Genomic DNA, 56,820 nt, shown 5'->3' with positions numbered 1-56,820 from the left:
TAGTACAGGTAGTTCCGAAGAAAAAAATTGACCAAATAACCGATCGAAATCATCAAGGTGTCTTAGCTTTTGTCGCAGCTTATCAATATGCAGAACTGGATGATTTATTTGCTGCCGCAGAAAAGAAAAACGAACCACCTTTTTTTCTTTTGTTAGATGAAATCGAAGATCCTCATAATTTAGGCTCTATTATGAGAACAGCAGATGCAGTAGGGGCCCACGGAATTATCATTCCTAAAAGGAGAGCGGTTGGTTTAACAGCGACAGTGGCAAAAGCCTCCACAGGGGCTATTGAATATATTCCTGTTGTCCGTGTCACCAATATGGCCCGTACCATTGATGAATTAAAAGAGCGAGGAGTATGGATTGCAGGCACGGATGCAAAAGGCAAGCAGGATTATCGACAGTTGGACGGAACGCTGCCGATTGGCTTAGTAATTGGTAGTGAAGGTCGAGGAATGGGACGATTAATCCGGGATAAATGTGACTTTCTAATTCGATTGCCAATGGTGGGAAAAGTGACATCGTTAAATGCTTCAGTGGCTGCGGCTCTTTTAATGTATGAGGTATACCGGAAACGGCATAGTCTTGAGGGATAGTTATGGATATCCTGTTAGTGGACGGATATAACATCATTGGAGCTTGGCCAGAATTAAAGGCTTTAAAGGATCGGGACCTACCAGCAGCACGTGACTTACTAGTTGAGAAAATGGCTGAATACCAAGCGTTTTCCGGTTACCGGGTTATAGTGATTTTCGATGCTCATTATGTGAAAGGGATCGAAAAAAAATATCAGAATCATAAGGTTGAAGTTATTTTTACAAAAGAAAATGAGACAGCGGACGAACGGATTGAAAAGTTGGCAATTAGCCTAAATAATCGAGCAACACAAATTCATGTGGCAACTTCAGATTATACGGAACAATGGGCGATTTTCGGACAAGGGGCCCTTAGAAAATCTGCCAGGGAGCTGTTATTAGAAATGTCTTCTATTGAAAAGGGCATTGAAAGAAAAGTGAAGAAAATTCAAGAAAATAAACCAGTTACCAAAATACCGATTAGCAATGAAATGGCGGAAATTTTTGAAAAGTGGCGCAGAGGATTGAAGTGATTCTCGACTTCAAAAAATTTCTAATGTATAATAGCATTATCTATGCTTGTTCGGTAGGAGGGGATCTTAGGGTGAGTGCGGACTTTGGAATAAAAATGAACGAACAACTTTTGGCTATGGAAGACGAGGAAATTGTCGATTTAGTTCACCAAGGGGACAGTGATGCTTTGGATTTTTTAATCCATAAGTATCGAAACTTTGTACGTGCAAAAGCAAGATCCTATTTTTTAATTGGTGCGGATAAGGAGGATATTGTCCAAGAGGGGATGATTGGCCTATATAAGGCGATTCGTGACTTTCGTGAGGACAAGCTTACCTCCTTTAAAGCCTTTGCCGAACTTTGCATAACGCGGCAAATTATTACAGCAATTAAGACTGCGACACGGCAAAAGCACATACCGCTTAATTCTTATGTATCGCTAGATAAACCGATTTTTGATGAGGAATCTGATCGGACATTAATGGACGTATTGTCTGGCGCAAAGGTGCTTGATCCGGAGGAATTAATTATTAACCAAGAAGAATTTGATCAAATAGAAGTAAAAATGACTGAATTATTAAGCGATTTAGAACGGAAGGTTTTGGCTCTTTATTTGGACGGCCAATCCTATCAAGAGATTTCTGAGGAACTAAATCGTCACGTTAAATCGATTGATAATGCCCTGCAGCGTGTAAAAAGGAAATTGGAAAGATATCTTGAACTTCGCGAATTCTCGCTGTAAATTGTATGCGCTACCGAAACCAGCAGTTTAAGAACCCAATTTTGTTTCAAGTTGACATACATTAGGGTGCATGTTACATTTTTAAGGATATATTAGGTGACTAATCATGGGAAAAAAAGTTGTACTTGCATGTGTTTGTTGTGGTTCACGAAATTATTCCACATCTAGTAGTGACACACAAACAAAAAGACTGGAATTAAAAAAATTTTGTAAAACCTGTGGAACGCAAACTAACCACCGGGAAACGAAATAGAAAACGAGCAGTGCTATTTGATAGTTGGGGGTTAACAAGAGATGCAACGCATAACAAAATTCTTCAGTGACATTGTCCGAGAAATGAGAAAAGTAAGCTGGCCAAAACGCAGTGAACTAATTCGTTCTACAGTTACTGTTGTTACAACTGTTGCTTTTTTTGTCGCATTTTTTGCTGTACTGGATTTAGGAATTTCAGAATTGATTCGTTTAATTCTTGAATAATAGATCGTGGTTCATGGTATAATGAGGTTAATAGAGGTAGTTTTATCAAAGACCCGTGTTTACGGGTTTTTTATATTGGGAAAATCTCCGATAAAATGATAGGGAGGGACGGACGCATTAAGTCCGCATGAATGGAAAAGAATTGGTATGTGGTACACACCTACTCTGGCTATGAAAATAAAGTAAAAGCCAATTTGGAAAAACGCGTAGAATCAATGGGGATGCAAGATAAGATCTTTCGTGTAGTTGTCCCAGAAGAAGAAGAAACTGATATGAAAAACGGGAAGAAAAAAGTTGTTAAACGGAAGGTATTCCCAGGGTATGTTTTAGTGGAATTAATTATGACAGATGATTCCTGGTATGTTGTCCGGAATACTCCAGGTGTAACAGGTTTTGTTGGTTCAGCTGGATCCGGTTCGAAACCGTCTCCTTTGCTTCCGGAAGAAGTTGGTGCTATTCTTAAACGTATGGGTGTAGAGGAGAAACGTATTGATGTAGATTTTGAAATCAATGAAACGGTCCGTGTTAAGGAAGGGCCATTTGCCGATTTCACTGGTATTATTGAAGAAATGGATAGGGAAAAAGGTAAGCTTAAAGTTCTCGTTAATATGTTCGGCCGCGATACACCAGTAGAACTGGAATTTTCTCAAATTGAAAAAATATAACAGTAGAATCCTTAACTTATATTTGTAAAAAAACTTGAAATCAAGTTAAAAAAATGTTAATATTTCATAGGTCAGTATGTCCCAGGTTAGGTACTGGGACAAGACTTTTGTCAAGTTCTTTGTATTTATATAAAGACTTCAGATGAGTGGGAGGGGGCTTAGAGGTTCCCCATTAACCACATCACGGACTTTAAGGAGGTGTGTCTCGTGGCTAAAAAAGTAATTAAAGTTGTTAAATTACAAATCCCTGCAGGTAAAGCAAACCCTGCACCACCAGTTGGTCCAGCTCTTGGTCAAGCCGGTGTTAACATTATGGGATTCTGTAAAGAATTTAACGCTCGTACAGCTGATCAAGCTGGGTTGATCATTCCTGTTGAAATTACGGTGTTTGAAGACCGTTCATTTACATTTATTACGAAAACTCCTCCTGCTGCCGTATTGCTTAAGAAAGCAGCTGGGATTGAGTCTGGTTCAGGCCAGCCTAACCGTAATAAAGTAGCAACAGTAAAGCGTGACAAAGTACGCGAGATTGCGGAACTAAAGATGCCTGATCTAAACGCTGCTAGCGTTGAAGCTGCAATGCGTATGGTTGAAGGTACTGCACGCAGCATGGGTATTGTTATTGAAGACTAATCCATGTAACTGTTAATGTGTAATGAAGGGGTTGCGTAGTTTTGAAATACACGCAACCTTTTTAATGGTTAGCTGTGGCGTCAAGGGGATCCAAGCCATTAGTCAATCAATCTTGAAGGATAAAAATCTTTCATACTGGTTTGTCTCATGTCTTTTATCTCTAAGTACCAAGGGAAACTTGGTCGATGGCGCCTCCGCTTTTTTGCGTGGGAGTTATTCAACGTTAAAACCACAATTTAAGGAGGAAATAAAAATGGCTAAAAAAGGTAAGAAGTATTTAGAAGCTGCAAAGCTTGTAGATCGCTCTAAAGCTTACCCAATTGAAGAAGCAATTGAACTAGTAAAGAAAACAAATTATGCAAAATTTGATGCAACAATTGAAGTTGCATTCCGCTTAGGTGTTGATCCTAAGAAAGCAGACCAACAAATCCGCGGTGCTGTAGTACTTCCAAACGGCACTGGTAAAACTCAACGCGTTTTAGTATTTGCGAAGGGTGAAAAGGTTAAGGAAGCAGAGGCAGCTGGCGCAGATTATGTAGGAGATGCAGAATACATCAACAAAATTCAACAAGGTTGGTTTGAATTTGATGTCATCGTTGCAACTCCAGATATGATGGGTGAAGTTGGTAAACTTGGACGTGTGTTAGGTCCTAAAGGCTTAATGCCAAACCCTAAGACAGGTACTGTTACATTTGATGTAGCTAAAGCTGTTAACGAAATTAAAGCAGGTAAAGTTGAATACCGTGTAGATAAAGCTGGTAACATTCATGTTCCTATCGGTAAAGCATCTTTTGAAAACGAAAAGCTTGTTGAAAACTTTACTACTGTTTTTGAAACAATGCTTAAAGTTAAACCAGCAGCTGCAAAAGGTACTTACATGAAGAACGTGACAGTTGCTTCTACAATGGGACCTGGCGTGAAAGTAGATCCTTCTTCAGTTGCAGTTAAGTAATTTGTTTGATAAAATTGGTAATTGACAAACAAAAATAGATTCTATATAATCGTTTTTGTTGTTTAAATAAACATTTGTACCGTAGACAGCAGGGGCAAACATTGCTTAATAAGCCTGCCGAGGTAGTGCGATAGATAGCTATGACTATTATTTTGCCTCCATGTCTCGGTAGATATGGAGGCTTTTTATTGCTCGGTATAAATGTAGACAATCTACAGGAGGTGTCAAGATGAGCAGTGCAATCGAAGCTAAAAAACAAGTAGTTGAAGAAATCGCTGAAAAATTAAAAGCGAGTGTATCAACAGTTGTTGTTGATTACCGCGGACTTTCAGTTGCAGAAGTAACTGAACTTCGTAAACAGCTTCGCGAAGCTGGAGTTGAGTTCAAAGTTTACAAAAACACTTTAACTCGCCGTGCAGCTGAAGCAGTTGGACTTTCTGGCTTAAATGATGCATTAACAGGTCCAAACGCAATTGCGTTCAGTACAGAAGATGTAGTTGCACCAGCAAAAATCTTAAATGAATTTGCGAAAAAGAACGAAGCGCTTGAACTTAAAGCAGGTGTGATCGAAGGTAATATCGCAACAGTTGAGGATGTTAAAGCACTTGCTGAACTTCCTTCTCGCGAAGGCTTGCTATCTATGCTACTCAGCGTACTACAAGCTCCTATTCGCAACTTTGCACTTGCAGCAAAAGCAGTTGCAGATCAAAAAGAAGGCGCGTAAGTTAATCAAAATCGCTATTTAATAAATTGAACGAAAAATTAAGGAGGAAAACATATCATGACTAAAGAACAAATCATTGAAGCAGTTAAAAATATGACTGTTTTAGAACTTAACGATCTAGTAAAAGCAATTGAAGAAGAATTCGGCGTAACTGCTGCTGCTCCTGTAGCTGTTGTAGGTGGAGCTGGCGCAGGTGCTGCTGCTGAAGAAAAAACAGAATTTGATGTAATCCTAGCAAGCGCTGGAGATCAAAAAATTAAAGTTATCAAAGTTGTTCGTGAAATCACTGGTCTTGGACTTAAAGAAGCAAAAGACCTTGTTGACAACACTCCAAAGCCGCTTAAAGAAGGCGTTTCTAAAGAAGAAGCTGAAGAAATCAAAGCTAAACTTGAAGAAGTTGGAGCAAACGTTGAATTTAAGTAATCTTCATAAAAAAAAGCTCGCTGCATAAGCGGGCTTTTTTTGGCTACTTTAAAAATGTTCTCATATTTTATTTGTATTCCGCGTGAGGTGGATTCATGTCTGAACATTATTATTCTCGTACACAAAAGGTAGAAAGTGACCCTAAATTTTGGGATTTCACTCTCAGAAAACATACTTTTCGCTTTAAAACAGATAACGGTGTTTTTTCAAAAAAAGAGGTGGATTTTGGTTCTCGTCTTTTAATAGAAGCATTCTCTATGCCAGAAGCAGAGGGTCCGATACTTGATGTGGGTTGCGGCTACGGTCCTATCGGATTAGCGATTGCTAAGAGCTATAAGAATCGTATGGTGCATATGATTGATGTTAACGAGCGGGCTATCCAATTGGCGGAAGAAAATGCATCACTTAACAGAATTGATAATGTTAGAATTTATGAAAGTGATCGTCTTCTGAATGTAGAAGAAAAAAACTTTGCAGCAATCTTGACCAATCCCCCTATTCGTGCAGGAAAAAAGATTGTTCATGATATCTTTGATCAGAGTTATGATTATCTAGTTCCGAAGGGTGAACTTTGGGTGGTTATCCAGAAGAAACAAGGAGCACCATCTGCTTTGGAAAAATTAAAAGGATTATTTTCTAATGTAGAAATTGTTAATAGAGAAAAAGGTTATTTTATTATAAGAGCAATAAAATAATTGACTTTATCAAATTGTTGTGGTAGCATTATAAAATGCCATCATAATAATTTCCGGATTATTCCTATAAATGCTTATTTAAAGTATAAAAGTGGAATAATAAGGAAATGATGACAAAATAATAGGTCAAAATGTGAAATTGTGGTTTTTTTAGAAAAACCCTTTTTCTTTTTGTCTTTTGGAAAGAGTGCGAACTCCTTCTAAAAGATTAAATAAACTTTTCAAAATAACGCTTGATTTGAGGGGTGAATCAGTTGACAGGTCAACTAGTTCAGTATGGACGACACCGCCAACGAAGAAGTTACGCACGAATCAGTGAAGTTTTAGAATTACCAAATTTAATTGAAATCCAAACCTCTTCATATCAATGGTTTCTTGATGAGGGCTTGCGTGAAATGTTCCAAGATATTTCACCGATTGAGGATTTTACCGGTAACTTATCACTAGAATTTATTGATTATAGTCTTGGCGAACCAAAGTATTCCGTTGAAGAATCGAAAGAACGGGACGTTACATATGCAGCTCCATTGCGTGTCAAGGTACGTCTTGTCAATAAAGAAACAGGTGAAGTAAAGGATCAAGATGTATTCATGGGTGATTTTCCACTCATGACTGAAACAGGCACGTTTGTAATTAATGGTGCAGAACGCGTTATTGTTTCCCAGTTAGTCCGTTCACCAAGTGTTTACTATAGTGGAAAAACAGATAAAAACGGGAAAAAGGGCTATACAGCTACCGTCATTCCGAACAGGGGTGCATGGCTAGAGTACGAAACAGATGCCAAAGACGTTGTATATGTCAGAATTGATCGTACGCGTAAACTGCCGGTTACGGTCCTTTTACGTGCACTTGGATTCGGCTCTGATCAAGAAATCATTGAGTTGATTGGTGATAACGAGTATCTTCGCAATACACTAGAAAAAGATAACACGGAAGGTATCGATAAAGCGTTACTTGAAATTTATGAACGCCTTCGTCCTGGTGAACCTCCAACTGTTGAAAACGCAAAGAACTTGTTAATTTCACGTTTCTTTGATCCTAAGCGCTATGATTTAGCGAGTGTAGGGCGTTATAAAATTAATAAAAAACTTCATATAAAAAATCGCTTATTCAATCAACGTTTAGCGGAGACCCTAGCTGATCCTGAAACAGGCGAAATTATTGCTGAAAAGGGAACTTTGCTTGATCGAAGAACTCTTGACAGAATTTTGCCTGCCCTTGAGAAAAATATTAATTTCAGAAGCTACAACCCTGTTGGTGGAGTTGTAGAAGATGAAATTATTTTACAAGGTATTAAAATTTACGCTCCTGGTGATGATGGCGATAAAGTAATTAATGTAATTGGCAATGCCTATGTGGCAGAACCGATTAAGAATATTACTCCAGCTGATATCATTGCTTCTATTAGCTACTTCTTTAATCTGTTACATGGTGTGGGAGACACAGATGATATCGACCATTTAGGGAACAGACGTCTCCGTTCAGTTGGCGAGTTGCTGCAAAACCAATTCCGTATTGGATTATCCCGGATGGAGCGTGTGGTTCGGGAAAGAATGTCTATTCAAGACACAGCGACTATTACGCCGCAGCAATTAATTAATATTCGTCCAGTTATTGCGTCAATTAAAGAGTTCTTTGGAAGCTCTCAGCTTTCACAGTTCATGGACCAAACAAATCCATTGGCTGAGTTGACGCATAAACGTCGTCTATCTGCATTAGGACCTGGTGGTTTGACCCGTGAACGTGCAGGAATGGAAGTTCGGGACGTACACTACTCTCACTATGGACGTATGTGTCCGATTGAAACGCCAGAGGGTCCGAACATTGGTTTGATCAACTCTTTATCAACTTATGCAAAAGTAAATCGCTTTGGTTTTATTGAAACACCTTACCGTCGTGTTGATCCTGATACAGGGAAAGTTACGGACCGAATCGATTACCTAACAGCTGATGAAGAAGATAACTATGTAGTGGCACAGGCCAATGTGCGTGTAGGAGAAGACGGTTCATTCTTGGATGAGGAAGTTATTGCCCGTTTCCGTGGTGAAAACACAGTGGTTAAGCGCGACCGCGTTGATTATATGGATGTATCACCGAAACAAGTCGTTTCTGCGGCAACGGCATGTATTCCGTTCTTAGAAAACGATGACTCTAACCGTGCATTGATGGGTGCAAACATGCAGCGGCAAGCAGTTCCACTTATGCAGCCAGAGGCTCCAATAGTTGGTACCGGTATGGAATATGTATCAGGTAAAGACTCTGGTGCGGCTGTTATTTGTAAACATGATGGTATTGTTGAACATGTTGAGGCACGTCAAGTTTGGGTACGACGCATAAAAGAAGTAGACGGCCAAGAAATCAAAGGGGATCTCGATAAATATCGCTTACTAAAGTTTGTCCGCTCTAATCAAGGTACATGTTATAACCAACGTCCAATTGTATCTGTCGGTGATCGTGTGAAAAAAGGTGAAATCCTTGCTGATGGTCCTTCGATGGAACTTGGAGAATTGGCATTAGGTAGAAATGTGCTCGTTGCTTTTATGACATGGGACGGATATAACTACGAAGACGCGATTATCATGAGTGAACGCCTGGTCAAAGACGACGTATATACTTCTATTCATATTGAAGAATATGAATCAGAATCTCGTGATACAAAGCTTGGACCGGAAGAAATTACCCGTGATATTCCAAACGTAGGTGAAGATGCTCTTCGTAACTTGGATGAACGTGGTATCATTCGAATCGGAGCAGAAGTGAAAGACGGAGATCTTCTTGTAGGTAAGGTAACTCCAAAAGGGGTTACAGAACTGACAGCGGAGGAACGCTTGCTACATGCCATTTTTGGAGAAAAAGCTCGCGAAGTCCGTGATACATCGCTTCGTGTACCGCACGGCGGCGGTGGAATTGTTCTTGATGTAAAAGTCTTCAACCGTGAAGATGGCGATGAATTACCACCAGGTGTAAATCAACTTGTTCGCGTTTATATCGTTCAAAAACGTAAAATCTCAGCAGGAGATAAAATGGCAGGACGCCACGGTAACAAAGGGGTAATCTCTAGAATTTTACCAGAAGAAGATATGCCATTCCTGCCAGATGGAACACCAGTAGATATCATGTTAAATCCACTAGGGGTTCCATCACGGATGAATATCGGACAGGTACTTGAACTACATCTGGGTATGGCGGCTAGACAATTGGGAATCCATGTAGCAACCCCAGTATTTGATGGTGCACGTGAGGAAGATGTCTGGGCAACGATTGAAGAAGCCGGTATGGCTCGCGACGCTAAAACCGTACTATATGACGGCCGAACAGGCGAACCATTTGATAACCGTGTTTCTGTTGGTGTCATGTATATGATTAAGCTAGCACATATGGTTGACGATAAATTGCATGCCCGTTCAACAGGACCATACTCACTTGTTACACAACAGCCGCTTGGTGGTAAAGCACAATTTGGCGGACAGCGTTTCGGTGAGATGGAGGTATGGGCACTAGAAGCATATGGTGCAGCATACACCCTTCAGGAAATTCTTACTGTCAAATCAGACGACGTTGTTGGCCGTGTGAAAACATATGAAGCCATTGTAAAAGGTGAAAATGTTCCAGAACCAGGAGTTCCTGAGTCATTTAAAGTATTAATTAAAGAACTTCAAAGCTTAGGTATGGATGTGAAAATCCTGTCTGGTGATGAAGAAGAAATAGAGATGCGGGATATGGAAGAAGATGATGACTTACAGCAAGTCGATACTTTAAACATTGTTCCTGATACACCACAACTTGAATCTGAAAAAGTTGGTTCAAAGGAGTAATTTATTTCGTTTAGAGCGTACTTTTAACAGAATAGCTAGTAAAACCAAGCTACACTTGTTTCAAGTGCGCTCTTCTTATAAAGGGTATAACCTGGAATAGAATAGGGAGGTAGGCCCCTTGCTGGACGTTAATAATTTTGAGTATATGAAAATTGGTCTTGCTTCACCGGATAAAATCCGTTCCTGGTCTTATGGTGAAGTTAAAAAACCTGAAACCATAAACTATCGTACGTTAAAGCCGGAGAAAGACGGTCTATTCTGTGAAAGAATTTTCGGCCCAACTAAAGACTGGGAATGTCATTGTGGAAAATACAAACGTGTCCGTTATAAGGGCGTTGTTTGTGATCGATGCGGAGTGGAAGTTACAAGAGCGAAGGTCCGCCGTGAGAGAATGGGCCATATTGAACTGGCAGCACCTGTATCCCATATTTGGTACTTTAAAGGTATTCCTAGCCGTATGGGATTAGTGCTAGATATGTCTCCAAGGGCACTGGAGGAAGTAATTTATTTTGCTTCCTATGTTGTTACAGAACCAGGAGATACTGCCCTAGAAAAGAAACAGCTTTTATCGGAAAAAGAATACCGCGCCTATCGAGAAAAATACGGAAGCAAATTCCAAGCTTCTATGGGTGCGGAGGCTATTAAAAAGCTTCTTTCTGATATTGATTTAGATAAAGAAGTAGATATGTTAAAAGAAGAGTTGAAAACAGCACAAGGTCAACGCCGTACACGTGCGATTAAACGTCTTGAGGTTCTAGAAGCGTTCCGTAATTCAGGTAACGAACCTTCTTGGATGGTGCTTGATGTGCTACCGGTTATCCCACCAGAACTACGTCCGATGGTCCAATTGGATGGTGGTAGATTTGCAACATCTGACCTTAATGACTTATATCGTCGCGTAATTAACCGGAACAACCGTTTAAAACGTTTATTGGATCTTGGTGCACCAAGTATTATTGTTCAAAACGAAAAACGGATGCTTCAAGAAGCGGTTGACGCTCTTATCGATAACGGTCGACGTGGCCGCCCGGTAACAGGACCTGGTAATCGTCCATTAAAATCTCTTTCCCATATGTTAAAAGGTAAGCAAGGACGTTTCCGTCAGAACTTGCTAGGAAAACGTGTAGACTATTCTGGACGTTCAGTTATCGTTGTTGGACCGAACTTGAAAATGTATCAGTGTGGTCTTCCAAAAGAAATGGCACTTGAACTATTTAAGCCATTTGTAATGAAAGAGCTAGTTGAAAAAGGATTGGCTCACAATATTAAATCAGCTAAGCGTAAAATTGAACGAGTCTCTCCAGATGTTTGGGACGTACTTGAAGAAGTCATTAAGGAGCACCCGGTATTATTAAACCGTGCCCCAACGCTTCATAGATTAGGTATTCAGGCCTTTGAACCAACATTAGTAGAAGGCCGTGCCATCCGTCTTCACCCGTTAGTTTGTACGGCTTATAACGCAGACTTTGACGGTGACCAGATGGCTGTTCACGTACCTCTATCTGCTGAAGCACAGGCAGAAGCACGTCTCTTAATGTTAGCTGCACAAAACATTCTAAACCCTAAAGATGGAAAACCGGTTGTTACTCCTTCTCAGGATATGGTATTAGGAAACTATTATTTAACGATGGAAAGAGAAGGCGCAATCGGCGAGGGTATGATATTTAAAGATGCAAATGAAGCCATTCTTGCCTATCATAATGGTTATGTTCACTTGCATTCACGTATTGCAGTTTATGCGGGTTCATTAGGTAATGAAACATTTACGGAAGAACAAAACAATAAGTTGCTTATAACAACAGTTGGTAAACTTATTTTTAATGAAATTCTTCCGAAATCATTCCCTTACATTAATGAACCAACAAAGCATAATCTAGAAGTTGAAACACCTGAAAAGTATTTCGTTGAAAAAGGCGAAAACGTTAAAGAAAAAATTAAAAATATGCCTATAATCGATCCGTTTAAAAAGAAAATCCTTGGAAACATCATTGCGGAAGTATTTAAACGTTTCAAAATTACGGAAACGTCCAAAATGCTTGACCGGATGAAAGATCTTGGATTCAAATACTCAACTAAAGCGGGTATCACTGTTGGGGTTGCCGATATCGTTGTTCTTGGAGAGAAAGAGCAAATTCTTCAAGAAGCACAGGCAAAAGTGGATAATGTAATGAAGCAGTTCAGACGCGGTCTCATTACTGAAGATGAACGTTATGACCGTGTAATCTCCATTTGGAGCCAGGCGAAGGACACTATTCAAGGTAAACTTATGAAATCCTTGAATAAAACGAACCCGATCTTTATGATGAGTGATTCCGGAGCCCGTGGTAACGCTTCGAACTTTACTCAGCTTGCTGGTATGCGTGGTCTCATGGCGAACCCGGCCGGACGTATTATTGAATTACCAATCAAATCAAGTTTCCGTGAAGGATTAACCGTATTAGAGTACTTTATCTCTACACACGGAGCTCGTAAAGGTCTTGCAGATACTGCTCTTAAGACTGCTGACTCTGGTTACTTAACCCGCCGTCTTGTGGATGTGGCTCAAGATGTTATTGTCCGCGAGGATGATTGCGGTACAGACCGCGGCTTTACAATCCGTGCTTTAAAAGATGGTACGGAAATAATTGAAACATTAGAAGAACGTCTAATCGGTCGTTATTCTCGTAATACAATCAGACACCCTGAGACAAAGGAAATCCTTGTTCGAGAGAATGAACTGATTACCGAGGATATTGCTGCTGCCATTGTTGGTGCGGGCATCGAAGAAGTAAAAATTCGTTCTGCTTTCACATGTAATACCCGTCATGGAGTATGTAAGAAGTGTTACGGCCGCAACTTGGCAACTGGACAAGAAGTTGAAGTGGGTGAAGCGGTTGGTATTATAGCTGCTCAATCTATTGGTGAGCCAGGAACTCAGTTAACAATGCGTACCTTCCATACCGGTGGGGTAGCGGGTAATGATATTACTCAAGGTTTACCACGTATCCAAGAGATTTTTGAAGCACGTAATCCTAAAGGGCAGGCGGTAATTTCTGAGATCGATGGTGTAGTTGTAGGTATTAATGAAGGCCGTGACCGACAACATGAAATTGTCATTCAAGGTGAAGTTGAATCTAGAACTTACAATGCGCCATTTACTGCAAGGTTAAAGGTTGCTGCAGGAGACCGTGTAGAACGCGGACAAGAATTAACGGAAGGTTCCGTTGATCCGAAAGAATTATTAAAAGTAAAAGATGTGCATTCTGTACAAGAATATCTGCTCCGCGAAGTACAAAAGGTTTACCGCATGCAAGGGGTAGAAATTGGCGATAAGCACGTTGAGGTAATGGTTCGTCAAATGCTTCGTAAGATTCGAGTAAGCGATGCTGGTGAAACGGATGTATTACCTGGCACATTATTGGATATTCATCAGTTTACGGATGCAAACGAAAAGGCGTTAATGGAAGGCAAAATGCCGGCAACAGGCCGTCCTGTATTACTTGGTATTACCAAGGCGTCGCTTGAAACAGATTCCTTCCTTTCAGCAGCATCATTCCAAGAAACGACAAGGGTTCTTACGGATGCAGCGATTAAAGGTAAACGTGATGAATTACTTGGCTTAAAAGAGAATGTTATCATCGGTAAACTTGTTCCAGCCGGAACAGGTATGCAGCGTTACCGCAAAGCGGAACCTGTATTAAGAGATACTAATTCCGAAGAGCCAATTACAATTGAGTAAATGATTTAGAGGCTGACTATGTCAGCCTCTATTTCAAGAAAAAAATAAATGATTTGTTGACATCCAATTTAGAAGATGGTAATATATCAAAGGTGCTCCTATACACCTGATACTTTGGAGGATGTTATTATGTCTTATGAAAAAGTATTACAGGCGAAAAAGATCATTATAGGAACAAAACAAACAGTGAAAGCACTTAGAGAAGGAAATGTTCAAGAGCTGATTGTAGCATCGGATGCTGATTCAAAAGTAATTGCACCAGCTGTTACTGAGGCTGAGGAACATGGAATTCCAATTCAGTATGTGGATTCTATGAAAAAACTAGGAAAAGCATGTGGAATTGAAGTTGGTGCTGCAACTGTTGCCATTATCTGTTAAAAACTGTTTTTGTAGATCTGGAAATCTGCAAAAACTTTGTTTTTGCAAAAAAATGAACCACCTGGATGTGTGGGCTTAAAAATAATGAAGGGAGGAAAAAGCATGCCTACAATTAACCAATTAGTGCGCAAGCCTCGTCAATCAAAAGAGGTTAAATCAAAATCTCCTGCGCTAAACAAAGGTTATAATAGCTTTAAAAAATCTCAAACTAACGTATCATCACCACAAAAACGCGGGGTGTGTACTCGTGTTGGTACAATGACTCCGAAAAAACCAAACTCTGCGTTACGTAAATATGCACGTGTACGCTTAACTAATGGTATTGAGGTAACAGCATACATTCCTGGTATCGGCCACAACCTACAAGAACACAGCGTTGTTCTTATCCGTGGTGGTCGTGTAAAAGACTTACCGGGTGTACGTTATCATATTGTACGTGGTGCACTTGATACTGCAGGTGTAAACAACCGTATGCAAGGCCGTTCTAAGTACGGTACAAAGAAACCAAAAGCAGCTAAGAAATAAACAAAATAATTACAAGCTTCTTTGAAAGGAGGAAGACATATGCCACGTAAAGGTCCTGTAGCAAAAAGAGACGTTTTACCTGATCCAATTTACAATTCTAAATTAGTTACTCGTTTAATTAATAAAATGATGATTGATGGTAAAAGAGGTAAAGCACAAGAAATTCTTTACTCAGCATTTGATACCATTCGTGAACGTACTGGCAAAGATCCGATGGAAGTTTTCGAAGCAGCAATGAAAAACATCATGCCTGTACTTGAAGTACGCGCTCGTCGTGTAGGTGGTGCAAACTACCAAGTACCAGTTGAGGTGCGTCCTGACCGCAGAACCACTCTTGGACTTCGTTGGTTAGTTAACTATGCACGTCTTCGTGGTGAAAAAACAATGGTAGAGCGTTTAGCTAATGAAATTATGGATGCAGCAAACAATACTGGTGCTTCTGTTAAGAAGCGTGAAGATACTCACAAAATGGCAGAAGCGAACAAAGCGTTTGCTCACTATCGTTGGTAATTTAACCTTCAATAAAAAAACTTTCATACTAGGAAGGAGAAAGACCCAATGGCAAGAGAGTTCTCCTTAGAAAAGACTCGCAATATCGGTATCATGGCTCACATTGATGCTGGTAAAACAACAACCACTGAGCGTATTCTTTATTACACTGGTAAAATTCACAAAATCGGTGAAACTCATGAAGGTGCGTCTCAGATGGACTGGATGGAGCAAGAACAAGAGCGCGGAATTACCATTACTTCTGCTGCGACTACTGCGCAGTGGAAGGGTCACCGTGTAAACATCATCGACACACCAGGGCACGTAGACTTCACTGTTGAGGTTGAGCGTTCTCTACGTGTGCTTGATGGTGCAGTAGCAGTTCTTGATGCTCAATCTGGTGTTGAGCCGCAAACAGAAACAGTTTGGCGTCAAGCCACAACTTACGGCGTTCCACGTATTGTTTTCGTTAACAAAATGGACAAAATTGGTGCTGATTTCTTATATTCAGTAAAAACATTACATGAACGCCTTCAAGCAAATGCACATGCGATTCAATTACCAATCGGTGCAGAAGATCAGTTCCATGGAATCATTGACCTTGTTGAAATGCATGCAGTGTTTTACGGAAATGATTTAGGAACTGAAATTGAAGTTCGCGAAATTCCAGAGGAATATCGTGCACAAGCTGAAGAATACCGCGAAAAGTTAATTGAAGCTGTTGCGGAACTAGATGAAGAATTAATGGAAAAGTACCTTGGTGGTGAAGAGATCACTAAAGAAGAGCTAAAAGCAGCGATTCGTAAAGGTACTGTAAATGTTGAATTCTATCCTGTACTTTGTGGTTCAGCATTTAAAAACAAAGGTGTTCAATTAATGCTAGATGCAGTAATTGATTACCTACCATCTCCAGTTGATGTACCAGCTATCAAAGGTCATGCACCGGATGCTGAAGATGAAGTGATTGAACGTCATTCTAGCGATGATGAGCCGTTTGCTGCTCTTGCATTTAAAGTAATGACTGACCCATATGTTGGTAAACTTACATTCTTCCGTGTATACTCTGGTACACTAGAATCTGGATCATATGTTCAAAACTCTACTAAAGGGAAACGTGAACGTATTGGTCGTATCCTGCAAATGCACGCAAACCACCGTCAGGAAATCTCCAAAGTTTATGCTGGAGACATTGCTGCAGCTGTAGGTTTAAAAGATACAACAACTGGCGACACTCTATGTGATGAGAAAAATCTTGTTATCTTAGAGTCTATGCAGTTCCCAGAGCCTGTAATCCAATTATCTGTTGAGCCTAAATCTAAGGCTGACCAAGATAAAATGGCTACAGCGCTTCAAAAATTACAAGAAGAAGATCCAACCTTCCGTGCACACACTGATACGGAAACTGGCCAAACGATTATCGCTGGTATGGGTGAGCTTCACCTTGATATCATCGTTGACCGTATGCGCCGAGAGTTTAAGGTAGAAGCAAATGTTGGTGCTCCACAAGTTGCTTACCGTGAAACTTTCCGTGCAAGTGCACAAGTAGAAGGTAAGTTTGCCCGCCAATCTGGTGGTCGCGGACAATATGGACACGTTTGGATTGAGTTCTCACCAAACGAAGAAGGAAAAGGCTTCGAGTTTGAAAATGCTATTGTTGGTGGTGTTGTTCCACGTGAATACATTCCAGCAGTAGAACAAGGCTTGAAGGATGCTATGGAACGAGGCGTACTAGCAGGTTATCCAATGGTAGACATCAAAGCAAAATTATTTGATGGTTCATACCATGATGTCGACTCTTCAGAAATGGCATTTAAAATTGCTGCTTCTTTAGCACTTAAAAATGCTGCTTCTAAATGTCAACCTGTTATCCTTGAACCAGTTATGAAGGTTGAAGTCGTAATTCCTGAAGAATATTTAGGAGATATTATGGGTTCAATCACTGCACGCCGCGGACGTGTTGAAGGTATGGAAGCTCGCGGTAATGCACAAGTTGTACGTGCGATGGTTCCACTATCAGAAATGTTTGGTTACGCAACTTCTCTTCGTTCAGCAACTCAAGGTCGTGGTGTATTCACTATGCACTTTGATCACTATGAAGAAGTTCCAAAATCAATTTCTGATGAAATTATCAAAAAAAATACAGGTGAATAATTGATTTTCATCTGTATATAAAGTATAACTACTTATGTAATAATGGAAACTGTTAGAATGGACAACCATCTAACAGTTTCCACTAAAAATATACTTAACCTTATAATCCAAAGGAGGATTTTCCAAAATGGCAAAAGCTAAATTTGACCGCTCTAAGCCACACGTAAACATTGGTACAATTGGTCACGTTGACCATGGTAAAACTACTTTAACAGCTGCAATTACTTCTGTTCTTGCTAAGCAAGGTAAAGCAGAAGCTCGTGCATACGATCAAATCGACGGTGCTCCAGAAGAAAGAGAACGTGGTATCACAATCTCTACTGCACACGTTGAGTATGAAACAGATGCACGTCACTATGCACACGTTGACTGCCCAGGACACGCTGACTATGTTAAAAACATGATCACTGGTGCTGCACAAATGGACGGCGGTATCCTTGTTGTATCTGCTGCTGACGGTCCAATGCCACAAACTCGTGAGCACATTCTTCTTTCTCGTCAGGTAGGTGTACCATACCTTGTTGTATTCATGAACAAATGCGACATGGTTGATGACGAAGAACTTCTTGAACTAGTAGAAATGGAAGTTCGTGACCTTCTTTCTGAGTATGAGTTCCCTGGAGATGAAATTCCAGTTATCAAAGGTTCTGCTCTTAAAGCATTAGAAGGCGACCCTCAATGGGAAGAAAAAATCATTGAATTAATGAACGCTGTTGACGAGTACATTCCAACTCCAACTCGTGACACTGACAAACCATTCATGATGCCAGTTGAGGACGTATTCTCAATCACTGGTCGTGGTACAGTTGCTACTGGACGCGTAGAGCGCGGTGTAGTTAAAGTTGGTGACGCAGTTGAGATCGTTGGTTTCACTGATGAGCCAAAATCTACTACTGTAACTGGTGTAGAAATGTTCCGTAAACTTCTTGACTTTGCTGAAGCTGGTGACAACATCGGTGCGCTTCTTCGCGGTATTTCACGTGATGAAGTAGAGCGTGGACAAGTATTAGCAAAACCAGGTTCTATCACTCCACATACAAAGTTCAAAGCACAAGTTTACGTATTATCTAAAGAAGAAGGTGGACGTCATACTCCATTCTTCTCTAACTACCGTCCACAATTCTATTTCCGTACTTCTGATATCACTGGTATCATTACTCTTCCAGAAGGTACAGAAATGGTTATGCCTGGAGACCACATTGAAATGTCTGTAGAACTTATCGCTCCTGTTGCGATCGAAGAAGGAACTAAGTTCTCTATCCGTGAAGGCGGACGTACTGTAGGTTCAGGTTCTATCACTGCAATCGTTGAGTAATAACAACTATAATAAGCAGCTGGATGAAGGTCCAGCTGCTTTTTTTGTGAAAAATTTTTGGGATGAGTGTTACTACAAAAGTATCTATATTAATTCCAGGAATATTCAGATATTTTTGTTGGTAATAAAGTGTTTTTTAGGAATCGCTGTTTGATATAACAAGTTTCTTCTATAGAATAGGAGTACTTGAAAAAGCTAGTATTAGGAACTTATTGGAGATTCAATTTAGGCTGTTGAAAACTAGTATAACAGCCTTTATAATAATTAAAGTGTTCAGCAGCATAAACATAAAAAAATCGTGATAAATGTTGCGTTTACTTTATGTTTTATGTATAATAGACAATGTTGGTCTTTGACTGCGATGATGTGGAAGGTTGCTGACACACCCGGCCGCTTTGCCATGGCGAGTGTGTGGGAAATTTCCACGGAGAATGTCTATTTTTAAAATAGGCGAATAAAGGAGGGAAAATAATGGCAAAACAAAAAATCCGTATCCGCTTAAAAGCATATGATCACAGAATCCTTGATCAATCTGCAGAAAAAATCGTAGAAACAGCAAAACGTTCTGGAGCGGCTGTGTCAGGTCCGATTCCACTTCCAACAGAAAAATCTGTCTATACGATTCTTCGTGCGGTTCACAAATATAAAGATTCTCGTGAACAATTTGAAATGCGGACACATAAACGTCTAATTGACATCGTTAACCCAACACCACAAACTGTTGATGCGTTAATGAGATTAGATTTACCATCCGGTGTAGATATCGAAATTAAACTTTAATTTAATAAATGAACAGAAAATTAGGAGGTGTGACTTACATGACCAAAGGAATCTTAGGAAGAAAGATTGGTATGACTCAAGTATTTGCAGAGAACGGAAACTTAATTCCTGTAACTGTAGTTGAAGTTACTCCAAACGTTGTTCTTCAAAAGAAAACTGTTGAAACTGATGGTTATGAAGCAGTTCAACTTGGTTTTGAGGACAAACGTGAAAAATTAGCAAACAAACCTGAAAAAGGTCACGTTGCTAAAGCAAATACTGCTCCTAAGCGCTTCATTCGCGAATTCCGCGGAAACGACTTAGCAGGCTATGAAGTTGGTCAAGAAGTCAAAGTTGATATTTTCGCTGCTGGCGATTTAGTAGACGTAACAGGAATTTCAAAAGGTAAAGGTTTCCAAGGTGCGATTAAACGCCATGGACAATCTCGTGGACCTATGTCTCACGGTTCTCGTTACCATCGTCGTCCTGGTTCAATGGGGCCTATCGCTCCAAACCGTGTAGTAAAAGGTAAAGCATTACCTGGTCGCATGGGTGGAGAGCAAGTAACTGTACAAAACCTTGAAATTGTTAAGGTTGATGTTGAACGTAATCTTCTATTAATTAAAGGTAACGTTCCAGGTGCGAAAAAAGCATTACTAAAAATTAAAAGTGCGGTTAAAGCATAATTACTTCATAGGAAAGGAGGAACATAGGAATGCCGAAAGTAGCATTATATAACCAAACTGGTTCTCAAGTTGGCGAAATCGAACTAAACGAGAATGTCTTTGGTATTGAACCTAACCAAAACGTATTGTTTGAAGCGATTATCATGCAAAGAGCTTCATTACGTCAAGGTACTCATAAAGTAAAAAATCGTTCTGAGGTAAGCGGCGGTGGCCGTAAGCCATGGCGTCAAAAGGGAACAGGCCGTGCTCGTCAAGGGTCTATCCGTTCACCACAATGGCGCGGAGGTGGTACTGTATTTGGTCCACAACCACGTAGCTACAGCTATAAATTACCGAAAAAAGTTCGCCGTTTAGCAATTAAATCTGCTCTATCTTCTAAAGTATTAGAAGAAAATCTACTAGTATTAGAAAACTTAGTGTTTGAAACACCAAAAACAAAAGACTTCAAAGCTGTTTTAAATGGTCTTTCTGTAGAGAAAAAAGCACTTATTGTTACTGCTGACCTGGATGAAAATGTAGCACTTTCTGCTCGTAACCTTCCTGGTGTAACAGTTGTAACAGCTGATGGCATCAACGTGTTAGACGTTGTAAATCATGATAAGTTGATCATGACTAAAGCAGCGGTTGAAAAAGTAGAGGAGGTGCTTGCATAATGGATGCACGCGATATCATTAAGCGCCCCGTTATTACTGAACGTTCTACTGACTTAATGGCTGAAAAGAAATATACATTTGAAGTAGATGTTAAGGCTAATAAAACTCAAGTCAAAGATGCGGTTGAAGAAATCTTTGGTGTAAAAGTTGAAAAAGTTAACATCATGAACTACAAAGGCAAATTTAAACGCATGGGTAAATTTGGCGGCTACACAAACAAACGTCGTAAAGCAATCGTCAAATTAACTGCTGATAGCAAAGAAATCGAATTCTTTGAAAGCTAAAATCCAATAAACAGAGGAGGGAAATAAAATGGCGATTAAAAAGTACAAACCTACCTCCAATGGTCGTCGTGGGATGACAGTTTCTGATTTCGCTGAAATCACAACTAGCACTCCTGAGAAATCTCTTTTAGCTCCGCTAAAGAAAAAAGGCGGCCGTAATAATCAAGGTAAGTTAACTGTTCGTCATCAAGGTGGCGGTCACAAGCGTCAATATCGTATCATCGATTTTAAACGTAACAAAGATGGCATTCCAGGACGCGTTGCCACAATCGAATACGATCCAAATCGTTCTGCAAATATTGCATTAATTAATTATGTTGATGGTGAAAAGCGTTACATCCTAGCTCCTAAAAACTTAGAAGTTGGTATGGAAATTATGTCAGGCCCTGAAGCCGACATCAAAGTAGGTAACGCACTTCCACTTGCTAACATTCCTGTTGGTACAGTTGTTCACAACATTGAGTTAAAACCAGGAAAAGGTGGCCAATTAGTACGTTCTGCTGGTACTTCTGCTCAAGTACTTGGTAAAGAAGGAAAATACGTTCTAGTCCGTTTAACATCTGGAGAAGTTCGTATGATCCTTGCAGAGTGCCGTGCATCTATCGGTCAAGTAGGTAATGAACAACATGAACTAATCAACATTGGTAAAGCTGGACGCTCTCGCTGGTTAGGTAAGCGCCCAACTGTTCGCGGTTCCGTTATGAACCCTAATGATCACCCACACGGTGGTGGTGAAGGACGTGCGCCAATCGGACGTAAATCACCTATGACACCTTGGGGCAAACCTACTCTTGGTTACAAAACTCGTAAGAAGAAAAACAAATCTGATAAGCTTATTATTCGTCGTCGTAAAAAATAACGGGATTGAACTACGGTTCAAGGTAAGAACCGTAGACCAATCACGAAGGGAGGTTCATTCATGGGTCGCAGCTTAAAAAAAGGACCATTCGTTGATGAGCATTTAATGTCAAAGATCGAAAAGCTAAATGAATCAGATAAGAAGCAAGTTATTAAAACTTGGTCACGCCGTTCTACGATCTTCCCACAATTCATTGGCCATACGATCGCTGTTTATGATGGCCGCAAACATGTGCCTGTTTATATTACGGAAGACATGGTAGGTCACAAACTTGGAGAATTTGCTCCAACTCGTACTTACAAAGGTCATGCCGCTGATGATAAGAAAACAAGACGTTAAGAGAGGAGGGCATCCTAATGCAAGCTAAAGCTGTTGCTAGAACAGTACGTATTGCTCCTCGTAAAGCACGTTTAGTCGTCGATTTAATTCGAGGAAAGCAAGTTGGTGAAGCGGTATCGATTTTAAAATTAACACCGAAAGCTGCTTCTCCAATCGTTGAAAAAGTATTAAAATCTGCTATGGCAAATGCTGAGCACAACTATGAAATGGACGTAAACAACCTTGTTGTAGCTCAAGCTTTTGTTGACGAAGGACCAACGTTAAAACGTTTCCGTCCACGTGCACAAGGTCGCGCTAGCCAAATTAACAAGCGCACAAGCCACATTACAATTGTTTTATCAGAGAAGAAGGAGGGATAAGCTGTGGGTCAAAAAGTAAATCCGGTCGGTTTGCGTATTGGAATCATCCGTGATTGGGAATCAAAATGGTACGCAGGCAAAGACTTTGCTGATCTTTTACACGAAGATATTAAAGTTCGTGAATACATCACGAAGCGTTTAAAAGATGCTTCTGTTTCTAAAGTAGAAATCGAACGTGCTGCAAACCGTGTAAACATTACAATCCATACAGCTAAGCCTGGTATGGTTATTGGTAAAGGCGGTACAGAAGTTGAAGCACTTCGTAAAGCATTAAATCAATTAACTGGCAAGCGAGTTCACATCAATATTCTTGAAATCAAAAAAGCTGATATTGATGCAAAACTAGTTGCAGAAAACATTGCTCGCCAATTAGAAAATCGTGTTTCTTTCCGCCGTGCACAAAAACAAGCTATTCAACGTGCTATGCGTGCAGGTGCAAAAGGAATCAAAACCATGGTATCTGGTCGTCTAGGTGGTGCGGATATCGCACGCTCAGAACACTATAGCGAAGGAACAGTTCCACTTCATACACTTCGCGCTGATATTGACTATGCTACAGCTGAAGCTGACACAACTTACGGAAAACTTGGTGTTAAAGTATGGATCTATCGTGGAGAGGTCCTTCCTACTAAGAAGAAAACTGAGGAAGGAGGCAAATAATCATGTTATTGCCAAAACGCGTAAAATTCCGTCGCCAGCATCGTGGTAAAATGCGTGGTAATGCAAAAGGCGGTACTGAAGTAACATTTGGTGAATTTGGTTTACAAGCAACTGAAGCTTCTTGGATTACTAACCGACAAATCGAAGCTGCACGTCGTGCTATGACTCGTTACATGAGACGTGGTGGTAAAGTTTGGATTAAAATTTTCCCACATAAGCCATACACTGCTAAGCCTCTAGAGGTTCGAATGGGTTCCGGTAAAGGTGCTCCAGAAGGCTGGGTAGCTGTTGTCAAACCTGGGAAAGTTATGTTTGAAATTGCTGGTGTATCTGAAGAAATCGCACGTGAAGCTCTTCGTCTTGCATCACACAAACTTCCAGTTAAGTGTAAGTTTGTAAAACGTGAAGAAATTGGTGGTGAATCAAATGAAAGCTAATGAAATTCGTGACCTTACCACTGCTGAAATTGAACAAAAAGTAAAATCTTTAAAAGAAGAGCTTTTCAACCTTCGCTTTCAATTGGCGACAGGACAACTTGAAAATACAGCTCGTATTCGTGAAGTACGTAAAGCGATTGCTCGCATGAAGACTGTGATTCGTGAGAGAGAGATCAGCTTTAACAAGTAGAAACTTGAGAGGAGGTTCACGATAAATGAGTGAACGTAACCAACGCAAGGTTTACACTGGACGCGTTGTTTCTGACAAAATGGATAAAACCATTACTGTTCTAGTAGAAACATACAAAAAGCATCCGCTATATGGTAAACGCGTAAAGTACTCTAAGAAGTACAAAGCTCATGATGAGCAAAACCAAGCAAAAGTTGGCGATATCGTACGTATTATGGAAACTCGTCCACTTTCAGCTACTAAGCGCTTCCGTTTGGTTGAAATTGTAGAAAAAGCAGTTATTATTTAATTGTTCGGATTTAGCAAGATTTCCGAAAGGAGGTTACACACATGATTCAACAAGAATCACGTTTGAAAGTTGCTGACAACTCTGGTGCTCGTGAAGTACTTACTATTAAAGTTCTTGGTGGTTCAGGCCGTAAGACTGCTAACATTGGCGATATCATCGTTTGTACTGTGAAACAAGCAACACCAGGGGGCGTTGTTAAAAAAGGTGATGTTGTTAAAGCAGTAGTTGTTCGTACAAAGAGCGGTGTTCGCCGTCCTGACGGTTCTTACATTCGTTTTGATGAGAACGCATGTGTTATTGTCAAGGAAGATAAGAGCCCTCGTGGAACTCGTATCTTCGGACCAGTTGCACGCGAACTTCGCGATAACAACTTTATGAAAATCGTTTCACTTGCTCCAGAAGTTCTATAATCAAAAATAACAATTGCCTTTAAGGAGGTGCTTACGGATGCATGTAAAAAAAGGCGATAAGGTCAGAGTAATCTCTGGTAAGGATAAAGGTAAAACAGGTGAGATCCTAGCTGCTTATCCTAAAGAAAGCCGTGTTGTTGTAGAAGGCGTGAACATTGTTAAAAAACATTCTAAGCCTTCTCAAGCTAATCCACAGGGCGGAATTATCAGCTTTGAAGCTCCAATTCATGTATCAAATGTAATGCCTATTGATCCTAAAACTGGTAACCCTACTCGCGTTTACCATAAAGTAATTGATGGTAAAAAAGTACGCGTAGCAAAATCCGGTGAAGTATTAGATAAATAATTTAAATAAGAAGGGAGGTACAATACATGAACCGCCTAAGAGAAAAATATAACAAAGAAATCGTTCCTGCTCTTATGAGCAAGTTCAACTATAAATCAGTAATGGAAGTACCAAAGATCGAAAAAATCGTTGTTAACATGGGTGTTGGTGATGCAGTTCAAAACGCCAAAGCTCTTGACAACGCAGTTGAAGAACTAGCTACTATTACAGGTCAAAAGCCACTTGTAACTCGTGCTAAGAAATCTATTGCAGGCTTCCGTCTTCGTGAAGGTATGCCAATCGGTGCAAAGGTTACTCTTCGCGGTGAGCGCATGTATCAATTCTTGGACAAATTAGTTTCTGTTTCTTTACCTCGTGTACGTGACTTCCGTGGTGTTTCTAAGAAAGCATTTGATGGTCGCGGTAACTACACTTTAGGTATTAAAGAACAGCTAATCTTCCCTGAAATTGATTACGATAAAGTAAGCAAAGTGCGCGGTATGGACATCGTTATTGTTACTACTGCAAAAACAGATGAAGAGTCTCGTGAACTTTTAACTCTACTTGGAATGCCATTCCAAAAGTAATCGCTAAATAAGGAGGCGAAAACGTGGCTAAAAAGTCAATGATTGCGAAACAAAGACGTAAGCCTAAATTTAAAGTTCAAGCGTATACTCGTTGCGAACGCTGTGGCCGTCCACACTCTGTATACCGTAAATTTAAGCTTTGCCGTATTTGTTTCCGTGAATTAGCGTATAAAGGACAAATTCCTGGTGTTAAAAAAGCAAGCTGGTAAAACTCATAGTTGTGGAAGGAGGTAAAAATAATGGTCATGACAGATCCAATTGCAGATATGCTTACTCGCATTCGCAATGCGAACATGGTACGTCACGAAAAATTAGAAGTGCCTGCTTCTAATATTAAAAAAGAAATTGCTGAAATTCTAAAGCGCGAAGGTTTCATTCGTGACGTTGAATATATCGAAGACAACAAACAAGGTATTATTCGTATTTTCTTGAAATACGGTCCAAATAACGAACGTGTTATTACTGGTCTTAAGCGTATAAGTAAGCCTGGACTACGCGTTTATGCTAAATCCAACGAGGTACCACGTGTACTTAATGGTCTTGGAATCGCACTTGTTTCAACTTCACAAGGTGTAATCACTGATAAAGAAGCTCGTGCTAAGCAAATCGGCGGAGAAGTTCTCGCATACGTTTGGTAATCGATTTTTTGATGAATGGAGGTGCACTAAATGTCTCGCGTAGGAAAAAAACCAATTGAAATTCCAGCAGGAGTAACAGTTACATTAAATAACAACACTGTTACTGTAAAAGGACCAAAAGGCGAGCTTACTCGTACTTTTAATCCTGATATGAACATTAAAATTGAAGAGAATGTTATTACAATCTCTCGTCCTTCTGATGTGAAAGAGCACCGCGCATTGCACGGTACAACTCGCGCGGTAATCGCAAACATGATTGAAGGTGTTTCTAAAGGCTTTGAAAAGAGTTTAGAATTAATCGGGGTTGGATACCGTGCACAAAAGCAAGGTAACAAACTTGTATTAAACGTAGGTTACTCTCATCCAGTTGAGATTGAACCAGAAAATGGCCTTGAAATTGAAGTTCCTTCAAATACAAAAGTTACTGTTAAGGGTGCTGACAAAGAACGTGTTGGTGCATTAGCAGCAAATATTCGTCAGGTTCGTCCTCCTGAGCCATACAAAGGCAAAGGAATCCGTTACGAAGGCGAATATGTACGCCGTAAAGAAGGTAAAACAGGTAAGTAATGCCGCATAGGTAAACGAAAGGAGTGACGGAAATGATTACGAAGCAAGATAAAAACGCTGTTCGCAAGAAAAGACATGCTCGTGTTCGTGCGAAACTAAGCGGTACCTCTGCTCGTCCACGTCTAAATGTGTTTCGTTCCAATAAGCATATTTATGCTCAATTAATCGATGACACTAAAGGAGTTACTTTAGCAAGTGCTTCTACATTAGATAAAGAACTTAACCTTGAGTCTTCAAGCAATATTGAAGCTGCGAAAAAGGTCGGAGAATTAGTCGCTAAACGTGCGGTTGAAAAAGGTATCACTTCTGTTGTGTTTGACCGTGGAGGATACTTGTACCATGGACGTATTCAAGCATTAGCTGATGCTGCCCGCGAAAACGGCTTACAATTTTAATAGACAAAGGAGGGACATAAATAATGCGTCGCATTGATCCAAACAAACTTGAACTAGAAGAACGCGTAGTTACGGTAAACCGTGTTGCGAAGGTTGTTAAAGGTGGACGTCGTTTCCGTTTCTCTGCACTTGTTGTAGTCGGAGATAAAAACGGCCATGTCGGTTTCGGTACCGGTAAAGCACAAGAAGTGCCTGATGCAATCCGCAAAGCAATTGAGGATGCTAAGAAAAATCTAATTGAAGTGCCAATCGTTGGAACTACTATTCCACATGAAGTAATTGGACGTTTTGGAGCAGGTGAAATCCTTATCAAACCTGCCTCTGAAGGTACAGGAGTAATTGCCGGCGGTCCAGTTCGTGCGGTACTTGAACTTGCTGGTGTTGGTGATATCCTATCTAAATCCCTTGGAACGAACACTCCAATTAACATGGTACGTGCAACTGTCGAAGGGTTAAAACAATTAAAACGTGCTGAAGACGTAGCGAAATTACGTGGTAAATCAGTAGAAGAACTGTTAGGATAAGGAGGGATATCAAATGGCGAATAAACTATTAGTTACCCTCAAAAAAAGCGTCATTGGTCGTCCTCAAGACCAACGCGAAACAGTTAAAGCACTAGGTTTACGGAAACTAAATCAAACAGTTGAGCATCAAGATAACGCTGCTATTCGCGGTATGATTAATAAAGTTGCTCACCTTGTTACAGTTAAAGAACAATAAAAGTTGTTTTCTTTCATAAGGAGGTGCCAATATGAAACTTCATGAGTTAAAACCTGCCGAAGGTTCTCGTAAAGAGCGCAAGCGTTTAGGTCGCGGTATCGGATCTGGTCAAGGTAAAACTGCAGGTAAAGGTCATAAAGGTCAAAAAGCTCGTTCCGGCGGCGGTGTTCGCATTGGTTTCGAGGGTGGTCAAACACCTTTATTCCGTCGTTTACCAAAACGAGGTTTTACAAACATTAACCGCAAAGAATATGCAGTTGTAAATCTTGATGCGTTAAATCGCTTTGAAGAAGGTACAGAAGTTACTCCAGAACTTCTTATCGAAACAGGCGTTGTAAGTAACGAGAAAGCAGGAATCAAGATTCTTGCAAAAGGGAACATAGAGAAAAAACTTACTGTAAAGGCTCATAAATTCTCATCTGCTGCTAAGGAAGCGATCGAAGCTGCTGGTGGAACTACAGAGGTGATCTAATGTTCCAAACTATCTCCAATTTTATGCGCGTGGGTGAAATAAGACGTAAGATCATATTCACCCTTTTAATGTTAATCGTGTTTCGAATCGGTGCATTTATACCTGTACCAAATGTAAATGCTGAAATTCTTGCTCTACAAGATCAAATGAGCGCTTTCGGCATTTTAAATACATTTGGTGGAGGTGCACTAAAAAACTTCTCCATCTTTGCGATGGGAATTATGCCTTATATCACTGCTTCTATTATTATCCAACTTCTGCAAATGGACGTTGTTCCTAAATTTACAGAGTGGTCCAAACAAGGGGAAGCAGGTCGCCGTAAGCTTGCCCAATTTACACGTTATTTTACGATTGTGCTTGGTTTTATCCAGGCTTTTGGTATGGCTTATGGTTTTAATAACTTAGTTGGCGGACAGCTAATTGAGAATCCTGGTATAGGCACGTATTTACTAATTGCGGTAGTATTAACAGCTGGTACTGCTTTTTTAATGTGGTTAGGTGAACAAATTACGGCAAAAGGTGTGGGCAATGGTATTTCCATTATCATCTTTGCAGGGATTGTTGCTGGTATTCCAACAGTACTCAATCAAATTTTTGTTCAACAATTTGAAAATGCAGGGGATCAGTTGTTCATACGAATTGTTAATGTGGTTCTAATTGCTCTTGCTGTTCTTTTAATTACTGTTGGAGTTATTTTTATTCAACAGGCTACTCGAAAAATTCCAATTCAATACGCTAAACGCGTTGTAGCAGGTCGTACCCCTGTGGGTGGCCAATCCACTCATATGCCGTTAAAAGTTAACGCAGCTGGGGTTATTCCAGTAATCTTTGCGGTTTCATTTATTGTTACACCTAGAACGATTGCATCGTTCTTCCCAACAAATGATGTGACATTATGGATCAATAAGAATCTGGACTACTCTGCTCCAATTGGAATGATTTTATATGCTGTATTAATTATTGCGTTTACTTATTTTTACGCTTTTATTCAAGTGAATCCTGAACAAGCAGCGGAAAACTTACAAAAGCAAAGTGGATATATTCCTGGAATTCGTCCAGGTAAGAACACGCAAGATTATTTAACTCGCGTTTTATATCGTTTAACATTTGTGGGTGCGATCTTCTTGACAATCATCTCGATCCTCCCTGTGTTTTTCATAAACATAGCGAATCTTCCACAATCAGCCCAAATTGGAGGAACAAGTTTGCTCATCGTTGTCGGTGTTGCACTCGAGACGTATAAGCAGCTTGAAGCACAATTAGTTAAACGTCATTATAAAGGTTTTATTAAATAAAGAAGGTTTAACGGGACCCAAATACGGGCCCCTAAAAACCCATTCTTAAGCACGAGGGGGAATACGTGTGAATTTAGTATTAATGGGGCTTCCTGGTGCAGGTAAAGGAACCCAAGCTGAGAAAATTGTTGAACGATACGGCATCCCTCATATTTCTACTGGAGATATGTTCCGTGCAGCAATGAAAGAAGGAACTGAACTAGGTTTAAAAGCTAAATCATTTATGGACAAAGGTGAACTTGTTCCTGATGAAGTAACAATTGGCATTGTCCGTGAACGTTTAAGTAAAGATGACTGTCAAAATGGTTTTTTACTTGATGGTTTTCCTAGAACGGTCCCTCAAGCCGAAGCATTAGAAAGTCTTTTAGCAGATTTAAATAAAAAGATTGACTATGTAATCAATATTAATGTTGATAAAAGTATTCTAATGGAACGTTTGACAGGACGCCGCATTTGTAAAGAGTGTGGTTCTACGTATCATCTTGTTTTCAACCCTCCTGCCAAAGAGGGCGTTTGTGATCGCTGTGGGGGAGAGCTTTACCAAAGAACAGATGATAACGCAGAAACTGTTCAAAATAGATTAGATGTTAACATCAAGCAGCAGGAACCATTATTAACGTTTTACGAAACTAAAGGTTATTTACGTACAATTGATGGTCAGCAAGATATTAACAAAGTATTTGCTGATATCGAGAATTTATTGCAAGGGCTTCGTTAATTATTAGCCCTATTATCATGGCATGCGACTCTCGTTATCTCTCCTAAAACTATGGATGTATGTGAAAGCATTAGGCTTTTCTCTTGTACTAGTTGTATACAGGGCCGAGAGTTGGGCAAGAATGACATGAAGAAATGAAATTCTTCATTAGACAAAAATTACTTGCGGACAAAATACGTACTACATGTTATACTTTAAAGGTTGCCAACAACGTACGATCGAGAAGACACGCTTTGCATTACTAGTCATTAATGACGATATTTTGAAAAGAGAAGGGAGACGAGACCCATGGCCAAGGATGATGTAATTGAAATTGAAGGTAAAGTGATTGAAACTTTGCCAAATGCAATGTTTAAGGTAGAATTAGAAAATGGTCATACTGTGCTTGCTCATGTTTCCGGGAAGATTCGTATGCACTTTATTCGGATTTTGCCAGGAGATAAAGTAACTGTTGAGCTTTCTCCATATGACTTAACTCGCGGAAGAATCACTTACCGCTTTAAATAATCTGATTGCACTCCGTACTACTAAGGAGGTTAGGATAATGAAAGTAAGACCATCAGTTAAACCGATCTGCGAAAAGTGTAAAGTAATCCGTAGACGCGGAAAAGTTATGGTTATCTGTGAAAACCCTAAACATAAACAAAAACAAGGTTAATTCTAAGGGAGGTGTGCATTAATGGCACGTATTGCTGGTGTTGATATTCCACGTGAAAAGCGTGTAGTTATCTCTTTAACTTACATTTATGGTATTGGCAAAAAAACTGCACAAAAAGTTCTTGCAGAAGCTGGAGTTTCTGAAGATACTCGTGTACGTGATTTAACAGAGGACGAATTAAACAAAATCCGTGATATCGTTGACAAGCTAAAAGTTGAAGGTGACCTTCGCCGTGAAGTTTCTCTTAACATTAAACGTTTAATGGAAATTGGTTGCTACCGCGGATTGCGTCATCGTCGTGGTTTACCTGTTCGTGGACAAAATACGAAAAACAATGCTCGTACACGCAAAGGTCCTCGTAAGACTGTTGCGAACAAGAAGAAGTAATCGGCAAAGGAGGTTATTTAAATGGCTCGTAAAACAAATACACGTAAACGTCGTGTTAAAAAGAATATTGAATCTGGTATCGCACATATCCGTTCAACATTTAACAACACAATTGTAACAATTACTGATGTCCATGGTAATGCAATTTCTTGGTCAAGTGCAGGTGCGCTTGGATTCAAAGGTTCTCGTAAATCTACTCCATTTGCAGCGCAAATGGCAGCTGAAACTGCAGCAAAATCATCTATGGAACATGGTATGAAAACATTAGAAGTTACTGTTAAAGGCCCTGGTGCAGGTCGTGAGGCAGCAATTCGTGCGCTTCAAGCTGCTGGGTTAGAAGTAACAGCAATTAAAGATGTTACTCCAGTTCCACATAACGGATGCCGTCCACCAAAACGTCGTCGTGTTTAATTTTTCTGTATAGAAGTTGTATTATTTGTCTATAATGGGATATGTTATGAATTTTCCCTAATACAGAAAATGCATTCCAGTTGTTGTGCACAAAACGGGAAAGTATACATGGGGGAATTTCGATTAGCGGTGAACTAATCGAGGTTTCGACGTTTTGAAGGAGGGTTATGAATTGATCGAAATAGAAAAACCAAAAATCGAAACGGTTGAGATCAGCGATGATGCCAAGTACGGTAAATTTGTCGTAGAGCCACTTGAGCGTGGATATGGTACCACTTTGGGTAACTCCTTACGTCGTATCCTATTATCTTCACTCCCAGGTGCCGCTGTTACATCGATTCAGGTCGATGGGGTACTTCATGAGTTCTCAACAATTGAAGGCGTCGTAGAGGATGTAACATCCATCATTTTAAACATTAAAAAATTAGCTTTAAAAATCTACTCTGATGAAGAGAAAACACTTGAAATTGATGTACAAGGCGAAGGCCCGGTTACAGCAGCCAATATTACGCATGACAGTGATGTGGAAATCTTAAATCCAGATCTCCATATTGCAACGCTAGCGTCTAATGGACACCTACGCATGCGCTTAACGGCAAAACGAGGCCGCGGCTATACTCCTGCAGATCAAAACAAGAGGGAAGACCAACCGATTGGTGTCATTCCGATTGATTCTATTTACACTCCGGTTTCTCGTGTATCTTATCAAGTAGAAAATACTCGCGTAGGTCAATCGACAAATTATGATAAGCTAACGCTTGATGTTTGGACAGATGGAAGCACTGGGCCAAAAGAAGCGATTGCTCTTGGTTCAAAGATTTTGACCGAGCATTTGAACATTTTCGTTGGTTTAACCGATGAGGCTCAAAATGCTGAAATCATGATAGAAAAAGAAGAAGATCAGAAAGAAAAAGTTCTTGAAATGACGATTGAAGAACTCGATCTATCTGTTCGTTCATATAACTGTTTAAAACGTGCCGGAATTAATACAGTTCAGGAATTAGCAAATAAAACTGAAGAAGATATGATGAAGGTACGTAATTTAGGTCGCAAATCACTTGAAGAAGTGAAAGCAAAACTAGAAGAGCTTGGATTGGGCTTACGTAAGGACGACTAATAATTATATTATTTGTTCATTTATTAAGCTTATTCAATCCGATTAATGACTTCAAAAAGGAGGGAACCCTTCATGGCATACAGAAAGTTAGGACGTACAAGTGCACAGCGTAAAGCTATGCTTCGTGATTTAACAACAGACTTAATCATCAACGAACGCATCGAAACAACAGAAAGTCGTGCGAAAGAACTTCGCTCTACTGTTGAGAAGATGATTACTCTTGGAAAACGTGGTGACTTACATGCACGCCGTCAAGCTGCAGCTTTTATTCGCAACGAAGTAGCTAATGCTGAAACTGGCCAAGATGCACTTCAAAAGCTATTCAGCGATATCGCTCCACGTTACCAAGAACGTCAAGGCGGTTATACTCGCATCATGAAGCTTGGACCACGTCGCGGCGATGGCGCTCCAATGGTTATCATTGAATTAGTTTAATATATTCTTTAGACAACAAGGGTACTGGACAGTTTAGTAACAAACTTGTTCTCTGCCCTTTTTGTTTAAGGTTAAGGAAAACACTTAACGGTGTTTTCTAAAGTCAAACGACAAACGTTTAAACTTAAATTTATTTAAGGTGAATGTTGTAACATTTTGCTTCAGCATACACCTTTTACACGAACCAAGCCAAAAAGAGCGTTATGATGAGCGTATGCTCCAATATTTGTATTGGACCGTTTAAATGGAGATAGTGTATATCGGAAAGAAAGTGATGTGTTCTTTTTCTTTGCTGCGTCTCGTCTAGCTCATGCACCTCTTCCCATTCCTGTGAAGGAATTGTTATTGATAGGCAGTTGATATCGGTCTTGCCTGCGGGATGAGGTGCAGGCTTTTTTTGTATATAGAGATAATGAGCTGAGCAGAGACAGCTGAGGGGGGACGGCAATGACAAAGAAACCAATCATATCATTAAAAGATGTTTGTTTTCAATATGACGGACAAGACCACTATGCCCTACAATCTGTTACTTTTGATATTTACGAAGGAGAATGGCTTGCTATCGTTGGACATAATGGTTCTGGTAAGTCAACAATGGCCAAACTATTAAATGGTTTGCAGTTTCCTAATCAAGGTGTGATTACCGTTTGCGGTTTACCATTAACTGAAGAAAATGTATGGGATATACGCAAACAATTGGGCATGGTTTTTCAAAACCCTGATAATCAGTTTGTTGGGACAACTGTAGAGGATGATGTGGCTTTTGGTTTAGAAAATATGGGAATCCAGAGAGAAGAAATGGTTTTGCGTGTTCAAGATTCATTAAAAAAGGTTAAAATGGAACAATTTCTATATCAAGAGCCCCACCATCTATCGGGAGGACAAAAGCAACGAGTTGCCATTGCCGGAGTTTTAGCCTTGAGACCGTCCATTATTATTTTAGATGAAGCTACCTCGATGCTCGACCCTAGGGGACGAGAAGAGGTGTTAGAAGTAGTTAGAGATTTAAAGAATGAAAATCGGTTAACCGTTATCTCCATTACACATGATTTAGAAGAGGCTGCAAAAGCGGATCGAATCATTGTCATGAATAAGGGAGAGGTTTATCGTGAAGGGAAGCCTGAGGAAATTTTTTCGATGGATGAGGAATTAATTAAGCTAGGGCTGGATATTCCATTTTCCGTAAAGATAGGGAAAGCATTTCGTCAAAAGGGAATCGATTTACCGAAACATTATTTAACGGAAGAAGAGTTGGTGACAGAGCTATGGACATCTCACTCTCACAAGTAGAATACCGTTATCAGGCCAATACGCCGTTTGAAAGACTAGCTATTCAGGACGTTTCCATTGATATTCCTTCAGGGACTTATATGGCTTTAATTGGCCATACTGGATCCGGTAAATCGACTGTATTACAACATTTGAATGCCCTGTTAGTACCAACAGAAGGAACGGTTAAAATCGGTGAACATGAAATTAAATCCCATCAGAAAAATAAAAACCTAAGAGCGGTCCGCCAAAAAGTAGGGATTGTCTTTCAGTTTCCTGAGCATCAATTGTTTGAAGAAACCGTAGAAAAAGATATTATTTTTGGACCAATGAATTTTGGGGTATCGGAAGAAGAGGCCAAAGCCCGTGCACGAGAGGCTTTAAATCAAGTAGGACTTGGGGAAGAAATATTAGAAAAATCTCCGTTTGATTTATCAGGTGGCCAAATGCGACGCGTGGCAATTGCTGGTGTATTGGCGATGAATCCCGATGTGCTTGTTTTGGATGAGCCAACTGCAGGGCTTGATCCACGTGGTAGGAACGAGATTATGGAAATGTTCTATACCCTCCATAAGGAAAGAAATCTTTCTACTATTCTTGTCACTCATAGTATGGAAGATGCTGCGAAATACGCAGACCAAATTGTTATCATGCAGCGTGGCCGTGTCATGAAAAAGGGGACCCCTACTGAGATTTTTTCTTCTCCATCTGAATTAGTGAAAATGGGTCTGGACGTTCCGGAAGTTGTCCGGTTTCAAATGAAACTAGAGCAAAAACTATCCGTTAAGTTGGATAAAGTTTATTTATCCATTGAAGAGTTGTCATCTGCCGTGGCAGAACTATTAGGCAGAGGTGTTCGCACATGATGGAGAAAATGATATTTGGCCGTTATGTACCTATTCCATCTGTTATTCATAAGATGGATCCCCGTTCCAAGTTAATCATAATTTTTCTGTTTGTTGCTATTATTTTTCTTGCAAACAATTGGATTACCTATGCATTAATTGCTCTTTATACATTTTTTATGCTGGGGTTATCTAAGGTTCCGTTTCGGTTTCTATATGGTGGTTTAAAGCCGGTAATTTGGCTTGTTCTATTTACATTTTTATTACAATTGTTTTTTACTAAGGGTGGTAATCTTGTTTTCGGCTGGGGACCGATCGAAATTTATGAGGAAGGTATTAGGATGGGATTATTGATTTCTCTCCGGTTCTTTTTTCTAATTTTGATGACGTCTCTTTTGACTTTAACAACAACACCAATTGAAATTACCGATGGCCTTGAAACATTATTAACTCCTTTGAAGAAGCTGCGCTTTCCTGTTCATGAAATGGCGTTAATGATGTCGATTTCATTAAGGTTTATTCCTACACTAATGCAGGAAACGGATAAAATTATGAAGGCACAGATTGCTAGGGGTGTAGAGTTTGCCAGCGGCCCGATTAAGGAACGCATCAAGGCGGTCATTCCTTTGCTCATACCATTGTTTGTCAGTTCGTTTAAACGGGCGGAGGAGCTGGCGATAGCAATGGAAGCACGAGGTTATCGCGGTGGTGAGGGACGGACCAAATACCGGCAATTAAGTTGGAGAATGATAGATACCTTGCAGGTTGGGTTATTAGTCATATTAACCATATTGTTAATAATATTCCGTTCGTAATGGAGAGAAACAATGCAAAGATACAAAGGAATCATTGCCTATGATGGTTCAGGATTTTCCGGTTATCAAGTTCAGCCCAATAAGCGAACTGTTCAATTAGAATTGGAAACCGCTTTGGCAAAATTGCATAAAGGCACCCATGTCAAGGTGACTGCTTCCGGTAGAACCGATGCTGGCGTCCATGCTAAGGGACAGGTCATTCATTTTGATTCTCCTTTAGCAATCCCTGAGGAGCGCTGGGTTATTGCCTTGAATTCTTTACTCCCCGAGGATGTCTCCGTGATTTCGGTGGAGAAAGTGGATCATTCGTTTCATGCTCGATTTAGTGCAGTAGGAAAAGAATATCGTTATTTGCTTTATTTGTCAGATAGGCGCGACCCGTTTCAGCGGAATTTTGCGGTTCAATATCCCTACTCATTGAATTTGCAAGCAATGAAGGAAGCAAGTCAATTCTTCCTTGGCACGCATGATTTTACAAGTTTTTGTGCGTCGAACACAGACGTCGAGGACAAGGTGCGAACCATTCAAACTATTGAATGTTTGGAAGATAGGAATATGTTAATGCTGCGTTTTGTCGGGAATGGCTTTCTTTATAATATGGTTCGCATTCTGGTAGGGACGTTATTAGAAGTAGGTTCAGGACGTTTGGAGCCTGCTGACATTCCAACAATTTTGGAGGCGAAAGACCGACGACTTGCTGGTAAAACCGCACCGGCACATGGATTATATCTTTGGGAAGTGTATTATTAAATGCACTCATCATCCAATTTCATAAAACAACCCATCCAGGTGTAACATTTTCTTGACAATTAGATACCAATTATTTATTATATTATATGTGTGTGTTTTTAATCCCACGATAAGCCCCGGAAAGTCTTCATCGTGATTGAAAATATATGATTAACAAAATTGATTGCACGCTCGGCTTTAATGTTCATTCCCGGAACAGAATCGGACACTAATATGCTCGTGACCGTGCGCAAATAAATTTTTTTTATGGATTTAATTAGGAGGGAAACTCATGCGTACAACGTTTATGGCAAATGCCAACAATATCGAGCGCAAATGGTACGTAGTTGATGCTGAGGGGAAGACTCTTGGACGTCTTGCTTCTGAAGTAGCATCAATCTTACGCGGTAAACACAAACCAACTTATACACCACATGTTGATACTGGTGATCATGTTATCATTATTAATGCATCTAAAATTCAATTAACTGGTAACAAGCTGAATGACAAAATCTACTATCGTCACAGCTTACATCCAGGTGGTTTAAAACAAAGAACTGCTCTTGAAATGCGTACAAACTATGCAGAGAAAATGCTTGAGCTTGCTGTTAAAGGCATGCTTCCAAAGAATTCTCTAGGACGTAAAATGTTCAAAAAATTACATGTTTATGCTGGCGCAGAGCATCCGCACCAAGCACAAAAACCTGAAGTTTACGAACTTCGCGGTTAATGAAGAGGGAGGAAATTAACTTGGCACAAGTTCAATATATCGGTACTGGCCGTCGTAAGAGCTCTGTCGCACGTGTGCGCTTAGTTCCAGGTACAGGTAAAATTGTAATTAACAATCGTGACATTAACGACTATATCCCATTTGAAGCTTTACGTGTTGTTGTAAGACAACCATTAGTAGCGACTGAAACTGTTGGTAGCTATGATGTTCTAGTAAACGTAAGCGGTGGTGGCTACACTGGCCAAGCTGGCGCAATCCGTCATGGTATTGCTCGTGCACTGCTTCAAGCTGATCCAGAATATCGTCCAACATTAAAACGTGCTGGTCTATTAACTCGCGATGCACGTATGAAAGAACGTAAAAAATACGGTCTTAAAGGTGCTCGTCGCGCGCCACAATTCTCAAAACGTTAATATATCTACGTTTCAAGACTCTCAACCATTATTGGTTGGGGGTCTTTTTTTGCTTAAAAAGTGGCAATTGTCACTTCTAGTCACCTACATTATTCATTCAATATATGTTTGGAACTTCTAGTGCTGTTTGCTCATTTAATGTATCAGAAACGTATGTATAGATGTTCATGGTTGTGTGAATGTCTGAGTGTCCTAACCACTCTGTACTCCTTTAATGCTCATTCCTGCTTCAAATACATGGGATGCATATCGTATATATAGTCATTCTATGAAGGTTTTGTTTTTATCCCATTAGAGGTATTCCTAAGAGTAATATATCTTGTATTACAAGGAAAAAATTGCTAATATGATCTATATACCATGTAATGCAAGATATATTTAACGGCATAACCCTTGTATTACAAGTTATTGAAAGCGGGGTGAAAAGGACTTGTCGACAACACAGATGCTAAAAGGAATTATTGAAGGGTGTTTGCTAGCCATTATTAAAAATAAAGAAGTATATGGATATGAGCTGGCTGAAAAGCTTGAAAGCTATGGTTTTCATTCCTTTAGCGAGGGGACGATTTATCCATTGTTAATGAGGATGCAAAAGGAAGAATTGGTTACTTCAACATTGAAAAAATCTACTGCTGGGCCTAAAAGAAAATATTACTCGCTTACACCAAAAGGTGAAGCAGAATTAGAATTGTTTATTGAGCGATGGAGGTACTTACAAAACAATGTAAATAGGGTTTTGAACAATGAATCCAACACAAATTTATCAAAAGGAGATGGGACGCTTGAATGAATTAAAACTCTCAAATGAAAGTAAAGCATTTTTAGAGAATTTACGCCTCTATTTATTTTCTAGTGGGAAAAACTCAGATGAAATAGAAGAAGTTGTGGAAGAATTGAAAGTTCATTTATTAGAAGCGGAAAAAAATGGGAAGCCCATTGATAAAATTATTGGAAAATCACCGAAAGAATATATGGAGATGGTTTCTAAGGAAATGAGCATTGACTTTCGAAGTTGGATTCAATACATTTGTCTAATTATTTTTGGATCATTTTCTTTTACAATCTTCCCTGATTTATTAGAAGGGAACCTTTCCTATTCTGTGTTAGAGATTGTTGGATATATTGTAATTGGAACCATATTTATAATTTCTATCTTTGGTGGATTTAAATATATTTCCACAACTAATCAACCTTCAAAAATTCAAGGTATTATATTATTTATAATAATGTTACTGCCCCTTTTCTTGTTTATTGGTTTAATTTACTTAAATCAAACCATTCATACTCCTATTATTCATTTTGGCAATACAGCAAGCGTGATTATAGGTGTTATTACAGCATTATTTATTATTGGCATGTCTATTTGGTCAAAAACGTGGATTTTCATTATTTCTTTAGGATTGTTGATAGTACCAGAATATGTATTGAGCTTTACACCATTAAAATATGAAACACAACTAATTATTAGCACATTGATAACCTTTGCTGGGTTTTCTATATACCTTTGGGTATCGAATAAAATAGCAAAGAATTAAACATTTTTCATAAATTGGGCGCAAGGATTGAATATCGAAAAAAACTCAGTAATATGATCGTTAAGAATAAAGTATTGCACTTAAGAACCGATCTACTAGAGCAAGAAGCCTAATGTCTCTGAATGAAAATGGAGGCATTAGGCTTTTATTTCTTCGGATTTTAATAGAAGCTATTTCATTTCTCGCTTATAAAAAAAATTAGCTTAATTTTGAGATCACAAAACACCTTTTCACTTGTTTAAACTCTTCGTATGCTTTTTCATACTCTTTCATCGGATGAATATTTGTTTTTTAGTTTTATTAATCGGTTTAGAACAAAGATAAGCCAAAACTATTGTATTAATAAATTTACATAAGGATAGGTGAAAAATAAAACAAGCATTAATACTCTCTGTCTACTACGAGATAGGGAGTATTTGGTGCTTGTTATAGCTTTAAGAAGATACGATCTACTGTTTTTGCTGTTTCAGCGTCATATATTCCAATAATGGTATGACACGAACCACATGTTAATAAATGAACCGTTTGGTCTTTATTTTGGAGATTAACGGGTACTAAATGTAACTTATTGACAACATCTTTTTCGCACTTTGGACATAAAGCAGAACTCATCATATTTCACCTCAATTTAACTATTTTTATTTAAGCTTACTAGCTTCATAATACTTGTAGCAGCAAAAGCGGAACAAACAACAATCAGAATTTTCCCGATGTTAAGATCATTTATTCCTAACAAGCATAGAGAAACAATGGAGATGACACATAGTACTAACAAAATTCCATAAAAGTATTTCATTACTGTATCGACCTTTCTATTTTTAGTGGAAAAAATGATTTAGATTCATTTAAGGTATTATTTTTTAGAAGTAAAACTTTGTCACCAAGTTGATTAATTAGACTCTCTGAATGTGTAACCATTATGATTGCACGTTGCGAAATGGAAACATATTCTTTAAGCATAAGGATCACGTTTTTCACGGATTCTTGATCCCATGAAGAAAAAGGTTCATCGAGGAAAACAATTTCTGGATTCCTTGCTAAATTTCCGATAAAAAAAAGTTTATTACGCATACCAAGTGAATATTCTTCCACTGGTTTATCAAGTGAATCTATCATATGGAGTTTCTCAGCCCATTTGTAAATACGATCCCAATAGCCCGAATGATCTTTCACTAACCATAAATTTTCTATTAACTTCAAATTCTCTCGCCCAGTTAGAATGTTATATAATAAAGGGGAATCTGGAATATAGGCAATCCTTTTTTTATATTCCTTCAAATCGGAAACTTTCTCTCCTTTTAGAAAAAGCTCACCATCAAATTCAACTAATCCTGATAATACTTTTAGCAAGGTAGATTTACCAGCACCATTATTCCCTTTTATTACACTAATTTCCCCAGCATTAAAATTAAAATGAATGTTCTTAAGAATGTTTTCTTCTTTACAATATCCAAATGAAATATTTTCTAGCCTTAATATGGTATTACTAGACATTTACGAAATTTCCTCCTATTAATAAGAGTAAATTTAATAAAAAAAGTGTTGAGCAAAAAACTATACTTACTTTCTTTGAAAAACCGATAAAATTTATAAGCCCGGCAAATAATATTCGAAGGCTCCATATGTTAATGAATAGAGAAATACCAATAATGAATATACGAGTCAAATTATTCTCGTAATAAAAGAGTAAGTTTACACCAATGGAACTAAAAAGAAAATTTAAAGTATTATACGTTAATATTAGTGTATAAAATTTACTAATCTTTAAGGAAGGGTGAAAAAAGATTAATACTAATAAATAAACCAGAGACAGAAAAAAATTAAAAATTAGATAGAATGGGACAGATAGTGCAGTAATGAACGCAAAAGTTAAAAACAAATTACTATTTTGTAAATCTGGAATCATTTGATAAAGAATGCAAGTAACAAAGAACATACCAACAATTAGAATAATGATATTTTTTAATATGATACTTCTATTCGTAATGACCTCTTTATCCTGTGAAAAAAAGTGGGTAGGATTTAACCACAAGTTCATTTTCATTCCCTCCTAAAGTTTTACATGACTTATGAAATCCTCTATTAAACTTGCTATAAATAATAAAAAGAAAGCAATAAATAATAGAGTTAGCCCGTCAGATAAAGTCAATCGAAAAAAATTTTTTGGAATTTTATTACGAAAATAGTTGAACATAAAATTTCCAGAAAAGCTACCGACTACCGCACATGAAATCAAGGCTACCAGCTCAACAAACATATGAGGTAATAATCCATTAAATAATAGAGTAACCGTATGTTCAGTAAGAGCAATATGAATAACATTACCAATAATGTATCCATTAGATCCGATCACGAGGATCGGAATAACCCCGCAAGACATTAGTCCACCAAATATTAATAGCAATCCTACCTTAAGATTATTGATAAAAATATCCATGTAATTTGCGCTAACAGGTTGAAAATGATGGTTATTTTCAGGGTGAAAAAATACGCCCGAAACAACTCCTAAAAGAAATATGAGAAAGAATAAAACATATAAATGTCCCCAGTTTTTAATTAATCGAGTAACAAGTTTCAAAATATTCTCCTTTCCAGCTTGTACAGACCTTTGTTAATTATCTTTTTTGATACAGTTAGATAAATGAGTGAAGGTAAAAAAATAGCTACAAAGTATATGATATGAATAAAAGGAATGTATTGATAAAAAGGAAAGAAAATATTTAAAAAACTAAAAATCAATGCAGGGATTAAGATAATATACCTCGGGACACTTTGAGAACGAATATGTAATTCCTTTTCTTCATATGTACTGCCCACTTCTTGAATATCATCAAAATTAAATTTGGCATAATAGGGCGCCATATATAGTTGAATCATCGGTGAAATGAAATACATGATCAATAAAATACCCATTAAGAGAGTTATAGTAAGTAAATTGAAATTTTTGGTATACAGTAAAAGAAAACAAGAAAATGCAAAACTAATGACCATAGGAATCATCAATACGGCACGAAGCAATCTTATTTTTGCTTCGAATAATTGTTGAATACCTATGGGTGAGGAACGAATAAATTCAATATTCTTTCCTTCAGAACTTAAGAAAAAGATCTGAGGGAATTCACTAACAATATCATAACAGTGCATGATCATAATCATTGTATTGAAAAGTAGCATTAGTGCAATAAACATTGGATCATTGGTCATGTTTACTCCAATTCCGAGTAATATCCCTAAATAAAAGAAAGATTCAAAGGTATAAAAAATGATTGAAAAAACCCCAGGTGAAATAATCCATCGACTCTTATTAAGGATGATCAGTTCCTTATGTAAGATTGCATTGTGATTTCGATTAAACAATTTGTTAACGATTTTCGTATAAATATATAAGTAATCATAATGAAATAATGATTTTTTTATGGATTGGTTATCCCCATAAACAGGTGTAAAGTACTTTAATAAGTAAAGCAGTATCACTATTACAACGATTCCTAATATGTAAGAAAAGACATTTTCTGATTTGATAAATGATGTGATAAACGTATAAATAGAGAATTGATATATCTTGTTAATGAATTGAATGAGAAATAAAATAAACTCATTTTTAAATATGCCTAAGAGTGATTCATAAAATTGATCGTTCATAAGTTGATCGAAATGATGGAAATGGGCTCTAAAAGTTTTAATGATAAAGGCAAATGTATGACTAATCAAAAATCCAAAAGACATAAATAAACAAGCATTGAGTAGATAAATCATAAAACGAATAAAACCAATTTTCTTCTGAATCTTATAAATTTGATAGCGGCCCCAACAGATATTTCCAAGTGTAAACATGAAGGCCATTGATAAAATGATGACAATAGAAAATAAAAGAAAAGAAAAAACAGATATTGACATTAACCAATAAAGGAAGATCAGTATGGATAGTAGAAACCCAACATTTTGAAAAATAAACCATATCATCTCTTCTGCTATTAGCAGGAAAAAGATCTCTTTATTATTTAATGGTGAAAGAGATAAAAGGTCTCCGTAAATGGGAAAATGTGTTCTTTTATAAGCCAATACCCCGTTTAGTAATGAAATAAATAACAATAATAATAGAATAAAAAGGACAATGATATCACGATATTCAACCATATAAAAAAGATATTTATGATAGAAAAAATAAACTGCCACAATAGAAAGAAATGTAAAAATTAGATTTTTAATTATTAGGATAGAACTTATTCTTTTTATATATGGAATTTTTTTGATAATGGCAGAAAAATCTTTTTCCAATCTCATTGTTAAGAATAATTGTAAGAGGGGAATCATATGTGGAAACATAAAAACACTCCGATTTGAAGATTTACATAGTAGAAGGTGAAATGAATATCATTTCACCTTCTAACTTTTTTACCAAGCTACAAAGGCTTTAGTACCTCTTTTTCTTAATTCAGCTAATAGGAAGGCCTTTAAAGTCTCTCTTCCTGCTGCGGCAATTAGTCCTAATCCACCGGAAAGGAAACCTCCAAGTATTCCAATAATAATACTTGCAGCAGCACCTAGATTTAAGTACCAAGCAACAGCACTTCCTACTACGGAAGGTACGCCAAATTCTTTCGCAAGATCAGCGATTGGAAGGGTTCCTAATAAAGCAAAGTAACCAAGCATAATAATTGCAGTTGCTGTAAGTAATACAGGAACCTTAATCACATTTAGACGGTTTGACATAATATTCACCTCCTTTCAAGTATCAGATTTTTTCCTTTTTTTGGCTTCTGATAGTTAAATAATAACAAGCAATAAAAATTTTACAATACAGAATTATACAAAAAATTACAAAATAATCATTTTTACCTAATTTTTATTAACTTGCATTTTTGCAATAGTAATTTAAAACTATTTTATTTCATTCAAAATACCTATCTATTTTTTAATAATCTTGTTTTATTCTACTTTTTGTATATATACCTATTATTTTGATTTAATTGGATATATTGACAGTAATTTTTTTGTAATAATAATATGGTATTGTAAATTATTGTAACTTTTTTATTATTGAAATACTTGAGCACTTTAAACAAAGGGGATAACGTGTATGGAGGTAAAATACCAAATCAAAGCAAGGAAGAAGTGGATTATCTTTGGGATAATCACCATTATCGTCATAGTGGCTGCTCTGAATATCGTGCTATTACAAAAAAAGCCAGCTAAAGCTAATGACTTAAGTTTTGTCAGTGTGATAGAAAAAGAGATGAGCACCACGAAGTTAATTGCTGGAAAAGTGGTTCCAGGGGCTATGGAAACCATTTATGCAGACCCAACAAAAGGGAAAGTGAAGGAGATTTTTGTTCAAGAAGGGCAGGAAATCACGAAGGGTCAAAAGCTTTTTTCTTATGATGATTCGGAACTCTCTTTTGAAATGAAGCAGTTAGAGATTGACAAGAAAACCAGTCAAATGCGCTCTGAACAAGTCAATGAAAAAATGAACTCTTTAAGAAAAGAAATAAATAAAGCAAAGGAAGCTGAAAAAAACAACCAAAATGCTGAGCTTAATGCGCAACTTAAAGAAACAACAAAGAATTTAGAAGCACAATTAAAAGACTTAGAGTTTGAGAAGGAAAGCATGGAGTTGGAAAAAGAAAAAATCAAATTACAAGAAGAACAGTTACATAAGAAACAAAATGATTTAATTGTTTACAGCAATACTGCAGGTATTGTTCAGAAAGTTGCGAAAGATGGTGAACAAAGTTTTTCCAGCACTACAGAGGGACAAGGTAACCCGATCGTGCAAATTGTTTCAAAAGAGCCGTATCAAATACAAGGACAATTAAGTGAATTACAAAAGGGTCAAATAGTGCCGAATCAACCTATAAAAGTTACTTCAAAGGCTGTTGCAGATAAAAGTTGGACGGGGAAAATCATAGAAGTCAGTGAATACCCACTAGCACAAGAATTAGTTCAAAGTGCTGCTGGTGCAGATGGATCACAAAATATTTCTTACTATAATTTTAAAGGTATTCTGGATTCCCAGGAAGGATTATCACCTGGTTATCATGTAACGATACAAGTGATTCAATCGGCAAAGACCAGGATGTCCATTCCCCGTAGTTGTATTAAAGAGGATGAAGACTCTCAGTTTGTCTATGTCCTGGATGAGAACAAACTGCGGAAACAACAAGTAACAACCGGAATAGAAGATGGTAAATGGACCGAAATCCTTACTGGCCTAAAAGTTGGTGACAAAGTAGTCAAAAATCCATCCGATCAGTTATCCGACGGAATGGAAGTGAATTAAGGGATGATAAGTCTAAAGAATATTTTTAAGTCATACACACAAGGGGACCTTGATGTTCCAGTACTTCACGATATCAATATTGAGATCAATAGGGGCGAATTTGTTTCGATTATGGGCCCATCTGGATCTGGAAAATCAACATTAATGAATATTATAGGATGTATTGATCGACCTACATCAGGGGAGTATGTATTAAATGAATTAAATATATTAGAATCTGACGAAAAAAAGCTATCGATGATACGTAATCAATTCATTGGATTTGTATTTCAACATTTTCATTTACTTCCCAGATTGACCGCATTGGAGAATGTGGAATTGCCACTCATCTATGGGGGAATTAGTAAAAAAGAAAGGCGGAAACGTGCGCAGGAAGTGTTGGCTAAAGTAGGGCTTGCAGATAGGATGGATCATTTACCTAATCAACTTTCAGGTGGACAAAAGCAACGTGTTGCAATCGCTCGAGCTATTGCAACAAATCCATCATTTATTTTAGCGGACGAACCGACTGGGGCACTTGATTCAAGGTCAGGAGAGCAAATCATGAATATTTTTACTCAGTTGAATAATGAAGGTACAACCATTATTATGGTGACACATGAGGAAGAGGTGGCGGCTTACACCCCACGCTGCATTTTACTTAGAGACGGTAGAATAACTTCTGACATGAAGAGGGTATTCACATGAGTTGGATGGAAAGTATAAAATTTGCTCTCTCATCGATTCTTGCCCATAAATTACGATCAGCCTTAACGATGTTAGGAATCATTATTGGAGTAGGGAGTATTATTACCATAGTGGCCATAGGTCAAGGAGGCGAAGCAGCGTTAAAATCTCAATTTGCTGCTTCAGGTAATAATACCATTGAAATTAACTTCATTCCCGATTCAGACGATCCGTTTGCAATGACAACCGATCAGCTTCCCGTTTTTACAGAGGATAATATTTTTCAACTTAGAAAAATTCCTGAGGTTAAACACGTCATAACGACAAATAGTTCGATGGAGATGTTAACGGTAAATGAACAATCTATAAGTACACAAGTTTTGGGTGTGACCGATGAATATTTTGCTGTAAATTCTATTGAAATGAAAAGGGGAAGGAAGCTGAATGAGGCTGATTTTTCTCAATCAAATAATGTAATTATGATCAATGAAGGGGCAGCACAGGAATTATTTAAAGATAGTAAAATCATTGGTCAGATTCTTGAAATTAAAGGACAGCCTTTTGAAGTGATCGGTGTTTATAAATCGGCAGGTGGACTGTTTGGATTAAGTACTCCAGAAATAATTATGCCGTTAACCCTTTGGCCTGTATTATATGGAACGGATGATATTCAAAGTGTTACTTTACAAGTGAAAGATATTAACCAACTTGAACTTGCTGGTACAAAAGCAGCTAAAATGTTAAACGATGCTAAATCCCCAGAGTTGGAAGGAAAGTACGAGGTTTTAAACCTTGAAGAACTACAAAAGAGTATTGCAGGGGTTACAAAAATAATGACTATGATTATTGGTGGAATAGCAAGTATTTCCTTACTGGTTGGTGGAGTAGGGGTTATGAATATCATGCTTGTATCGGTAACGGAGAGAACGAGAGAAATTGGTATTCGGAAAGCACTGGGAGCTACACGGGGTAATATTTTACTTCAATTTCTAATTGAGTCCATGATGCTTACTCTTTTTGGAGGAACTATAGGAATCACTCTTGGTGCAGCAGGTGCATATTTAGTTTCGTTTATTGCGAAATGGCCATCACTTGTTTCGATTGAGGTTATTATTGGCGCTATTTTGTTCTCCATTATTCTGGGAATCATTTTTGGAATCATGCCAGCCAATAAAGCCGCTAAAATGGAACCGATTGATGCATTAAGATATGAATAAGCAAACAGGGGATTCATAAATCTGTATTTCTTTAACGTTTTGTTTCAAGCCAGTTTTATCTACAGTAGTAGCGTGCAGGAGGAAACAAAAATATAATAATGCTTACGGTTGGTTACAATTTGGAAATTAATATTCGTTCTGCACCCCAGCCCACGAAATGATAATGAGTATATGTTTTAAGGCTCTTTTCACTTTGGTGGAAAGAGCTATTTTTATAGGATAAGAGTATCAATCATTGTAGATTTATTTTTGTGTAACAATCTATATTTCTTAAATACATATTCTAAAAAAATTTTTGACTAACAAATAGTGATCATGTATAATTTATACACAAACGCTTTAACGCTTAAAAGCGTTTTAGTAAAAAAGTAAATAGATACCTACAGTAAAAGTAAAAATGTCATTAGCAGCCAATAGAGACCGGATGGAAGCTGAAAATCCGGGCGATGGCATTATTGAAATACAGCTGTCTTAAAAGGGTATGTTTTGAAAGAGGGCAGGGAGATATTCTTGCCAATTAGGGTGGTACCGCGGAAAACCTTTCGTCCCTAACGACGAGGGGTTTTTTTGTAATTTAAGAATGTAAGTTTTTTTTTGAGAATGGTCCAGCGTAAGCTTGGCATCGCTTGACCGAAAGCGTTAGCTAATGAGAAGAGGTCGTACGCCGCTAAGCAGGGGGCTTACGCTTTTCTATTGTCTTTATTGTAATTTAGGGGGAAAAAGAATGATTCAATCACAAAAGGTACTAAAAATTCACCCGATTGAAGCAGCATGTATAACGGCTCTTTTAATCGGGATGATTGGATACTTAATCATTAGCGTGAAAGTAATTCCACATATTGCTATTATGGCTGGAATTGTACTTCTACTATTATATGGAACAGTTAAAAGAGTTAGCTTTAGAGATTTAGAAGGTGCGATGGCGGAAAGTGCTAAGTCAGGGATTAATGCCGTCATGATTTTCTTTTTTATAGGAATGCTAATCAGCAGCTGGATGGCAAGCGGGACTATCCCAACATTTATCTATTTAGCGGTTGAGTTAGTATCGGGGAAATTTTACTATGCTATTGTTTTTACGGTGACAGCCATTATCGGTTTAAGTATTGGTAGTTCCCTTACTACGGCAGCAACATTAGGTGTTGCTTTTGTCAGTGCGAGCAGTGCACTAGATATATCTCCAGTAATTACAGCCGGAGCGGTTGTATCAGGAGCCTTTTTTGGAGATAAGATGTCGCCGTTATCAGATACAACGAATCTTGCATCGAGTGTAGCGGGTGCAGATTTATTTGAGCATATAAAAAATATGTGCTGGACGACCATTCCAGCGTTTATTCTTTCATTTATTCTATATTTAATCCTTTCTCCGGATAAAACGGATCAAAGTATCCATCAAGTGGCCATCGTAAAAGAAGGATTACAAAATTTGAATCTTGTTCACTGGTACTCACTCATTCCAATGGTCATTCTTGCTGTCCTAGCTGCCAAAAAAGTGCCAGCAATAGCTACTTTGTCTGCGGGAACCTTATCTGCTCTTTTCATCTCCTTGTGGATCAATAGTGGAGTAGATTTAAATGGCCTGTTGGAGTTACTTTATTCCGGTTATAAATCTGAAACCGGCATTAAGGAAGTTGACTCTATGCTGTCAAGGGGTGGCATGGAAAGTATGATGTTTAGCATATCCGTCATTCTACTTGCACTTAGTATGGGTGGGCTTCTTTTTAGGCTTGGCATTATTCCAGCTTTACTTTCGGTTGTGCAAAACTTGTTATCTCGAGTTTCCGTGTTAATTTGCTCTACAGCCAGTATGGCCATTGCGGTTAATTTTATTCTAGGGGAACAGTACCTGTCTATTCTTTTACCTGGTAATGCTTTTAAGGAGCACTTTAAAAGGGCTGGTTTGAAACCAAAGCATCTTTCAAGGGTTCTTGAGGATGCTGGAACAGTAGTAAATCCCCTGGTGCCATGGAGTGTCTGTGGTGTATTTCTAGCTACAGTTCTTGGGGTCTCTGTGGTTGAATTTGCACCGTATGCATTCTTTTGCTTACTTTCACCGTTAATTACAGTCATTTTTGGGTTTACAGGTATAACACTTCCTAAAACTTCGACAAAACCTCATTCCAATCATATACCTATACGTAGGAGTTACAAATCATAAGAAGTCATGTCAATCTCCCAATGCATTTAGGATGATGATTTCTTCTGAGGCTGTATAATCTGGGCTACCTTAGTATGCAGGAGTCAGATATACAGCCTCTTTTTTTTATTCAATAACCCCGAACTCCGTAATCATTACATCTGATTTGACGTTTACTTTTAAGTTTGAATAGCCTGTTTGTTCCCATGTTTTAAAGTCAAATTTTCTTGTTCTGCTTTTGACAAAGTGTCCCAATCCAACAGGATCGATCCCTTTTTCTTGAAATCTCTTTATTAATTTGGTACATTCTCTCTCAATAATCTCATTAAGTGCCTTTTCTATTTCTTTAATTTCCTTCGGTGTTACTTTTGCACCTGAGTACTCAATTAAAATTGCTCGAACTTTAATGTTTATTCCTACAGTTAACGGCTTCCTGGAAATCAGCCGCATTTTATATTTTGACCGAATGCTTTCTACGGCGGCTCTTTCCGATTTCATATCTACTTTAAAAGTCCCTTTGCTATAGTTATCAACTAGGAGTTTGAAAAAAAACATTTGTTTAGCGGGTAACGTATCGACAACTCGATCTCCTTTAAAAAGGCTTATGCCACTAATTTCAATTTTGTTTTTTCCAATACTCCTAATTGTAGGTAGGTAAGCGGTTTTCCCTTTTTGATAATAGGAAGATAAAAAAAGGTGAAGATTGGTTTTTGGTACATCTCTCGTTTTGATGTTCTGGCGGATAAGATTGGATAAATAAATAGCATTGCCTCTTTTGCTATAGTTTCCTTCCAGTATTTTTTTTGATGGTCCTTCCGTTACGGCTAGATAAAGATCTGTCCCAATACTGGCATCGCGTTGAAAGGCATCGATGATATCAACTATCCCCTTTTTGGCCATTTTTTCACCAAAAAGGACAATTTCAAGACTCCCAGTTACAATGGGATCTGAAGACTGTCTTTGTACATCCCTTAAAAAATCTCTGCTTAAATTGGAGGAAGCAGTAAAGAGATTATTTTGGACGGTTTTTTCGGGTAAATAAACAGGAACTAAAGCGGTCCCGCGCACTTTTTTATCAATGTAATCATAGCCAGCTCCTGTTTCCAGATTTACATCATCCAATATTTCCTTTTCTACACATCCTGTAGCAAAAACAATGATTATAAGTAAGACCCATAGTTGCACTTTTTTCATTTTTTCTTCACCTTTTTAACAAGTAAGACTAGACAAAAGAGAAAAGGGATGTACCCGATATTTAAGAAAAACGAAATTTGACCGGTATAATCCACTAATGTATTAATTTGTTCACGTGTTTTAAAAAAATTAATGGCAATCAGACAGGCAAAGGAAATGAGGAGGACCCCCTTTTTTTGTTTTAAATGTACCACTCTTTTTAAAAGGCGGCTGGCACACCATAGTGCAATGCAAAAGTTAGGAAGAATGATAATAGTCCAATTGGCAATTCCTATATACTCAAATCTTTCCACAAACGGCATATGTACTGCCTTCCACATTGTCAGCGTAGGCCAAACATGTTTTTGAAGTTGACCTTCTGAAAAATAGGCAAAGGTAATAATGGTTATTAACGTATACAAAAATGTAGTATACAAGATACCAAGATGGGCCCATTTTTTTGATCGTTGCGGATCCTTGATATAAGGATATAAAAATAACAAAATTTCATAACCAAGATAGGTTAATGACATTTTATATCCGGACATTAATAAATCTTTTACAGAATGATCAAAAATGGGTAATAAGTTTTTAAAATCCGTATAAGGTAAAGTGAATAAAAAGATGAAATTTAAATAAAGGGGGAGAATGACCCCAAAAAAGGCAATACCGGTTACGGTTCTAAAGCCTCCAAAAATGATATAAATGGCCAAGATACAATAAGCAAGAGAATACCAAAAGGTACTAAGGTCAGGAAACATCCATACTTGTATTACCTCTATAAAAGATCTAAGTATATTGACAGCCACAAGGCTGAAATAGAATATAAATGGGAAAGTCAATATTTTGCCAAGTTTTTTTCCGAACACAAATGTATGGGCGGATAACAAGTCTCCATTAGTTGTTTCACTTATTTTATACATCATCCAAAGAATAATATGGAGGATCAAACCCGTAATTAAAACGGAAATCCATGCATCATACCCTGCATATTGTGCAATAATTCGCTGAAAACCAAGTACTCCAATCCCTACTTGCATGGTATGGAGTAGAAAAAATACTAAAAAGGGTGAAATTTTTCCTTTTTCAGGCACTAATTGTTCCATGTTTATTCCTCCGTAAACTATTCGTCTATATCTTTGTTCCGATTTTTAGTACCTGATGTATGACGAAAGGGGAACTTTGGCCTCATATATTGTGGCCTTTGGGATTGCTTGCTGAATGGGAGCCTGATAAGCGCATCCTTCATATCAGTCACTCTTGGTGGAAATAATGGATCTAAAAATGGACGATTGAGTGAAGTTAGCCTAATCAAATGAGTGAGTAAAAAACTAAAACAAATTAATATTCCCAAAAGCCCCCAAAGTTCGGCAAATAACAAAAAGGGAAAGCGCAACAAACGAATAGCATTACCCATTTTATAGACAGGTGTGGTAAATGACGCAAGTGCTGCTAAAGCGACAATAATTAAAAGGACATTACTGGTTAGCCCCGCTTCAACGGAGGCGGTACCAATCACGATCCCTCCTACGATACCAATGGTTTGGCCGACTTTTGTGGGCAAGCGAGCTCCGGCTTCCCGCAGCAATTCGATCGTTAGCTCAAGAAAAAGGGCTTCTAAAATAGGCGGTAGCGGTATTTCCCGACGTGAGGTCACCAGAGTATTTAATAAATCCTTTGGGATTAACTCGTAATGATAAGATAATGTGGCCACATAAATCGGCGTAATTAATATGGAAAATGCAACGGCAAAAAGCCTAATTAAGCGAAAAAAGGACGATAAAATCCAGTTAAGGAAATAGTCCTCAAAAGAACTAAAAAATTCAACCAATGTGGTAGGGGTAATTAAAGCATGTGGAGATCCATCCACAATAATCGCAATTTTCCCCTCTGCCAGTACAGCAGCTACTCGATCTGGTCGCTCCGTATCTAAAAGTTGTGGAAACGGAGAGTTTTTATTATCTGAGATGAGCTGAACAATATAAGAACTATCGGTAATGGCATCGAATTCTACATTTTTGATTCGTTCCATCAAGGTTTTAACATTCTCAGGATTTGCGATATTTTCAAGATATAAAATGGCGACTTTTGTTTTTGATATGGTACCAAGTGTTACTTCTTTTTTTATAAGCTCTTTTACAGGAAGCCGTTTTCGAAGAAGATTAATGTTTTGATCAAGCGACTCTACAAATGCTTCCTTTGGTCCGATAACACTAAATTCAACCTCAGGTGTTGTGATGTTTCGGACGATTTCTTTTTGGGCGGCTAAAAAAGCAAAGTTAGAATCATCTGATTCTAGGGTTAATAATACATAGCCGTTAAATAATTTCTGTTCAATTTCATTTTCATCGTTGCTAATTTGTACATCTGCAATAGCAACGATTTTTTTTACATCTTCAATTTTTTCGAGCGGTTTTTCCAACAAAAAAGGAAGAGCATCATTCTGGAGAATACTCTCATCAATTAGTGTGGTTATGAAAGATATCGTAAATTTTTTGTTTGTTACCTGATTAATATAGGATACATGTGTATAATCTTGAGATTGCTTTAGGTATTTTTCTGTTTCCGCTTTTTTCCCCTCTTTTTTTTGTTGCTTAAAAAGCCACCTCATTTCAATCACCGCCATTAACCTTTTACTTTATCTTTTCCTAAAATGGAATAATTATGTTTTTTTCATTGAAGGGATGTCATGGGATAAAAATTGGCAATTGAAAACCATTTGGTCTTTGTATTTCTTATCAATGGGGGATAAAGAATAGTTCTAAGAGGTGAAAGAAAGTGACTGTGATTACTACCTTTAAAGAGAAAAGACGTGAAAAGCAGATTAAATACGAACGATCTGTTCTACGGGATTTATCGATCCAGACATTGAAAGAGCGGGTACAACAGTATTTTGGTTCAACAAGAATTTCTTCCGCATTTATTATAAATACAGGGATTGAAGAAGCTTGTTATGATGTTGCACTTGAGGCTTATTTGTTAGGGGCAAAGTTTAGCAAATTTGGTTATTATGGGGAAGATATAGAATCCGTACGTATGCGCTGTTATAAAGAAGAAAAGCATTTAGTGGATACGTTATTCAATTTTTTATTATTTTGGGGCAATGGGGAGGAAGGGGTTATGAGTGAATCCTTGTACTATCTTTGTGAACAATATGTTCAGGTTTGGTGGAGAGAAGGATATGAAAAAGGCTATCGACGTTACAAGCTGCGTCTTCATTAACTGAAAATCAGGTTGCCCTGACACTAATATTGGCTGTCTCCTCATTCATTTCTTTCTGTTCTAAAATTTTTCCTTGTCCCATATAGTTTATTGAACAGGGACGAGCGGGAAGGAATGATTTGGGGTGTTAAATAGCAGATTAAAAATCATCTTATTTTCGGCTGGTTTGTTGGCATTATTTCTGATTTTGCAATATGACTTTACCGAAAATGACTCTTGGGAATCATGGAATCTTCCATTGTCAGGAAAAATTATTTTATTGGATGCAGGGCATGGCGGTCCCGACGGTGGGGCGGGTTCTGGTAAAACGCTTGAAAAAGACATAGCCTTGTCAATTACTTTAATGGTTAGAGATTATTTGCAGGAACAAGGTGCTCTTGTGGTGATGACAAGGGAAACGGATACGGATTTGGCAGACCCTGATACTAGAGGCTATAGCAGAAGAAAAGTGGAAGATTTAAAAAAGAGGCTAAAAATGATTAATAATAAAGAAAACGATTTTTTTGTTAGCATCCATTTAAATGCCATTCCTTCCTCACGGTGGAGTGGAGCTCAAACATTTTATGCCCCTTATCATAAGGAAAATGCTCGAGCGGCTAAATTTGTCCAAGATGAATTAAGAAAAAATCTGGAGAACACTCATCGGAAAGCTAAACCGATTAATCAAGTTTACATTTTAAAACATGCGAAAAAGCCAGGGGTATTAGTAGAGGTTGGTTTTTTGTCTAATCCTACGGAAAGAGAAAATTTGAAAAAGAAAGAGTATCAGGAAAAAGTTGCAGCCTCCATTTATAAAGGGATTTTGCGATATTTTACAAATGAAAAGGAATTAAAAGAAACCGATTAAAGGACGGAAGGCAGAAGTGCCTTCCATTTTTTTAGGGGAAGAAATTCTATTTTCTAGTGCAAATCCTTATCACTAATCGCTTTCACTCTGCCATACGATCAGGCCAACATCGGATCGCCTTGGGTTCTCCGTTTTCTTATAACTCATTCGAGGTACATGGCTAAACGCTACTGAGTAAGGTGTATGCGCCTACGTCGATGATTTTGGTGTGATTCAAATAACTGTATCTATGTCGACTTATGGTATACTTAAATATGGAAACGAATTCAATGAGGCGAGGTGTTTTTGCAATGTTAACAGAAAGCAGAGTACGTGAGATTCTCGGAAGTCTTAAAGAGCCATTTTTACATAAATCGTTAGCTGAAATAAATGCAATAGAAGAAATTAAAATAAAAGAAGAAAAGAATCATGTCAGTGTAAAAATAGGAATTGCACGGACTGGGACAAGTGAACAGTTGCAATTGCAAACTCAGATTGTCAATTTATTAAAAGAGGCTGGGGCGGCAACAGTCGGTATTCGATTCTCTCAGCTCTCAGATGAGGTTCTAGCAGCGCATCGGCATGCGGAGCCTGAAAAGGAGGAAAATCTTCTTAACTCTAAAACCACAACCTTCATAGCGATTGCCAGCGGAAAAGGAGGAGTTGGAAAATCAACCGTATCGGTAAACCTTGCTGTTGCATTGGCACGCCTTGGAAAAAAGGTTGGGTTGATTGATGCGGATATTTATGGTTTCAGTGTACCAGATATGATGGGAATTACTAAACGTCCCGTTGTTCGCGGCGAAAAGATTATTCCTGTGGAACGCTTTGGTGTTCAAGTAATCTCTATGGGCTTTTTTGTTGAGGATAATTCCCCAATTATTTGGCGTGGCCCTATGCTAGGAAAAATGCTAAACAGCTTCTTTAATGAAGTCGAATGGGGCGAAATCGATTATTTACTTTTAGACTTGCCGCCAGGAACAGGGGATGTGGCTCTGGATGTTCACAGTATGTTGCCGTCATGTAAGGAAATTATTGTAACAACTCCTCATCCAACAGCTGCTTTCGTAGCTGCCCGTGCAGGGGCCATGGCTGTGAAAACAGATCATGAAGTATTGGGCGTTATTGAAAATATGGCATACTTTGAAAGTAAATTAACTGGAGAACGGGAATATGTATTTGGCCGAGGCGGTGGAGATAAGCTTGCCGAAGAACTAAATACCGAAGTCCTTGGGCGTCTACCATTGAACCAGCCAGATTGGAATGATGAGGACTTTGCACCATCCATTTATCAAGAAGATCATCCACTGGGGAAAATTTATTTAGACATTGCTGAAAAAGTAATCGGACGTTTAAAAAAATAACGAGAAAAAATCCTCTTCCATTTGGGAAGAGGTCAGACTGTCGACAAAATCCTTTTTTAAAGGATTTTGTCGACATTTTTTGTATAATTATGTCATAGAATATCGAGGTGATATTGAAATGCTTACTAAAAATACACAAGTAAATCGAGATCAATTAGA

At 38.3% G+C, this 56,820-nt stretch carries 69 protein-coding genes and 1 other annotated feature (1 of these 70 only partly in view); of the genes, 62 read left to right on the top strand and 7 right to left on the bottom strand.

Features of this window, described 5'->3' with window-relative positions; translation table 11 throughout:
• The 55 genes from rlmB to GZA11_RS05290 form a co-directional block, all read left to right on the top strand.
• A protein-coding gene (rlmB, locus tag GZA11_RS05560; protein ID WP_163183175.1) for a 23S rRNA (guanosine(2251)-2'-O)-methyltransferase RlmB crosses the window boundary here: on the top strand, positions 1–599 show its 3' portion. The gene continues 145 nt to the left of window position 1, outside the view; only the last 599 of its 744 coding nucleotides appear in the window; its start codon lies off the left edge, out of view; the stop codon is at positions 597–599.
• Positions 600–601: 2 nt separating this feature from the next.
• Positions 602–1,111, top strand: coding sequence for an NYN domain-containing protein (locus GZA11_RS05555; RefSeq protein ID WP_038538405.1), 510 nt, complete (start codon positions 602–604; stop codon positions 1,109–1,111).
• Between the two features lie 23 nt (positions 1,112–1,134).
• A complete protein-coding gene (sigH, locus tag GZA11_RS05550) occupies positions 1,135–1,833 on the top strand; it encodes an RNA polymerase sporulation sigma factor SigH (protein WP_231314592.1) in 699 nt (232 codons plus the stop codon).
• 106 nt (positions 1,834–1,939) lie between these two features.
• Positions 1,940–2,086, top strand: a complete 147-nt coding sequence (rpmG, locus tag GZA11_RS05545) for a 50S ribosomal protein L33 (RefSeq protein WP_081905110.1) — start codon at positions 1,940–1,942, stop codon at positions 2,084–2,086.
• Positions 2,087–2,127: 41 nt separating this feature from the next.
• Positions 2,128–2,310: a preprotein translocase subunit SecE gene (secE, locus tag GZA11_RS05540; RefSeq protein ID WP_038538411.1), complete on the top strand. Its 183-nt coding sequence runs from the start codon at positions 2,128–2,130 to the stop codon at positions 2,308–2,310.
• Between the two features lie 131 nt (positions 2,311–2,441).
• A complete protein-coding gene (gene nusG / locus GZA11_RS05535; protein WP_038538414.1) occupies positions 2,442–2,975 on the top strand; it encodes a transcription termination/antitermination protein NusG in 534 nt (177 codons plus the stop codon).
• A gap of 207 nt (positions 2,976–3,182) precedes the next feature.
• Entirely contained in the window at positions 3,183–3,608 is a 426-nt protein-coding gene (gene rplK, locus GZA11_RS05530; RefSeq protein ID WP_038538417.1) for a 50S ribosomal protein L11, read from the top strand.
• Between the two features lie 253 nt (positions 3,609–3,861).
• On the top strand, positions 3,862–4,560 hold the full coding sequence (gene rplA, locus GZA11_RS05525; protein WP_038538420.1) for a 50S ribosomal protein L1: 699 nt from the start codon (positions 3,862–3,864) through the stop codon (positions 4,558–4,560).
• Between the two features lie 61 nt (positions 4,561–4,621).
• Positions 4,622–4,756 (top strand) — a sequence feature (ribosomal protein L10 leader region).
• A 33-nt stretch (positions 4,757–4,789) separates the two neighbouring features.
• Positions 4,790–5,284 (top strand): 50S ribosomal protein L10, encoded by a 495-nt coding sequence (gene rplJ, locus GZA11_RS05520; protein ID WP_038538423.1) that lies wholly within the window; start codon positions 4,790–4,792, stop codon positions 5,282–5,284.
• A 57-nt stretch (positions 5,285–5,341) separates the two neighbouring features.
• Positions 5,342–5,707: a 50S ribosomal protein L7/L12 gene (rplL, locus tag GZA11_RS05515; RefSeq protein WP_038538427.1), complete on the top strand. Its 366-nt coding sequence runs from the start codon at positions 5,342–5,344 to the stop codon at positions 5,705–5,707.
• A 95-nt stretch (positions 5,708–5,802) separates the two neighbouring features.
• Complete coding sequence (locus GZA11_RS05510; protein WP_038538429.1) at positions 5,803–6,402, top strand: class I SAM-dependent methyltransferase; 600 nt, start codon at positions 5,803–5,805, stop codon at positions 6,400–6,402.
• A 254-nt stretch (positions 6,403–6,656) separates the two neighbouring features.
• Positions 6,657–10,217, top strand: coding sequence for a DNA-directed RNA polymerase subunit beta (gene rpoB, locus GZA11_RS05505; protein ID WP_163183174.1), 3,561 nt, complete (start codon positions 6,657–6,659; stop codon positions 10,215–10,217).
• Between the two features lie 118 nt (positions 10,218–10,335).
• Entirely contained in the window at positions 10,336–13,935 is a 3,600-nt protein-coding gene (gene rpoC, locus GZA11_RS05500) for a DNA-directed RNA polymerase subunit beta' (protein ID WP_163183173.1), read from the top strand.
• A 129-nt stretch (positions 13,936–14,064) separates the two neighbouring features.
• The gene (locus GZA11_RS05495; protein WP_038538435.1) at positions 14,065–14,313 is read left to right on the top strand and encodes a 50S ribosomal protein L7ae-like protein; all 249 of its coding nucleotides are present in this window, start codon (positions 14,065–14,067) and stop codon (positions 14,311–14,313) included.
• 102 nt (positions 14,314–14,415) lie between these two features.
• A complete protein-coding gene (gene rpsL, locus GZA11_RS05490; protein WP_038538438.1) occupies positions 14,416–14,838 on the top strand; it encodes a 30S ribosomal protein S12 in 423 nt (140 codons plus the stop codon).
• Between the two features lie 39 nt (positions 14,839–14,877).
• Positions 14,878–15,348, top strand: coding sequence for a 30S ribosomal protein S7 (gene rpsG / locus GZA11_RS05485; RefSeq protein WP_038538441.1), 471 nt, complete (start codon positions 14,878–14,880; stop codon positions 15,346–15,348).
• A gap of 48 nt (positions 15,349–15,396) precedes the next feature.
• Positions 15,397–17,478, top strand: coding sequence for an elongation factor G (fusA, locus tag GZA11_RS05480; protein WP_163183172.1), 2,082 nt, complete (start codon positions 15,397–15,399; stop codon positions 17,476–17,478).
• A 127-nt stretch (positions 17,479–17,605) separates the two neighbouring features.
• On the top strand, positions 17,606–18,793 hold the full coding sequence (gene tuf / locus GZA11_RS05475; RefSeq protein WP_038538447.1) for an elongation factor Tu: 1,188 nt from the start codon (positions 17,606–17,608) through the stop codon (positions 18,791–18,793).
• 471 nt (positions 18,794–19,264) lie between these two features.
• Complete coding sequence (rpsJ, locus tag GZA11_RS05470; RefSeq protein WP_007085291.1) at positions 19,265–19,573, top strand: 30S ribosomal protein S10; 309 nt, start codon at positions 19,265–19,267, stop codon at positions 19,571–19,573.
• A gap of 38 nt (positions 19,574–19,611) precedes the next feature.
• The gene (rplC, locus tag GZA11_RS05465) at positions 19,612–20,238 is read left to right on the top strand and encodes a 50S ribosomal protein L3 (protein ID WP_038538451.1); all 627 of its coding nucleotides are present in this window, start codon (positions 19,612–19,614) and stop codon (positions 20,236–20,238) included.
• Between the two features lie 29 nt (positions 20,239–20,267).
• Positions 20,268–20,891 carry a 50S ribosomal protein L4 gene (gene rplD / locus GZA11_RS05460; RefSeq protein WP_038538454.1) on the top strand — a complete coding sequence of 208 codons (624 nt, stop codon included), beginning with the start codon at positions 20,268–20,270 and terminating at the stop codon, positions 20,889–20,891.
• Positions 20,891–21,175 carry a 50S ribosomal protein L23 gene (gene rplW / locus GZA11_RS05455; protein ID WP_038538457.1) on the top strand — a complete coding sequence of 95 codons (285 nt, stop codon included), beginning with the start codon at positions 20,891–20,893 and terminating at the stop codon, positions 21,173–21,175. Before rplD ends, rplW begins: the two co-directional genes overlap by 1 nt.
• A 28-nt stretch (positions 21,176–21,203) precedes the next feature.
• Complete coding sequence (rplB, locus tag GZA11_RS05450; RefSeq protein WP_038538460.1) at positions 21,204–22,034, top strand: 50S ribosomal protein L2; 831 nt, start codon at positions 21,204–21,206, stop codon at positions 22,032–22,034.
• A gap of 60 nt (positions 22,035–22,094) precedes the next feature.
• The gene (gene rpsS, locus GZA11_RS05445; protein ID WP_038538462.1) at positions 22,095–22,373 is read left to right on the top strand and encodes a 30S ribosomal protein S19; all 279 of its coding nucleotides are present in this window, start codon (positions 22,095–22,097) and stop codon (positions 22,371–22,373) included.
• A 17-nt stretch (positions 22,374–22,390) separates the two neighbouring features.
• Positions 22,391–22,732 (top strand): 50S ribosomal protein L22, encoded by a 342-nt coding sequence (gene rplV / locus GZA11_RS05440; RefSeq protein WP_038538465.1) that lies wholly within the window; start codon positions 22,391–22,393, stop codon positions 22,730–22,732.
• Between the two features lie 3 nt (positions 22,733–22,735).
• Entirely contained in the window at positions 22,736–23,392 is a 657-nt protein-coding gene (gene rpsC / locus GZA11_RS05435) for a 30S ribosomal protein S3 (RefSeq protein WP_038538468.1), read from the top strand.
• A 2-nt stretch (positions 23,393–23,394) separates the two neighbouring features.
• Positions 23,395–23,829 carry a 50S ribosomal protein L16 gene (rplP, locus tag GZA11_RS05430; RefSeq protein ID WP_163183171.1) on the top strand — a complete coding sequence of 145 codons (435 nt, stop codon included), beginning with the start codon at positions 23,395–23,397 and terminating at the stop codon, positions 23,827–23,829.
• A complete protein-coding gene (gene rpmC / locus GZA11_RS05425; RefSeq protein ID WP_038538474.1) occupies positions 23,819–24,019 on the top strand; it encodes a 50S ribosomal protein L29 in 201 nt (66 codons plus the stop codon). Before rplP ends, rpmC begins: the two co-directional genes overlap by 11 nt.
• Positions 24,020–24,044: 25 nt before the next feature.
• Complete coding sequence (gene rpsQ / locus GZA11_RS05420) at positions 24,045–24,308, top strand: 30S ribosomal protein S17 (RefSeq protein ID WP_038538477.1); 264 nt, start codon at positions 24,045–24,047, stop codon at positions 24,306–24,308.
• Between the two features lie 41 nt (positions 24,309–24,349).
• On the top strand, positions 24,350–24,718 hold the full coding sequence (rplN, locus tag GZA11_RS05415) for a 50S ribosomal protein L14 (RefSeq protein WP_038538479.1): 369 nt from the start codon (positions 24,350–24,352) through the stop codon (positions 24,716–24,718).
• A 37-nt stretch (positions 24,719–24,755) separates the two neighbouring features.
• Positions 24,756–25,064 carry a 50S ribosomal protein L24 gene (rplX, locus tag GZA11_RS05410; RefSeq protein WP_163183170.1) on the top strand — a complete coding sequence of 103 codons (309 nt, stop codon included), beginning with the start codon at positions 24,756–24,758 and terminating at the stop codon, positions 25,062–25,064.
• 26 nt (positions 25,065–25,090) lie between these two features.
• Positions 25,091–25,630, top strand: coding sequence for a 50S ribosomal protein L5 (gene rplE / locus GZA11_RS05405; protein ID WP_038538485.1), 540 nt, complete (start codon positions 25,091–25,093; stop codon positions 25,628–25,630).
• Positions 25,631–25,653: 23 nt separating this feature from the next.
• Entirely contained in the window at positions 25,654–25,839 is a 186-nt protein-coding gene (locus GZA11_RS05400) for a type Z 30S ribosomal protein S14 (protein ID WP_038538488.1), read from the top strand.
• Between the two features lie 30 nt (positions 25,840–25,869).
• Positions 25,870–26,268 (top strand): 30S ribosomal protein S8, encoded by a 399-nt coding sequence (rpsH, locus tag GZA11_RS05395; RefSeq protein WP_038538490.1) that lies wholly within the window; start codon positions 25,870–25,872, stop codon positions 26,266–26,268.
• A 30-nt stretch (positions 26,269–26,298) separates the two neighbouring features.
• The gene (gene rplF, locus GZA11_RS05390) at positions 26,299–26,835 is read left to right on the top strand and encodes a 50S ribosomal protein L6 (RefSeq protein WP_038538494.1); all 537 of its coding nucleotides are present in this window, start codon (positions 26,299–26,301) and stop codon (positions 26,833–26,835) included.
• A gap of 32 nt (positions 26,836–26,867) precedes the next feature.
• Entirely contained in the window at positions 26,868–27,230 is a 363-nt protein-coding gene (rplR, locus tag GZA11_RS05385; RefSeq protein ID WP_038538497.1) for a 50S ribosomal protein L18, read from the top strand.
• Positions 27,231–27,253: 23 nt separating this feature from the next.
• Positions 27,254–27,754 carry a 30S ribosomal protein S5 gene (gene rpsE, locus GZA11_RS05380; protein ID WP_038538500.1) on the top strand — a complete coding sequence of 167 codons (501 nt, stop codon included), beginning with the start codon at positions 27,254–27,256 and terminating at the stop codon, positions 27,752–27,754.
• A 13-nt stretch (positions 27,755–27,767) separates the two neighbouring features.
• Positions 27,768–27,950 (top strand): 50S ribosomal protein L30, encoded by a 183-nt coding sequence (gene rpmD / locus GZA11_RS05375; RefSeq protein WP_038538503.1) that lies wholly within the window; start codon positions 27,768–27,770, stop codon positions 27,948–27,950.
• Between the two features lie 31 nt (positions 27,951–27,981).
• Complete coding sequence (gene rplO / locus GZA11_RS05370; protein WP_038538505.1) at positions 27,982–28,422, top strand: 50S ribosomal protein L15; 441 nt, start codon at positions 27,982–27,984, stop codon at positions 28,420–28,422.
• The gene (gene secY, locus GZA11_RS05365; protein ID WP_038538508.1) at positions 28,422–29,717 is read left to right on the top strand and encodes a preprotein translocase subunit SecY; all 1,296 of its coding nucleotides are present in this window, start codon (positions 28,422–28,424) and stop codon (positions 29,715–29,717) included. Before rplO ends, secY begins: the two co-directional genes overlap by 1 nt.
• A 67-nt stretch (positions 29,718–29,784) precedes the next feature.
• Positions 29,785–30,435 carry an adenylate kinase gene (locus tag GZA11_RS05360; protein WP_038538512.1) on the top strand — a complete coding sequence of 217 codons (651 nt, stop codon included), beginning with the start codon at positions 29,785–29,787 and terminating at the stop codon, positions 30,433–30,435.
• Positions 30,436–30,723: 288 nt separating this feature from the next.
• Positions 30,724–30,942, top strand: coding sequence for a translation initiation factor IF-1 (infA, locus tag GZA11_RS05355; protein WP_007085268.1), 219 nt, complete (start codon positions 30,724–30,726; stop codon positions 30,940–30,942).
• Positions 30,943–30,979: 37 nt separating this feature from the next.
• On the top strand, positions 30,980–31,093 hold the full coding sequence (rpmJ, locus tag GZA11_RS05350; RefSeq protein WP_000868344.1) for a 50S ribosomal protein L36: 114 nt from the start codon (positions 30,980–30,982) through the stop codon (positions 31,091–31,093).
• Positions 31,094–31,114: 21 nt separating this feature from the next.
• Positions 31,115–31,480, top strand: a complete 366-nt coding sequence (gene rpsM, locus GZA11_RS05345; RefSeq protein ID WP_038538516.1) for a 30S ribosomal protein S13 — start codon at positions 31,115–31,117, stop codon at positions 31,478–31,480.
• A gap of 21 nt (positions 31,481–31,501) precedes the next feature.
• The gene (gene rpsK / locus GZA11_RS05340; protein ID WP_038538519.1) at positions 31,502–31,891 is read left to right on the top strand and encodes a 30S ribosomal protein S11; all 390 of its coding nucleotides are present in this window, start codon (positions 31,502–31,504) and stop codon (positions 31,889–31,891) included.
• 172 nt (positions 31,892–32,063) lie between these two features.
• Entirely contained in the window at positions 32,064–33,008 is a 945-nt protein-coding gene (locus tag GZA11_RS05335) for a DNA-directed RNA polymerase subunit alpha (RefSeq protein WP_038538522.1), read from the top strand.
• 72 nt (positions 33,009–33,080) lie between these two features.
• Positions 33,081–33,443: a 50S ribosomal protein L17 gene (gene rplQ / locus GZA11_RS05330; RefSeq protein WP_038538525.1), complete on the top strand. Its 363-nt coding sequence runs from the start codon at positions 33,081–33,083 to the stop codon at positions 33,441–33,443.
• 447 nt (positions 33,444–33,890) lie between these two features.
• A complete protein-coding gene (locus tag GZA11_RS05325) occupies positions 33,891–34,733 on the top strand; it encodes an energy-coupling factor ABC transporter ATP-binding protein (RefSeq protein ID WP_163183169.1) in 843 nt (280 codons plus the stop codon).
• Positions 34,709–35,578 carry an energy-coupling factor ABC transporter ATP-binding protein gene (locus tag GZA11_RS05320; RefSeq protein ID WP_163183168.1) on the top strand — a complete coding sequence of 290 codons (870 nt, stop codon included), beginning with the start codon at positions 34,709–34,711 and terminating at the stop codon, positions 35,576–35,578. The genes GZA11_RS05325 and GZA11_RS05320 overlap by 25 nt, the downstream gene beginning before the upstream one ends.
• Positions 35,575–36,372, top strand: a complete 798-nt coding sequence (locus GZA11_RS05315; RefSeq protein ID WP_038538533.1) for an energy-coupling factor transporter transmembrane component T family protein — start codon at positions 35,575–35,577, stop codon at positions 36,370–36,372. Before GZA11_RS05320 ends, GZA11_RS05315 begins: the two co-directional genes overlap by 4 nt.
• A gap of 12 nt (positions 36,373–36,384) precedes the next feature.
• The gene (gene truA / locus GZA11_RS05310) at positions 36,385–37,122 is read left to right on the top strand and encodes a tRNA pseudouridine(38-40) synthase TruA (RefSeq protein WP_038538536.1); all 738 of its coding nucleotides are present in this window, start codon (positions 36,385–36,387) and stop codon (positions 37,120–37,122) included.
• A gap of 271 nt (positions 37,123–37,393) precedes the next feature.
• Positions 37,394–37,831, top strand: coding sequence for a 50S ribosomal protein L13 (gene rplM, locus GZA11_RS05305; protein WP_163183167.1), 438 nt, complete (start codon positions 37,394–37,396; stop codon positions 37,829–37,831).
• Positions 37,832–37,851: 20 nt separating this feature from the next.
• On the top strand, positions 37,852–38,244 hold the full coding sequence (rpsI, locus tag GZA11_RS05300; protein ID WP_163183178.1) for a 30S ribosomal protein S9: 393 nt from the start codon (positions 37,852–37,854) through the stop codon (positions 38,242–38,244).
• 445 nt (positions 38,245–38,689) lie between these two features.
• A complete protein-coding gene (locus GZA11_RS05295; RefSeq protein WP_038542013.1) occupies positions 38,690–39,034 on the top strand; it encodes a PadR family transcriptional regulator in 345 nt (114 codons plus the stop codon).
• On the top strand, positions 38,988–39,779 hold the full coding sequence (locus tag GZA11_RS05290) for an HAAS domain-containing protein (RefSeq protein WP_163183166.1): 792 nt from the start codon (positions 38,988–38,990) through the stop codon (positions 39,777–39,779). Before GZA11_RS05295 ends, GZA11_RS05290 begins: the two co-directional genes overlap by 47 nt.
• A 795-nt stretch (positions 39,780–40,574) precedes the next feature.
• On the opposite strand, the gene GZA11_RS05285 is transcribed toward GZA11_RS05290, so the two are convergent.
• The 4 genes from GZA11_RS05285 to GZA11_RS05270 all read right to left on the bottom strand — a co-directional run bounded on the left by GZA11_RS05285 (position 40,575) and on the right by GZA11_RS05270 (position 44,492).
• Positions 40,575–41,273 carry an ATP-binding cassette domain-containing protein gene (locus GZA11_RS05285; RefSeq protein WP_038538547.1) on the bottom strand — a complete coding sequence of 233 codons (699 nt, stop codon included), beginning with the start codon at positions 41,271–41,273 and terminating at the stop codon, positions 40,575–40,577.
• Between the two features lie 556 nt (positions 41,274–41,829).
• Positions 41,830–42,357 (bottom strand): stage II sporulation protein M, encoded by a 528-nt coding sequence (locus tag GZA11_RS05280; protein ID WP_051968243.1) that lies wholly within the window; start codon positions 42,355–42,357, stop codon positions 41,830–41,832.
• Positions 42,354–44,105 carry a hypothetical protein gene (locus GZA11_RS05275; protein ID WP_163183165.1) on the bottom strand — a complete coding sequence of 584 codons (1,752 nt, stop codon included), beginning with the start codon at positions 44,103–44,105 and terminating at the stop codon, positions 42,354–42,356. The genes GZA11_RS05280 and GZA11_RS05275 overlap by 4 nt, the downstream gene beginning before the upstream one ends.
• 69 nt (positions 44,106–44,174) lie before the next feature.
• Positions 44,175–44,492 carry a circular bacteriocin, circularin A/uberolysin family gene (locus tag GZA11_RS05270; protein WP_163183164.1) on the bottom strand — a complete coding sequence of 106 codons (318 nt, stop codon included), beginning with the start codon at positions 44,490–44,492 and terminating at the stop codon, positions 44,175–44,177.
• A gap of 367 nt (positions 44,493–44,859) precedes the next feature.
• On the opposite strand from GZA11_RS05270, the gene GZA11_RS05265 reads away from it, so the two are divergent.
• From GZA11_RS05265 to nhaC, 4 genes are all read left to right on the top strand, one after another.
• Positions 44,860–46,059 (top strand): efflux RND transporter periplasmic adaptor subunit, encoded by a 1,200-nt coding sequence (locus GZA11_RS05265; protein ID WP_163183163.1) that lies wholly within the window; start codon positions 44,860–44,862, stop codon positions 46,057–46,059.
• A gap of 3 nt (positions 46,060–46,062) precedes the next feature.
• A complete protein-coding gene (locus GZA11_RS05260; protein ID WP_163183162.1) occupies positions 46,063–46,746 on the top strand; it encodes an ABC transporter ATP-binding protein in 684 nt (227 codons plus the stop codon).
• Positions 46,743–47,942, top strand: a complete 1,200-nt coding sequence (locus GZA11_RS05255) for an ABC transporter permease (RefSeq protein ID WP_163183161.1) — start codon at positions 46,743–46,745, stop codon at positions 47,940–47,942. Before GZA11_RS05260 ends, GZA11_RS05255 begins: the two co-directional genes overlap by 4 nt.
• Before the next feature lie 724 nt (positions 47,943–48,666).
• The gene (nhaC, locus tag GZA11_RS05250) at positions 48,667–50,097 is read left to right on the top strand and encodes a Na+/H+ antiporter NhaC (protein WP_163183160.1); all 1,431 of its coding nucleotides are present in this window, start codon (positions 48,667–48,669) and stop codon (positions 50,095–50,097) included.
• 105 nt (positions 50,098–50,202) lie between these two features.
• On the opposite strand, the gene GZA11_RS05245 is transcribed toward nhaC, so the two are convergent.
• The 3 genes from GZA11_RS05245 to GZA11_RS05235 are packed head-to-tail and all read right to left on the bottom strand — an operon-like array spanning position 50,203 to position 53,860.
• Positions 50,203–51,270, bottom strand: a complete 1,068-nt coding sequence (locus tag GZA11_RS05245; RefSeq protein ID WP_163183159.1) for a Ger(x)C family spore germination protein — start codon at positions 51,268–51,270, stop codon at positions 50,203–50,205.
• Complete coding sequence (locus tag GZA11_RS05240; protein ID WP_163183158.1) at positions 51,267–52,355, bottom strand: GerAB/ArcD/ProY family transporter; 1,089 nt, start codon at positions 52,353–52,355, stop codon at positions 51,267–51,269. Before GZA11_RS05240 ends, GZA11_RS05245 begins: the two co-directional genes overlap by 4 nt.
• A 17-nt stretch (positions 52,356–52,372) precedes the next feature.
• Positions 52,373–53,860: a spore germination protein gene (locus GZA11_RS05235; protein WP_163183157.1), complete on the bottom strand. Its 1,488-nt coding sequence runs from the start codon at positions 53,858–53,860 to the stop codon at positions 52,373–52,375.
• Positions 53,861–54,027: 167 nt separating this feature from the next.
• Between GZA11_RS05235 and GZA11_RS05230 the strand changes: the two genes are divergently transcribed.
• From GZA11_RS05230 to GZA11_RS05220, 3 genes are all read left to right on the top strand, one after another.
• The gene (locus GZA11_RS05230; protein WP_163183156.1) at positions 54,028–54,471 is read left to right on the top strand and encodes a YbaK family protein; all 444 of its coding nucleotides are present in this window, start codon (positions 54,028–54,030) and stop codon (positions 54,469–54,471) included.
• Positions 54,472–54,595: 124 nt separating this feature from the next.
• Entirely contained in the window at positions 54,596–55,318 is a 723-nt protein-coding gene (gene cwlD, locus GZA11_RS05225; RefSeq protein ID WP_163183155.1) for an N-acetylmuramoyl-L-alanine amidase CwlD, read from the top strand.
• A gap of 290 nt (positions 55,319–55,608) precedes the next feature.
• Positions 55,609–56,661, top strand: coding sequence for an Mrp/NBP35 family ATP-binding protein (locus GZA11_RS05220; RefSeq protein WP_163183154.1), 1,053 nt, complete (start codon positions 55,609–55,611; stop codon positions 56,659–56,661).
• Positions 56,662–56,820 lie beyond the last annotated feature (159 nt).

This window comes from Neobacillus sedimentimangrovi (assembly GCF_010614825.1).
Classification (GTDB): domain Bacteria; phylum Bacillota; class Bacilli; order Bacillales; family Cytobacillaceae; genus Neobacillus; species Neobacillus thermocopriae.
Note: the sequence above shows the minus strand (reverse complement) of the source record. Positions and strands in the feature narration are given on the sequence as shown.

Bases quoted from the DNA above. Each gene is read 5' to 3' on its own strand.
- GZA11_RS05235 (WP_163183157.1), bottom strand. From the start codon at position 53,860: ATGAGGTGGCTTTTTAAGCAACAAAAAAAAGAGGGGAAAAAAGCGGAA.
- rpmD (WP_038538503.1), top strand. From the start codon at position 27,768: ATGGCGAATAAACTATTAGTTACCCTCAAAAAAAGCGTCATTGGTCGT.
- GZA11_RS05320 (WP_163183168.1), top strand. From the start codon at position 34,709: ATGGACATCTCACTCTCACAAGTAGAATACCGTTATCAGGCCAATACG.
- rpsJ (WP_007085291.1), top strand. From the start codon at position 19,265: ATGGCAAAACAAAAAATCCGTATCCGCTTAAAAGCATATGATCACAGA.
- GZA11_RS05270 (WP_163183164.1), bottom strand. From the start codon at position 44,492: ATGTCAAACCGTCTAAATGTGATTAAGGTTCCTGTATTACTTACAGCA.
- rplQ (WP_038538525.1), top strand. From the start codon at position 33,081: ATGGCATACAGAAAGTTAGGACGTACAAGTGCACAGCGTAAAGCTATG.
- GZA11_RS05510 (WP_038538429.1), top strand. From the start codon at position 5,803: ATGTCTGAACATTATTATTCTCGTACACAAAAGGTAGAAAGTGACCCT.
- rplP (WP_163183171.1), top strand. From the start codon at position 23,395: ATGTTATTGCCAAAACGCGTAAAATTCCGTCGCCAGCATCGTGGTAAA.
- tuf (WP_038538447.1), top strand. From the start codon at position 17,606: ATGGCAAAAGCTAAATTTGACCGCTCTAAGCCACACGTAAACATTGGT.
- rplF (WP_038538494.1), top strand. From the start codon at position 26,299: ATGTCTCGCGTAGGAAAAAAACCAATTGAAATTCCAGCAGGAGTAACA.
- rplM (WP_163183167.1), top strand. From the start codon at position 37,394: ATGCGTACAACGTTTATGGCAAATGCCAACAATATCGAGCGCAAATGG.
- rpsM (WP_038538516.1), top strand. From the start codon at position 31,115: ATGGCACGTATTGCTGGTGTTGATATTCCACGTGAAAAGCGTGTAGTT.
- rplN (WP_038538479.1), top strand. From the start codon at position 24,350: ATGATTCAACAAGAATCACGTTTGAAAGTTGCTGACAACTCTGGTGCT.
- rplD (WP_038538454.1), top strand. From the start codon at position 20,268: ATGCCGAAAGTAGCATTATATAACCAAACTGGTTCTCAAGTTGGCGAA.
- GZA11_RS05495 (WP_038538435.1), top strand. From the start codon at position 14,065: ATGTCTTATGAAAAAGTATTACAGGCGAAAAAGATCATTATAGGAACA.
- infA (WP_007085268.1), top strand. From the start codon at position 30,724: ATGGCCAAGGATGATGTAATTGAAATTGAAGGTAAAGTGATTGAAACT.
- rplW (WP_038538457.1), top strand. From the start codon at position 20,891: ATGGATGCACGCGATATCATTAAGCGCCCCGTTATTACTGAACGTTCT.
- GZA11_RS05255 (WP_163183161.1), top strand. From the start codon at position 46,743: ATGAGTTGGATGGAAAGTATAAAATTTGCTCTCTCATCGATTCTTGCC.
- secY (WP_038538508.1), top strand. From the start codon at position 28,422: ATGTTCCAAACTATCTCCAATTTTATGCGCGTGGGTGAAATAAGACGT.
- rplL (WP_038538427.1), top strand. From the start codon at position 5,342: ATGACTAAAGAACAAATCATTGAAGCAGTTAAAAATATGACTGTTTTA.
- rplC (WP_038538451.1), top strand. From the start codon at position 19,612: ATGACCAAAGGAATCTTAGGAAGAAAGATTGGTATGACTCAAGTATTT.
- GZA11_RS05260 (WP_163183162.1), top strand. From the start codon at position 46,063: ATGATAAGTCTAAAGAATATTTTTAAGTCATACACACAAGGGGACCTT.
- GZA11_RS05295 (WP_038542013.1), top strand. From the start codon at position 38,690: ATGCTAAAAGGAATTATTGAAGGGTGTTTGCTAGCCATTATTAAAAAT.
- rpsG (WP_038538441.1), top strand. From the start codon at position 14,878: ATGCCACGTAAAGGTCCTGTAGCAAAAAGAGACGTTTTACCTGATCCA.
- GZA11_RS05240 (WP_163183158.1), bottom strand. From the start codon at position 52,355: ATGGAACAATTAGTGCCTGAAAAAGGAAAAATTTCACCCTTTTTAGTA.
- rpsS (WP_038538462.1), top strand. From the start codon at position 22,095: ATGGGTCGCAGCTTAAAAAAAGGACCATTCGTTGATGAGCATTTAATG.
- rplJ (WP_038538423.1), top strand. From the start codon at position 4,790: ATGAGCAGTGCAATCGAAGCTAAAAAACAAGTAGTTGAAGAAATCGCT.
- GZA11_RS05325 (WP_163183169.1), top strand. From the start codon at position 33,891: ATGACAAAGAAACCAATCATATCATTAAAAGATGTTTGTTTTCAATAT.
- rpsE (WP_038538500.1), top strand. From the start codon at position 27,254: ATGCGTCGCATTGATCCAAACAAACTTGAACTAGAAGAACGCGTAGTT.
- truA (WP_038538536.1), top strand. From the start codon at position 36,385: ATGCAAAGATACAAAGGAATCATTGCCTATGATGGTTCAGGATTTTCC.
- rpmJ (WP_000868344.1), top strand. From the start codon at position 30,980: ATGAAAGTAAGACCATCAGTTAAACCGATCTGCGAAAAGTGTAAAGTA.
- rpsL (WP_038538438.1), top strand. From the start codon at position 14,416: ATGCCTACAATTAACCAATTAGTGCGCAAGCCTCGTCAATCAAAAGAG.
- rplE (WP_038538485.1), top strand. From the start codon at position 25,091: ATGAACCGCCTAAGAGAAAAATATAACAAAGAAATCGTTCCTGCTCTT.
- GZA11_RS05290 (WP_163183166.1), top strand. From the start codon at position 38,988: ATGAATCCAACACAAATTTATCAAAAGGAGATGGGACGCTTGAATGAA.
- nusG (WP_038538414.1), top strand. From the start codon at position 2,442: ATGGAAAAGAATTGGTATGTGGTACACACCTACTCTGGCTATGAAAAT.
- GZA11_RS05245 (WP_163183159.1), bottom strand. From the start codon at position 51,270: ATGAAAAAAGTGCAACTATGGGTCTTACTTATAATCATTGTTTTTGCT.
- rplA (WP_038538420.1), top strand. From the start codon at position 3,862: ATGGCTAAAAAAGGTAAGAAGTATTTAGAAGCTGCAAAGCTTGTAGAT.
- rplO (WP_038538505.1), top strand. From the start codon at position 27,982: ATGAAACTTCATGAGTTAAAACCTGCCGAAGGTTCTCGTAAAGAGCGC.
- nhaC (WP_163183160.1), top strand. From the start codon at position 48,667: ATGATTCAATCACAAAAGGTACTAAAAATTCACCCGATTGAAGCAGCA.
- rplB (WP_038538460.1), top strand. From the start codon at position 21,204: ATGGCGATTAAAAAGTACAAACCTACCTCCAATGGTCGTCGTGGGATG.
- rpmG (WP_081905110.1), top strand. From the start codon at position 1,940: ATGGGAAAAAAAGTTGTACTTGCATGTGTTTGTTGTGGTTCACGAAAT.
- rpmC (WP_038538474.1), top strand. From the start codon at position 23,819: ATGAAAGCTAATGAAATTCGTGACCTTACCACTGCTGAAATTGAACAA.
- GZA11_RS05265 (WP_163183163.1), top strand. From the start codon at position 44,860: ATGGAGGTAAAATACCAAATCAAAGCAAGGAAGAAGTGGATTATCTTT.
- GZA11_RS05315 (WP_038538533.1), top strand. From the start codon at position 35,575: ATGATGGAGAAAATGATATTTGGCCGTTATGTACCTATTCCATCTGTT.
- fusA (WP_163183172.1), top strand. From the start codon at position 15,397: ATGGCAAGAGAGTTCTCCTTAGAAAAGACTCGCAATATCGGTATCATG.
- GZA11_RS05555 (WP_038538405.1), top strand. From the start codon at position 602: ATGGATATCCTGTTAGTGGACGGATATAACATCATTGGAGCTTGGCCA.
- GZA11_RS05275 (WP_163183165.1), bottom strand. From the start codon at position 44,105: ATGTTTCCACATATGATTCCCCTCTTACAATTATTCTTAACAATGAGA.
- rplX (WP_163183170.1), top strand. From the start codon at position 24,756: ATGCATGTAAAAAAAGGCGATAAGGTCAGAGTAATCTCTGGTAAGGAT.
- rplV (WP_038538465.1), top strand. From the start codon at position 22,391: ATGCAAGCTAAAGCTGTTGCTAGAACAGTACGTATTGCTCCTCGTAAA.
- rpsQ (WP_038538477.1), top strand. From the start codon at position 24,045: ATGAGTGAACGTAACCAACGCAAGGTTTACACTGGACGCGTTGTTTCT.
- sigH (WP_231314592.1), top strand. From the start codon at position 1,135: ATGTATAATAGCATTATCTATGCTTGTTCGGTAGGAGGGGATCTTAGG.
- rplR (WP_038538497.1), top strand. From the start codon at position 26,868: ATGATTACGAAGCAAGATAAAAACGCTGTTCGCAAGAAAAGACATGCT.
- rpsK (WP_038538519.1), top strand. From the start codon at position 31,502: ATGGCTCGTAAAACAAATACACGTAAACGTCGTGTTAAAAAGAATATT.
- GZA11_RS05220 (WP_163183154.1), top strand. From the start codon at position 55,609: ATGTTAACAGAAAGCAGAGTACGTGAGATTCTCGGAAGTCTTAAAGAG.
- secE (WP_038538411.1), top strand. From the start codon at position 2,128: ATGCAACGCATAACAAAATTCTTCAGTGACATTGTCCGAGAAATGAGA.
- GZA11_RS05285 (WP_038538547.1), bottom strand. From the start codon at position 41,273: ATGTCTAGTAATACCATATTAAGGCTAGAAAATATTTCATTTGGATAT.
- rpsH (WP_038538490.1), top strand. From the start codon at position 25,870: ATGGTCATGACAGATCCAATTGCAGATATGCTTACTCGCATTCGCAAT.